We start from the raw sequence: 57671 nt of genomic DNA on the forward strand, positions 1-57671 counted from the left end.
AAACCAAGTTTGGGTCTCCACGTGGATCGGCGGTGCGGCGGGGAGTATGAGCCGAGTCACGTCGGAGGCCTACGGGGGAAAGGCGTCCCTTCGGGCGGCGGTGTCCACTCTTCCACCGGGGTCCGTGGCCGCCCTGATCGTGGCGGGTGTCTGGGTGAACCCGGGTGAGACCTATCGTTTTTCCATGTGGACGAAAAGTTCAACTTTCGGGGGCGGCGTGAAGGTTTCCTTGTTGGATACGGTGAGTTTTTCGCCGTTGGCGGCTCCTGTGACGGTTTCCGGCACGGGTGCGGTTTGGACCCGCTCACAAGCTGACTTTTCCGTGACGGGGTCCACCAGCAACGCGTTCCTCGTCCTTCAGTTCCTCTCGACCGGAACCGTCTGGGTGGACCAACTGAGTCTCGTCCCGGCGGGGGCCGGAATCCCGGGGGAACCCTTGGACGGGGCCCTGGATCGAGTCCATTTAAAATTCATGCGGTTTCCAGCGGGGAGCGAAGCCAACGCGTATGATTGGTCCAAGGCCATTGGCCCTCGGGATACGCGGGAAGCCACGGTCCCGGTCCAGGCTTACTACACCGCCAACGCCGGAGCCGGTTTCGACAAGCAACCCTACGCCAACGATGTCGGAGTCGACGAATTTCTCCAAATGTGCGAACGGAAGGGGTGGACGCCCCTTCTCACCGTAAACGTCGCTTCCGGGCCCGCCCATGCCGCCAACTGGGTGGAATACTGCAACGGCGACGGGGGGACCTTCTGGGGCTCCCGCCGCGCCGCCAACGGGCGTTCGGCGCCTTACCATGTGACCTATTGGGAAGTGGGCAACGAACTTTGGAACCAAGAGGCCCCGGAACCGGGGGCCCAGGCTCACGCGAATGGATACACCCAAGGGAACACGGACAATTACATCTCCGTTTTTCAGTCCTTCGCCGCCGCCATGAAGGCCAAGGACCCCTCGATCCTCGTGGGCGCGGTGGGGGGGGCGAAACCCTCCGATTCCATCGTGGCGGGGTTCGTGGACCCGGACTGGGACGCCGACCTTTTAACGGGGGCGGGCCCCCGCATGGATTTCATCGCCAGCCACTATTACGCGCCCGGCCCCGACGCCGGGAACCCTTCCTTTTCCGTCGTCGCCCAGGTCCTCGCGGCAGCTCCATTTTATTTTGAGTCGGAAATGGCCGCACTCTCGGCGGCGGCTCCGGCCTCGGTCCAGCGGACGGTGACGGAATACGGGGTCTCCCCCGCCAGTACCGCCACCGCCGACGACACCGCGCTGGGCCAAACCTGGGCTGCTGGGCTCTATTGGGCCGGGATGCAGAACGCCTTTCTTCGGCAAAAGATCTCCTTCGCTACCCAGCACGATCTTCTGAACGAATCGGGGTCTCTCTTGATGAACACGAGCGACGCCGCGGGCCGGCACATCGTGGTGGAGCGCGTGCCCTCTTTGGTGTTGGGCCTGTATGCCGAAAATAGGAAAAGCGCTCTCCTCAACCCGACGACCTCCGTGGCCACCTTCTCTTCCCCCGCGATCGGGTGGATGTCCGCTCAAACGAACGTGCCTCTGCTGGACGTGGCGGCGAGCGCGGACCCAGCGACGGGGGACGTCTCCGTGTTCGTCGTGAACCGGAGCCCGACCGAAGATATTTCCACGGCGATCCGGTTCGATCATTTTCCGGGATGGGTCCGATGTTTGGGGGGAGACGTTCTTTCCGGTCCGTCCCTGGACGCGAAGAACACGCCGGCCGATCCCCTCGCCATCGTTCGGCGTCCGGTTCCCGTTTCGGACGTCTCCGCGACGTCAACGGCGGCGGATTCCTTCCGGTCCTTTCAGTCCCTCTTCGGGAAAGCGTCGGTCAGCATCCTTCGATTTTCCTACGCCGATCCGAAAGTGTCGGGGGACGCCCCCGTGGCGTTTCCCGTTCCGTTCGACCCGGCGAAAGGATCCCCCTTGAGCGTCGCCCCGGTGGCGGAGGGTGCGGAACCCCAACTGTTTTCCATGGATGGACGCCTGGTCCGGAAGCTTCCGGCGGCCGTGGGCGGCCGAAGCCTGTGGGACGGCACGAACGCGGAGGGGCGACTCGTGGCCAGCGGGGTGTATCTGCTCCGGATCGAATCCGCCGGAAAACACTGGACCAAGAAGATCATCGTTCAGAGATAACGAATGGCTAAGAGTTTGATTAAACTTTCTTTTACCGCACGATACCCATCTCCCTTTCTAAACCAACTGGTGGCTGTCTGGCTTTCTATTTTCCTTCTAACCTCTGGGTGTGTCACGCCAAAGGTTGGCCAATTGGGACTGACACCGCGAAAGCTAGAAAGCCATATGGCGGCTGTTGCGCCGGATGGGAGCATTGCCATCCAAGCAACCCTCGTCGGACGGAAAGGTCGATTCAACCGATATGTTTTTAAAGACGGGAAATCTTTGCGGGACATGCCTCGTATCAGCTATTACCCGCAGGAGCTTGTCTCCATGAATTCAACCATCGGCGAGGGATGGAAAATGATCCCGCGTCATTTTTGGAATCGGGACGCTTCCCCCGATGAACTTCCGCCCCAATTTTCCAACGCCGCTTTCATCTATCCTATGGATCGGGCCCTTCCATACAAGACGGATCAAGGAGTAAAGCTTTTACAATTCAGTGAGTTCACGGGGATCCCAGACGAACGGGCTCCCTGGGCTTATTTTGCACAGGTTTTATTGATCCCAGCGGCGGCGGTTGACATCGTCATCGGTGGGGTTGTTCTTGTTGGTGGAGTTGTTCTTGTTGCGTTCCTCATCCCGGCCGCACTGATCTCCGGAATTGGACCCAACGGTCTGAGGCGCACGAATACGGACAAATGGGAAGTTCGAACCGTTCATTCCCACCCCTTCATTGGGGGGAAACCAAGTCCAAGTCTGACGTTTGAGATTGAAGTGCCGAAGAAGACGATACGGGTTCTGGGAAGCGATACTCTTATGGCACTGCACCCGATTCGCATGGGGGGCTTGACCGAAACCCAGTATCTTATTCAGATTTTCTGCGACGCGCATTCATATCCGGATTGGAAACGGATTTCCGAAAATGGGGTTCAAGGATCAACGACGCCCGCCCAGGGGTTATTCGGCGGGGCAAGCCAACCGGATTTTTCGCAATGGAAAAGGGATTATTATCCGGATCTTGACCGATTGGATTTGCCCAAGGAAACTTTGTATCGGAAGGATTTCATTCAAGGGGATGTGATCGTAACCTGGGAGGCAACGTATAACAAGAGATTCCTTAAGGGTCCGGAAACGGAAAAGAACCCATTAGCAGAACAGGACGAAAAGACAATTCGCCGTATCATGAACTCAATCGCCCTCATCGAGGACAAAAAGTGAAAATTCAAAGACCAAGGCTGGCGGCAGTTCCTCGGTTAAGGGAAGAGGCCTTGTCCCCGAATGAAATAAAGAGGGTTGGTTCGGCTCGGGGGCTCCTCCCGCCGCTTGCGGAGGGACGGGCAATGCGCTAAAATAAACCTGTTGCAAGGAAGGGGTTTGGCGAGGAGGATTCTCGCCGGGCCCTATCTCACACACCTTTGGATGGCCGTTGGGGTTCCCCTCTGGGGCCGACGGCGAGTGAAGAGGGTGGAGGCCGCTCGCCACGAGCGGAGAAAAACCGCGCGTCGTCCGGAACCCCTTGGTTCCGAGACCATCGTTGGCGTCCGCGTGAGAGCGGTCCTTTGCGGGACCGCTCTTTTTCGTGGAGGCGAGGACGCGACATTCAGGAGGCATCATGGCCACCGTATCGATGAAAGCCCTGTTGGAAGCCGGGGTCCATTTTGGACACCAAACCCGGCGTTGGAACCCGAAAATGGCGAAATATATTTTCGGAAGCCGCAACAATATTCACATCATCGACCTTCAAAAAACCGTCAAAGAGCTTAAAAAGGCTCTCGTCTATGTCCGGGACATGGCGGCGCAGGGAAAAACATTCCTTTTTGTGGGAACGAAGAAACAGGCCCGCGAAGCCATCGCGCAGGAGGCGGCGCGCTGCGATATGCCGTTCGTGCGGGACCGTTGGTTGGGCGGCACGTTGACGAACTTTGAGACCGTCCGCCGGTCGGCGAAACGGCTACAAGAACAGGAGCGCATGAAACAGAGCGGCGTTTTCACGTCCTTGTCGAAAAAAGAGGGGCTACGACGCGAGAAAGAAATCAAACGGTTGGGGAAATCCCTGGACGGCATCAAAAACATGTCCCGGCTTCCGGATGTCCTTTTCGTCGTGGACCCCGTTCAAGAGATCACGGCGGTCACCGAATCCCGGCGGATGGAAATCCCGGTGGTGTCCATTTGCGACACCAACTGCGATCCGGACTTGATCGACTATCCCATGCCCGGCAACGACGACGCCATTCGCTCGGTTCGGCTATTCTGCAAATTGGTGGCCGACACCATCCTGGAAGGGCGGGAATCCTCCAAACCCAAGGACCCGCTGGTGTCGGAAGACGTGGTGTTGGAACAAGAAATTCTTTTGACGGACGGCGTGGAATCCGGTTCCTTGGCGGCCGGAACCACCCCGGCCGGGAACTAGGCGGAGGATCGGACCATGGCGGAGATCACAAGCGAAGCGGTGGCCAAGCTCCGGGGAAAAACCGGGGCGGGGTTGATGGATTGTAAGCGCGCGTTGACCCAAACGGGCGGCGATTTTGAAAAGGCGATCTTGGTCGTTCGGGAGCAAGGGTCGGCCTCGGCGGCCAAGCGCTCCGGGCGCGTGACGGGGGACGGGCTCGTGACGTCCTACGTTGACCCGGCGGGAAAATCCGCGGTGTTGATGGAGCTGAATTGCGAGACGGACTTCGTGGCCCGCACCGAGGACTTTCAGAATTTCCTGACGGAGTTGGCCCAAGAAGCCGGCCGGGCGAATCCGGCCTGGAAGACGCCGGCGGACGCCCCGCAGGACCGTTTGCGGGACGTGGCGGCGAAGGTCAAAGAAAACATTCAATTGCGGAACGGCCGTTTCACCCGGTTCGACCGGGTGGCCCCCGGGATTTTCGCCGTCTACATCCATCCGTCGGCCCCCTATGGGAAAGTGGGCGTACTCCTGGAGCTCGGCGTGGCGGGGGACGGCGCGGCGGCGCTTGAAAAAGAGGAAGCCAAGGCCCTGGCTCGGGACCTGGCCATGCAGATCGCGGCCGCGAGCCCGCGGTTCGTCCGGAAGGAGGATGTTTCGGCGGACGTGGTGGAGCAGGAAGGGGCGATCGCCAAGGAACAAGCTCGGCGCGAGGGCAAACCCGAAAAAATATGGGATAAGATCGTGCAAGGGAAGATCCAACAATACTACGGTCAGTTCTGTTTGATGGAACAACCTTTTGTAAAGCCGGTGGAGGGTCAAAAACCTCCCACGGTGGGGCAGGTGGTGGAGCAGGTGTCGAAGAAAGTGGGCGCCACCCTGATCCCTCGCCGGTTCGTCCGCTTGAAAGTGGGCGAGGAAGATTAAACTGAAACCCGTCCGCCGCGTCGTCCTGAAACTTTCGGGCGAGGCTCTATTGGGCCGCTCGGGAGGAGGGGGGATCGACGTGGACGCGTTGTTCCGGATCGCCCAGGAACTGAACTCGGCGCGGAAAGCCCACCACCAAATCGCGGTGGTGGTGGGGGGCGGAAACATTTGGCGGGGCGGGCGCGGGCAGGGAAAAGAGTTGGACCGGGTGATTTCCGACCAGATGGGCATGTTAGCGACCCTGGTGAATGCCCTGGCCCTCCAGGACGCCTTGGAACAGACGGGGGTGCCGACGCGCGTCCTGTCGGCCATGGAAGTGGCGAAGGTGGCCGAACCTTACATTCGGCGGCGTGCCATTCGGCACCTTGAAAAAGGACGGATCGTTATTTTCGCCGCCGGGACGGGGAACCCCTTCTTCTCGACGGACACCGCCGCGGCGCTCCGGGCCTCGGAAATCGAGGCGGGCGCCGTTCTGAAAGCCACGCAAGTGGACGGCGTTTATGACGCCGATCCCCATAAGAATCCGCGCGCCAAAAAATACAAGAACTTGACTCTGCTCCAGGCCCTGCGGGACCGGTTGGGCGTCATGGACGCCACGGCGCTTTCGCTTTGTTTGGAAAACAAAATCCCTGTCCGCGTCTTCAACTTAAAGGAACCCGGGAACATTCGCCGGGCCATTTCGGGCGAAAACGTGGGAACCCTCGTGACCCCGTAAACGGAAAGGAAACGCCATGTCCAACGTCCCCCCCGCCGTCCAGCCGACCTTCAACGAAGCCGAAGGGAAAATGAAAAAATCCCTGGAAAAGCTCTTTCAGGAATTTTCGGCCCTCCGATCGGGCCACGCCACCGGAACTCTTTTGGATCACATCAAGGTGGACTATTATGGGACCCACACGCCGCTCAAGCAGTTGGCCGCCGTGGGGTTGCCGGATGGGCGGACCATTGAAATCAAACCCTGGGACGTGGGATCGCTTCAGGCCATTGAGAAAGCCATTCAAACCTCCGACCTGGGGCTCACGCCCAACAACGATGGAAAACTCATCCGCTTGGTGATCCCCATGCTGACGGAAGAGCGTCGGAAAGAAATGGTTCGGGCGGTCCGCAAGATCGCCGAAGATTTCCGTGTCGCCATCCGTAACGACCGGCGGGACGCCATGGAAAAGATCAAGAAAGCCGAAAAGGATAAAGTCTTGACCGAGGACCAACGCAAAACCGCCGAGGGAGCCCTTCAGGCCCTGACGGATCTTTACGTGAAGCGAGTGGACGACGGGCTCGCGGCCAAGGAAAAAGACATTCTGACCATTTAAGCCCGCGAGAAAAAGATTGAATCGAGGCGTTCGCCCTTCATTGGTTTTTCGAGATTTCCGTTAAGGGTCGATTTTTAGGCTCTTACCCTTCCATGCCTTCCCTTCTCCGCTCTCCAAAGTCCACAGCCCCCCGGGGGGGGGACGGACAATCCTTTGCTCCGGCCGTTCTTCCTGACGGCTTCGATCGGTCCCGCTTGCCGCGCCACGTGGCGGTGATCATGGACGGCAACGGGCGGTGGGCAAAAGAACGCGGTCTGCCTCGGCTCATGGGGCATCGGGCGGGGGCCGAGAGCGTGCGGGAAATCGTTCGTGTCTCGGGAGAATGGGGAATCGAAGCGCTCACCCTCTTCGCCTTTTCAACGGAAAATTGGTCCCGTTCGCCGCAAGAAGTGCGGGGGTTGATGAGTCTCCTGGTTCACACCCTGCGCAGGGAGGTCCGGGAGCTGGACCGGAACGGTGTCCAACTCCGGGCCATTGGGCGAATCGAAGGGCTTCCCGCGTCGGTTCAAAAGGAGCTTCGGCGAACCATCGACGCGTTGTCCGGAAACCGGGGCGTCCTCTTGACGCTGGCCTTGAATTACGGAGGACGACAGGAAATCGTCGACGCCGCGCGAGCCGCGTTGGCGGCGGGGGAGACGATCTCAGAAGAGTCCATTTCCCGGCATCTTCAAACAGCGCCCCTCCTGGACCCGGACCTTCTCATCCGGACCTCCGGCGAATACCGGCTTTCGAACTTCCTCCTCTGGCAGTCCGCTTACACGGAACTTTACGTCACACCCGTCTATTGGCCGGATTTTCGGAAGAAACAGTTCAGCGACGCGATCGCGGACTACCAGCGGCGTGAGCGTCGTTTCGGGGCCGCCTGACCCATGGTGCTTCCTCGCCTCCTCACTGCGTTGGTCCTGGCGCCCCTGTTCCTTTGGGCGTTGTTTCTGGGGAGCGTCCCCTTTATGGTTTTCATGTGGATGTTGATCCTCTTGGCTTTGTGGGAATTTCAACACATGGCGGAGGCGGGGGGGTATGCCACCCAAGGAATGGCTGGGATCGTGGCGGGGGGGGCCGTGACGCTGTCCCTCCTTTTCCCGGGGGTGCGGCATCAACTTCCCTTCGAGGCCCAGGCCCCGGCCTTCGCCGTCATGCTGGCGCTGTTGATTCTGGTTTTGCGGGAATTATTTCGAAAAGACAAAGGGGTCTCCATGTTGCGGCTGGCGATGTCGCTGACGAGCCTCCTCCTGATCGTTTGGCCGCTGGGGTATTTTGCTCTCCTGCGCGATTTGCGTGGAACCACGGAGGCTCTTCGAAACGGCGGGTTTCAGGCCGCGCTCTTTTTGGTGGTGTTGATTTGGACCCAAGACACGGCGGCCTGGGCGGTGGGGATGTCCATTGGAAAGCATCGCCTGGCCCCGGCGGTGAGCCCCAAAAAATCCTGGGAGGGGGCCCTGGGGGGCCTGGTCGCCGCGGTTCTCGTCTCTCTGGCCCTTCGCGAAACTTGGATGAAAGACCTTTTCGGTCGCGGCGAAATTGTTGTTTTGGCCATCGTCCTGGGGGTGTTGGCCCAGTTTTCGGATTTGGCCGAATCCTTGATGAAACGGTGTTTCGGCGTGAAAGATTCCTCGGCCCTTTTGCCGGGGCATGGGGGCGTTTTGGATCGGTTTGATTCGTTTTTGCTTTCCTCGCCTTTCTTGTATTTCTATTTGATCTCGGTCGGCAAGGTGGGGATGTTTTGAGGCGGATCGCGATCCTGGGATCCACGGGATCCATCGGTATGAACGCGCTCGACGTCGTACGCCGACTGAACCGCGGTGGCGATTCGATCCGCGTTTCCGCCCTTTCGGCGCGGGCCAACCTCCCGGCGCTCCAACGGCAAATCATGGAATTTAGGCCGGCTCTCGCGGTGGTGGGGGAACCGGAGGCGGGTTCAATTCTCTCCCGTTGGGCGCGGGGTCGCCGGCTCAAGTTGAGCGTGAAGACGGGGCTTCCTGGGTTGGTCCAGGCGGCGGCCTGGCCGGGGGTGGAGTTGGTCCTGTCGGCGGTGGTGGGCGCGGTGGGTCTGACTCCTCTGGTGGCCGCTCTGCGGGCCGGCAAGAAGGTCGCCCTGGCCAATAAAGAAGCGTTGATTGTCGCGGGCGAATTTCTGATGCAAACCGCCCGCCGCCACGGGGCCGAAATCCTTCCGGTGGACAGCGAACATTCCGCGATGTTTCAATGTCTGGGAGGCCGGACCGGGCCCGGCGCCGGCGTGCGTCGATTGATTTTAACCGCCTCGGGCGGCGCATTTTATCGTCGGAAAGGGTCGCTCTCGAACGTGAGCGTGGAGGAGGCGCTCCACCACCCGACCTGGACGATGGGCCGCAAAATCACCGTCGACTGCGCCACGCTGACGAACAAGGGGTTGGAGGCCATTGAGGCCCACCATCTTTTCAACGTGCCCCTGGACAAAATTGAAATCGTGATCCATCCTCAATCCATCGTGCACTCCTTGGTGGAATTTGAGGATGGGTCCATGCTGGCCCAGCTGTCTCATCCCGATATGCGCCTTCCGATCCAATACGCGCTCACCCACCCGGACCGCCGTCCAACGCCTGTGCGTCCCTTGCAATTGGACGAAATTCGGAAACTTGAATTCCATAAACCGAATTTTCATCGCTTTCCCTGTTTGTCCTTGGCGTTGGAAGCGGGTCGACGGGGGGGGGCGTGGCCCGCCGTGTTTAACGGCGCCAACGAGGTCGCCGTCCAGGCCTTTTTGGATCGCCGGCTTTCTTTCACCGGCATTCCACGGCTTTGCCGTGCGGTGATGGACCGGCGGCGACCGTCGGGGAAAGAACGGGGTTTGCCGGCCATTCTGGCGGCGGATGCCTGGGCCCGGCGCGAGGCCCATTCGCTCTTGGCGTAACGAATCGCGGGGATGGCTTCTACGGAATTCGATTTTTGAACCGCATTGAGATGAAAGGGAGACAACGATGGATCTATTGATCGGCGGTTTAGGCGTGGTGTTCGCTTTCGGCTTGGTGGTGTTTGTCCACGAGTTCGGGCATTTCATTGTGGCCAAAAAGTCCGGGGTTCGAGTGGATCGTTTTTCGTTCGGGCTGGGACCCGAAATGTTCGGCTTTCAATGGGGGGAGACGCGCTACTGTGTGGCGTGGATCCCCCTGGGGGGAGAAGTTCGCATGGCCGGGGAAATGGAACCGGGCGGAGATCCCAAGGCGGTGCGCGATCCCCGGGAGTTCTTCGCCAAGCCTTGGTATCGGCGGATCCCCATTGTCGTGGCCGGGCCGGCCATGAATTACGTGTTGGCTTACGCGTTGTTCAGTTTCGTTTTTCTCCTCTGGGGAAACCCCCAACCGTCCACCGATCCAGTGGTGGGCGATCTCGTGGAAGGGTTTCCGGCGAAGGCCGCCGGGCTCCAGCCGGGGGACCGGTTTTTGACCGTGGATGGGAAGCCGGTGGCCGCCTGGTCCGAGGTGGCCGGAATCATCCATCTGAACCCGGATCGACCGATCCAGATGAGCGTCCGCCGTCCGGGGGGCGGTGAAATGGAATTCGTGGTGACGCCGCGCCGGGATACACCGACGGGCCAGGGGTTGATCGGCATCTCCCCCGTGATGGGGTACGCTCCCATGCCGCTCGGTTCCGCGTTGATGGCGGGGGGGCAACAGACGGTGTTTTGGACCCGGCACACCTTGTCGTATTTGGGAGAAAAAATCGTCCACCGGGAGAAACCCGATTTGGCCGGGCCCATCGGGATCGCCACGGTTATATCCAAATCAGCCCGGAGCGGCATTCAGGATTATCTTTTCTTGATCGCCTTGATTTCTCTCGGGATCGGTCTCTTCAATCTGTTCCCTATCCCGATGTTGGACGGAGGCCATTTGGTTTTCTTCCTTTGGGAAGGCATTTTCCGCCGACCGGTGACGCGCCGAGCCGTCCAAGCCGCGAACGCGGTGGGGCTCTCCCTTCTTCTGGGGATCCTGGTCTTCGCCACCTATTCCGACATTCAGCGGATGAGGGTCAAACCCTCCGACGCCGTCGCGGTCCAACCCAAGTAAGCCATGCGACTCTCCCGGTATCTCCTTCCCACACTCAAAGAATTGCCGTCGGACGCCGATACGGTTTCGGCGCGGCTGATGCTTCGGGCGGGAATGATCCGCAAAGTGGCCAGCGGGTTGTACGAATGGCTTCCGTTTGGTTTGCGCGTCTTGAGAAAGGTGGAGCGAATTGTTCGGGAGGAAATGGACCGCGTCGGGGGCCTGGAGGTCTGGCTTCCGGTGGTTCAGCCCAAGAGCCTTTGGGAAGAGTCCGGCCGCTGGGGAGCCTACGGTCGGGAAATGATGCGGTTGAAAGACCGCAAGGACACGGAATTCTGTCTGGCCCCGACGGCCGAGGAAGTCATCACCGACCTGGTTCGACGGGAGGTTCGTTCTTATCGCGAGCTTCCGCTTCTCCTGTATCAGTTCGGAACCAAATTTCGGGATGAGGTTCGTCCCCGGTTCGGCGTCATGCGGGCCCGAGAATTTTATATGAAGGATGCGTATTCTTTTCACGCCGACGAGGCCAGCGCCGAATCCACCTACAAAATGGTCCTGGAGGCCTACACCCGCATTTTTACCCGGTGCGGTCTTAAGTTTCGACCGGTGGAGGCGGACACGGGGGCCATCGGCGGCAACTTTTCCCACGAGTTCATGGTTCTGGCGGAGACGGGGGAGGAAACCATCGCTTCTTGCGCGGCCTGCGGCTACGCGGCCAACGTGGAACGGGCCGAATCCCTGCCGCTTCCGGCGGAGTCCGGCGATGCGCTCCCGCCCGAGGAGGTCTCCACGCCCGGGGCCGGGTCGGTGGAGGCGGTGGCCAAGCTGTTGAATGCGCCGAAAGAAAAATTCATCAAAACCGTTTTCTACGTGGCCGACGGCCAACCGGTGGTGGCCCTCGTCCGGGGAGACCTGGAACTGAACGAACATAAGCTCCAGCGGGTTCTCGGGGCCAAAGTGATGTTCAAGGCGGGGAACGACGTCTACCGCCAGGTGGCGGGTTGCGAGCCGGGATTCGCGGGCCCCGTCCAACTGAAAGCGACGCTCGTGGCCGACACCAGCGTGATGGGCGTCGTCAACGGGATTTCCGGCGCGAACAAGACGGATGTTCACCTCCGCCACATCAACCCCGGCCGCGATTTCAATCCGGAACGGGTGGCCGACATCCGGATGGTGAAAGAAAAAGACCCTTGCCCAAAATGCAAATCTGCATTAAGCTTCTTTAAGGGCATCGAAGTGGGGCATGCCTTCAAACTGGGGACCAAATATTCCGTGGCCATGAACGCGGGGTTCCTGGGGGAGAAGGGCGTCAAAACCCCTTTCGTCATGGGCTGTTACGGCATCGGGGTGAGCCGCGTGGTGGCCGCCGCCATCGAACAGTCCAACGACGCCGAAGGCATTCGGTGGTCGGGAGGGCTGGCGCCGTTCGACGTGATGGTACTTCCGCTCAGCGTGGAGGAGCCCCGCTTGATGGAGGCGACGGAACGTTTGGAGAAAGAATTGACCGCCGCGGGGCTGGAGGTTCTGGTCGACGACCGGGACCAGCGGGCCGGTGTCAAGTTTAAGGACGCGGATCTGCTGGGCATCCCCTGGCGGGTCACGGTGGGCGAGAAAAAATTGGCCTTGGGTCATGTGGAAATAAAACGGCGCGGGGCCGGAGAATCCATGGACGTGGCTCTCGATCGGGCCACGGCGATCCTGGTGTCTGAGCGGGGGAAACCCGCGGCGGATTGAATGTAAAAAAGGGTCTCGCGGAGCGGGCGGAAGGCGCCCAAAATGAGTCGAAATGCCATTCGATGATACGCTGTTTATTAAACGGAACGTGGACATTTTGTCTTTTTTTACCGACGACAAAATCCGACAGATCACGGCGGAACTGGTTCATCAGACCTTCAAGAGCGGCCAAACCGTGGTGTTCCAGGGGGAGATCAGCCACAACTTTTTCATCCTGAAAAGCGGGAGCGCCCAGGTCTTTTCGAAATCCGGCGGGAACAAGGTGCTTCTGGGGGAATTGAAGGCGGGCGATTTCTTTGGGGAAATATCGCTCCTGGATTCCACCACGGCCGACGCGACCATTCGTTCCACGGCGGACAACACCGAAGTCCTCATGGTCCCCCACGACACCTTCAAGCGCTTCTTGCGGGAAAACCCCGGATTGGAATTGTCCTTGAGGGAACGGGTGGCCGCCCGGATTCGGCAGAAGGCGGAAGCCCTCCGGGCTCGCACGGCCCCGCCTCCCCCCGGCGGGGCGAAGTAAATGGTTTGCGGGACGGGCCCTCTCGCTTGAAACGACTCGGGGGTTGGGACGCCCTCATCGGGCTTGTTTTCACCGGACTCTTCTTTGTCCTGGCCGCGCTTTCTCTCCCCTTTACGGAATCCTTCGAACACAAACTCTATGACCTTCGTCTCCGCGCCCTCGCCCATTCCCCTCCCAGCGAAGACATTTGTTTGGTGGCCATCGACGCCCCGTCCATTGAAGCGGTCGGGCGTTGGCCCTGGCCCCGTAGCGTCTTTGCCGACCTCTTGGGCCGCATTGCGGCGGGCGAACCCAGGGCCCTGGGGTGCGCGGTTATATTTTCCGAACCCGATGAAAACCAGGGGCTGGTCGCGCTCCGGGAACTCCGGGAGGAATACCAGTCCTTGCTGGAAGGGGAAGACGAGGCCCTCCGTCCGCTCTGGCGCCGGTTGCGTAAAGACAAGCGGTATAAAAAGGATGTGGAGGATCCTCCGTTGGGCGACCTTCGCGGTTTCGCCCAGACCATGGAGGAAGCCGCCAAGGCATTGGACAGCGATGCCCGATTAAAGGAAACGCTCTCCCAGACCCGCCGGGTTCTGTTGGCGTTTTACTTTCGTTCCTTGGGGGGGCCGGGAGGCGAGGAGCCTCCCGAGGTGGTGGAACGGATGAAAAACGCGGGCCTGCTTCAAGGACAAGTTGTGGAAAATGGCGGCGGGGCCCTGCCGGAAGGAGCCATGCCGCTTTTGCCCCTGGCCGAATTCGGATCGCTGGCGGAAGGCTTGGGACATACCACCGTGATTCAGGATTCGGACGGGGCGGTCCGCGCGGATGCACCCGTGATGAAATTCCGAGGACAGTATGTGCCCTCCCTGGCGCTTCAGATGGCCCGGGTGGCGATGAACCTCAAAAACAAAGACATCCAAGTTCGGCCGGGAGTCGAGATTCTTCTGGGACAACGCCGCATTCCCCTGGATTCGAATTCTCGAATGTTGATCAAATTCGCGGGCGGGTTCGACTCCATCAAGAAAGAGTCGGCCGTCGACATTCTTCGGGAGAAGGGCGGGCTCCCGTCCCGGGTTTTCAAAGACAAACTCGTTTTGGTGGGCATCACGGATACCGCCTTGGGCAGTTCTTTCGTGACTCCGGTGGATCCCGCTTACCAGTTCAACGGGATCGTTCTGTCCGCGCTCCGCAATATTTGGGAAGGGGATTTTCTGTCGCGCCCGTCCTGGGCCCCTCGCGCGGAATATGGGTGGCTGGCTCTCATCGGTTTGTTCGTGACGTTCGTTCTTCCGCGCTTGAAGGGAAAGGCGGGTTTGGCCGTTTCCCTGGTTCTCTTTCTGGGGACGGGTGGTGCCGGGGTCTACCTGTTCGCCGCCAAGAGTTGGTGGATCAAACTGTTCTATCCTCTGGCTCTTTTGTTCATCACTTACGTTGTGATCACGGTCCGGCGGTTTTTCTTTACGGAAACGCGGCGGGACTTGGTGGAGGCCCAAAGCATCGAAACGCAAAAAAGCCTCGGTCTGTCGTACCAATCCCAGGGTCTGCTCGACATGGCGTTTGAAAAATTGCAGAAGTGCCCGGTGGACGAGGACATGAAGAAGGTTCTCTACAACCTGGCCTTGGATTTCGAACGCAAACGCCAGTTCGGCAAAGCGGGAGCCGTTTACGATCACATCGGCCAGGTCGATGCGGGGTTTAAAGACATCGGGGCACGCTCCAAGGCCGCCAAGCAAGCCAGCGAAGCGGGCGGGTTGGCCGGCGGATTGGGCGGGAAGGGGGGCGGCACCGTGGTCTTCGGCGCCGGCGCCGCCAAGCCCACCCTGGGTCGATACGAAATCGAAAAAGAACTGGGCCGGGGCGCCATGGGCGTTGTTTACCTCGGGCGGGACCCCAAGATCAACCGCCAGGTCGCGGTCAAGACCCTTCGGTTCGACGATGACAATGACGCCGAATCGGCGAAGGCGATCCGCGAGCGATTTTTCCGGGAGGCCGAGTCCGCGGGGACCCTGAACCACCCGAACATCATCCGCATCTTCGACGCGGGGGAAGACGGCGACATTTCCTTCATCGCCATGGAACTCTTGGATGGAGAAGACTTGAAAAAATACGTGGAAAAAGCCAACCTCCTTCCCGTTCCCCAGGTGGTGGACTATGTGGCCCAGATCGCCGACGCGTTGGATTATGCCCACGCTCACGGTGTCTTTCACCGCGACATCAAGCCGGCCAACGTGATGCGGCTGAAGGACGGGACGCTCCGGGTGACGGATTTCGGCATCGCGCGCATCGCGGCGTCTTCCAAGACGGCCACGGGCACCGTTCTCGGGACCCCCAGCTACATGTCGCCGGAGCAGTTGTCGGGGAAAAAAGTGAACGGTCGGTCGGACCTTTTTTCTCTGGGGGTGATGCTCTACGAGATGTTGACCGGCGAAAAACCTTTTGAGGGCGACAGCATCGCCACCCTGCTTTTCAGGATCGCCAACGAAACCCATCCCGATCCTCGCTTAAAGAGGCCGGACCGGATCACCCCCGCGCTCAAGGCCGTGATCGACCGGGCTATGGAGAAGGACCCCGATTTGCGGTATCAGCGCGGGGGGGAAATGTTGCGGGATCTTCGCGCCGCGCTTCAGAAACCGGAGGAACCTCCTCCGGCCAGCCACCCGCCGAAACCGCGGGTTTCGGAGTCGACCCTGTCACTCTCGGTCGGGCCCGAAAAAGTCGCTGATCCTACGTCGGCGACGGTGCCCGACGGGAAAGACGCCGGGCCCTCGGCGGGAAGGACCGCGCTATGAAACTGGCCGCCGCGGTGTTGTCGGATACCGGAAGGGTTCGGAAGAACAACGAGGATTCCTGTTTGGTGGATGACGCCCTTGGACTTCTGGTGGTGGCCGACGGAATGGGGGGGCACTCGGCGGGCGAAGTGGCGAGCCGGCTGGCCGTCGACGTGGTGCGGGAGCAGGTCGCTCGGGGGCTCCAGACCGGCCAGATCCCGGCGGTGATGGAATCCCGCTCCACTGGTCGGACCGGACCCGGTTGTTGGCGGCGGCGGTCACCATCGCCAATGAGGTCATTTTTCGGGCCGCCGCGGAACGGCCGGAACGCCATGGGATGGGGACCACCCTCGTGGCCGCGCTCATGGACGGTTCCCGCCTTTCGGTCGTCCATGTGGGGGACAGCCGGTTTTATTTGTTTCGGGGGGGGCGGATCGTTTCGGTCACGCGGGATCATTCCTTTGTCGCCGAGCAGGTCGCGCGGGGCCTTTTGACTCCCGCCGAGGCCGAGACCTCCGAGGCGGGAAACATCCTCACCCGCGCCTTGGGGGTGGCCGCCTCCGTGGAAGTGGACGCCATGGAACCTTCGCTCCGGAACGGGGACGTGGCGCTTTTGTGCTCGGATGGGCTTTCGAAAATGGTGGAGGACGCGGCCATTGTCGCCTCTCTCCGGGATTCAAAGGAGCCGTTTCAAATGTGCCATAATCTCGTTCAGCTGGCCCTGGAACGGGGCGGGCGGGACAATGTGACCGTGGCGGCCGGGAGAGTCCGCCGGGAAAGGCTGTGGGAACGAGCGACCCGACTCTGGCGCCGCTCGGTTTCCGGCCGATGAGACAAGCCAGCGGAGAACCCCATGATTAAAATCCTATTAAAATTCAACGGTGCCCTGGTCAAGGAGCAGTCGGTCTTGACGGAGGAGGTCACGATCGGTCGAAAACCGGAAAACGATCTCGTTATCGACAATCCGGCGGTGTCGGGTCGGCATTGCCGGATCTTTAAGGATCCGGAGGGCTATTACATTGAGGATTTGAACAGCACCAACGGCACCTTTTTACGGGGGCACAAGGTCTCCCGATCCCCGCTCCACCATCAAGACGAGGTGGCCATCGCCAAACACACGGTCATTTTTTTCAACGATGAGGAAGCCGTGTCCCCGGCTTCGGCGGAACCGCCGGCGCCGGTGTCGTCGGACTCCACGGTGATTATCGCGGCGCCGCCCCCGGCGGTGGTCGGACCGAAGGCCGCGGAACGCGTGGCGTTTCTTAGGGTTCTGCCGGGTGATTCGCTGAAACCCATCCCCCTCACCCAGCTGACCACTTACATCGGCCGATCGGCCCAGGCTCATGTGAAATTGAAGGGATTGTTCGCCCCTGATTTGGCGGCCTGCATGGCCAAAAAAGCGGACGGCCATCATTTGACGGCCCTCAAGGATAAATATGTCAAGCTGAATGGGGATTCCTTGATGGATAACACCCCGGTCCCCTTGAAAGAGGGCGACTTAATAGATGTCGGGAGCCTGAAACTACTGTATTTCCTTCAAGAGGTCGGCGCCCCCACCTAAATCATCCCTGCCGCGCTGGCCCGCTTCCCTTCCGGGGAGGGAATGTTGCGGTCGGACCCCGGATGTGATACCATTAAACGAAGTGGCCGATGTCGAGGCCACTTTTTTATTTTGTTGGGAGAAACGGCCATGGGTGTTGCGGAAGAGCTGGAGGTCCATGTTCGGCCGGTGGTGGAAGCGGCCGGGTTGGAACTGGTGGACGTCCAATTTAGAACGGAAGCCAGCGGTTGGGTTTTGCGATTTTTTTTGGACAAAGAAGGCGGTTTTGGACTGGCCGATTGCGAGGAATGGAGTGAACGGTTGGGGGGACTCGTTGACGAAAGCGGGTTGATTCCCCAGGCTTATTCGCTCGAAGTTTCTTCACCGGGCTGGCTCGACCGCTCAAAAAACGCGAAGACTTTGAGCGGTTCAAAGGGATCGAGGCGATTGTGAAAACATTCGCGCCCTTGAACCATCAAAGGAACTTTCATGGACGCATCGACGCGGTGGAAGGAGAAGAGTTGGTGATGTGGGATCGAACGAACGGGCGGGTCCGGATCCCCTTCACCGCGATGTGCTCGGCTCGTTTGGATCCGCCGATTTCGATGCAATAATTTGAAGGAGTCAACCACGTGAGCAAGAGCGAACTGATTTCCGCGTTGGAACAAATTGAGAAAGACCAAGGCATCCCCAAGGAGGAAATTCTCCATATGGTGGAACAGGCCCTGGTTTCCGCCTATCGAAAACACGCCGGGCAGTTGGTCAACGTCGTGGCGACCATCGACGGCGTTTCGGGGCAAATCCAAGCCTACGTGGTAAAGGCCATCGTGGAGACCGTCGCGAACCCCGTGGTGGAAATCACCGCCGCGGATGCCGCCCGGGTGCGGAACGGATCGGTGGAAGGGGCGGAGCTTCGGATCCCGGTGGACGCCCAGGAATTCGCGCGGATCGCCGCGCAGACGGCGAAACAGGTGTTGGTGCAGAAGGTGCGGGAAAACCAGCGGGAAGTCCTGTTCACCGAGTACAAGCCGAAAGAAGGAACGATGATCAACGGCACGGTGCTCCGCTTTCTGAGCCGCAATATTGTCGTGGATTTGGGGCGGGGTTCCGAGGCGATCATGCCGATGCGGGAACAAGTTCGGCGGGAACACTGGGCGGTGGCGGACCGAATCCGCGCGCTGATCCTTAAAGTGGAACGGAGCCAACGGGGACCGGAGATCATCCTGTCCCGCTCTCACCCGGATTTCGTGAAGCGACTCTTTGAACAGGAAGTGCCGGAAATTTACGAGAAGATCGTGGAAGTGGTGAACGTCGTGCGCGAACCGGGCTTCCGCTCCAAAGTGGTCGTGCGGAGCAACAACCCCAAGGTGGATCCCGTGGGCGCGTGCGTCGGCGTGAAGGGGTCCCGGGTCCGTCCCATCATTAACGAGTTGCAGGGGGAGAGGATCGACTTGGTGGCCTATTCTCCGGACACGACGACTTTCATCGGCAACTCCATGTCCCCGGTCAAACCCCTCTCGGTGCGGGTTCTAAGCCACGAAGACAAACGCGCCGAGGTTTTGGTGTCGGACGACCAACTCTCCCTGGCGATCGGGAAGTCCGGCCAAAATGTTCGGTTGGCCAACAAGTTGACTGGTTGGAGTTTGGACGTGCGCTCCGAAGGCCAAAAAAGGGAAGCGGCCCAGGCCAGCGCCCAGGCCACCGTGGATGAACTTTCAATTGGAAGGCGTCGGTCCGAAAACGGCCGAGATTTTACAGAAGGGGGGGTGGGGCGATGTGGCTCGTTTGTCCACCGCGAACCCCGATGATTTGACGGCGCTTTCTGGAATCGGTGAAAAAACAGCCGAAAAGATCATTGAAGCCGCCCAATCCTTCCTGGCGAAGAAAGCCGCGGGAGACCCCGCAGTGTCGGAGGCGGCGACCGATCCCATCGCCGAGAAAAGCGAGGAGACCTCGGCTACGATCGAGCTCGTTGCGTCCGCCGGGCCGCTGGAAGACAGCGGCGCTCCACCAACCGTTCCTGAACCTCACGAGTGACCCCATGACTGAACCCAAGAAAAAACCGTCCAAATCTCCCGCCAAATCTCCCGCCAAGAAACCCGCCGCCGCAAAGCCGGTCAAGGAGGGTGTGGAGGAGAAAAAGGCGAAGGGGTCCGCCGCTCCGAAAGCAAAAAAGGCTCCGAAGAAGGAAGGGGGCGAAACGCTGAAGCCCCGGGCCAAAAAGAAGGCCGAAAAAACCGAGGGTCCCTCGGACTCCGTCGGGGTGGGGTCGGATTTGGCCGTTTCGGCGAGGCCGGCTCCGGCGGTTCCCGCCGTGGATTTACCCGCGACGGTTAAACCCATTTCCGCTCCCCGGGGGGGCGCCGCCTCGTCGCCCCCCGTCAATTCTCCTGCGGGGGCGGTGGAACTGGGTCGGCCCCTTCCGCCTCCGCCCGCGGTCAAACCTCCTCCGCCCCCCGTGCCCGCCGTCCCGCGGGGAAAAATCAGCATCACTGAAACGACGACGGTGAAAGAGTTGGCGGAAAAGATGCGCGTCACCATTCCCGACGTTTTGAAGAAACTGCTGGGGCTGGGCGTCATCGCCAATCTGAACCAACGGTTGGACGTGGACACCGCGACGCTGGCGGCGGACGCTTTCCATTTCGATGTGGAACTGAAATCCCTTTACGCGGACGAAGCGATCTCCCCGGCCGAGGAAACCGGACCCCAGGTGACCCGCCCCCCGGTGGTGACCGTCATGGGCCACGTGGATCACGGAAAGACCTCTCTTTTGGACGCCATCCGGTCCGCCCGCGTGGCGGAAAAAGAAGCGGGCGGGATTACCCAGCACATCGGGGCGTATCAAGTAAAAACCGAAAAAGGGGTCGTGACCTTTTTGGACACGCCCGGTCACGAAGCGTTCACCGCCATGCGCGGGCGCGGCGCCCAGGCCACGGACATCGTCGTGCTCGTGGTGGCCGCCGACGACGGCGTGATGCCGCAAACTGTCGAGGCTCTGGACCACGCCAAGGCGGCGGGGGTGCCCATCGTGGTCGCGATCAACAAATGCGACCTTCCCACGGCCAACGTTCAACGGATCAAGCAAGAGTTGGGCGCCTTGGGTCTGCTCGCCGAGGATTGGGGGGGAAAGACCGTCATGGTGGAGGTCTCCGCCCGCCAAAAAACCAACATCGACAAACTTTTGGAAATGATTGTGATCGAAGCGGAACTCTTGGAGCTGAAGGCCAACCCGGACCGCCCCGCCCAAGGCGTTGTGGTGGAGGCCCGGTTGGATTCCCGGCGAGGCCCCGTAGCGACGGTGCTCATTCAAAAAGGGACGTTGCGGGTGGGGGATTCCTTCGTTTGCGGGCTGAACGCCGGTAAAATTCGGGCGTTGGTGGACGATCACGGCGAGCGGGTGAAAGAGGCCGCCCCGGCATTTCCCGTGGAGATTTTGGGTCTCTCGGGCACGCCGATGGCCGGGGACAAGCTGGTGGTGGTGGCCACGGAGCGGGAAGCCCGGGAAATCGCCGAGCGGCGACAGGTCATTGCCGACACCCAGGCGCGTCGGGTGAGGCACCACTTGACGCTCGAAGAATTTCACGATCAAGCCGAGGCCGGGAAGGTGAAGTCCCTGCCCATCGTCTTGAAGGCCGACGTTCAGGGCTCCCTGGAAGCTGTGAAGGATTCTCTTTTGAAACTCGGCAACCCTTCGATTTCGGTACGGGTCATCCACGCCGGGGTGGGGGGAATCAATAATTCCGACGTGGTGTTGGCCGCCGCCTCGGACGCGATCATTTTGGGTTTCAACGTTCGACCCGATCCTTCGTCGGAATCCATGGCCCATCGGGAAGGCGTGGAAATTAAAACCTATCGCATCATCTACGAGATGGTAAACGACGTGAAGGCGGCGCTGGAAGGCCTTTTAGATCCGGAAGAAAAGGAAGTGACCCAGGGCTGGGCCGAGGTGCGGAAGGTGTTCGTCGCTCCCAAGGTCGGTTTGGTGGCCGGGTGCATGGTGACGGACGGCAAGGCTTCCCGCACCGCCAAAGCGCGTTTGATCCGAAACGGGGCCATCGTTTTTGAAGGGGCCATCGGGAGCCTCCGTCGGTTCAAGGACGACGTGCGGGACGTGGAAAAAGGGTTTGAGTGCGGTCTCTCCCTGGCCAACTACAAAGAGCTGAAAACCGGCGACCGGGTGGAGTTCTACGTCATTGAAAAAACGGCCCGCAAGCTCGCCTAATGATTTCCCGGCGTATCCAACGCGTTAATGAACTTTTGCTCCAGTCCATCGCGGGGTATGTTCTGGAGAACCAACCGCCTGAAACGGGCCTTCTGACGTTCACGGCGGTGGAGGCTACCGACGACCTCATGGAAGCGAAGGTTTTTTACTCGGTGATGGGCACGCCTGAAGAACGGGCCCGCGCCGCCGAATCTTTGGATCGCATGCGGTGGGAACTGACCCGCTCCATGCGCCGCTTGGAAAGCCTGAAACGCATTCCCCATTTCCATTTTGTGTTTGACGACACCCCCTCCCGGGCCGCCCGGGTGCACGACTTGATCGAAGAAATCCATCTGAACCCGGATGGTTCGCCCCGCCCTCCGTCGGTTTAATGGTCCCTCTTCCCTCCCTTTCCGCGGAAACTCGGCGCGCCGTTAAACGGATCGTTGAGGTTCTGCGAAAGAACACGACCTTTTTTCTCACCGGCCACGAGCGCCCGGACGGGGACACCGTGGGCTCCGAGCTGGCGCTGGCCAGTTTTCTGAAGAAAATCGGAAAGCGCGTGGTGGTCGCCAACCGGGAAGCCGTGCCGGATTATTGTTTGTTTCTTCCGGGCGCCCGTTCCATTCGCGCCGCGGAGCGCATTTCCGGCCGTTTCGACGTCGCGGTGGTGTTTGAGTGTTCCGGACCGGACCGGATGGGTCGGATCATCGACCTGGATCGGCAAGCGGGGATCGTGCTCAATATCGACCACCATGTCCACCACGGGCTTTTTGGGCACATTAACTTAATCGACCCGGGCGCCTCTTCCAATTCCGAACAGCTCTGCCAGGTCTTCGCCCAGGCGGGGCACGCGCTTTCCAAGGCGGAGGCCACCGCTCTCTACGTTGGTCTCGTGACCGACACCGGCCGGTTTCAACAAGAGAACACGCGGGCCCAAAGCCATTGGATCGCCGGACATCTTTTGGACGCGGGGGTCGACGTGGCGGACGTTTACCGGCACGTGTATGGGACGCGTTCGGTCCCGGCCCTTCGATTGATGTCCCGGGCCTTGGGCGGACTGCGCCAAGCCGCGGACGGTCGGGTGACCCTCCTTCGATTGACGCGGAAGGATTTCACCGAAACCGGCGCCCAGGAAGATGATACTGAAGATATCGTGAACCAGGGTCTCCTGCCCTCCACGTCGCTGGTGTCCATTTTTCTTCGCGAACTGGAAAACGGCCGCGGGGTCAAGGCCAGCCTGCGCGGGAAAGGACGCGTGGACCTCTGCCGCTTGGCCGTTTCCTTCGGCGGCGGCGGGCATAAAAACGCGTCGGGGGTTACCCTGCCCGGGACCTTGGACGAAGTGGAAAAACGCCTTTTCCGGGCGCTTCTCCCGGAACTCCCCAAATAAAAAATCGATGATCCCTGGACCCGTTCTCCGCCGCCGGGTGATTTCCGGCCTGTTTCTCCTGGATAAACCGAAAGGTCCCACCTCCCACGACGCGGTTCTTTGGGCCCGGCGGGTCCTCAACACGGCTGACGTGGGGCACTGCGGTTCGTTGGATCCCATGGCCACTGGACTTCTTCTGCTGGTGGTGGGAGAAGCCCGTTCCCGACAAAATGAATTTATGGCCGAACGGAAAACCTACAACGGCGTCATCCGGTTCGGCACGGGCACCACCACCGACGATTTGGATGGAGCGCCGCTTCCCAAGATCTACGCGCGAAAGCCCGCGGACGTATCCCGGGCCGAATTGGAAGGCGCCTTGGGCGCTTTTCGGGGACCTATCCGACAGGAAGTGCCCACCTATTCGGCGGTGAAATGGAAAGGGAAACCTCTCTACCATTGGGCCCGCAAAGGGGTCCCGGTCGAGCGTCCGACGAAGGAGGTCGTGGTCCACGGGTTGGAACTCTTGGACTACACGCCGCCGGATTTCCGCTTTCATGTGGACTGCTCCAAAGGATTTTATGTTCGATCGCTCGCCCGGGATCTAGGAGAGACGCTGGGCGGGGGGAACCCTGGCCGCCCTTTCCCGCGAGTCCATCGGGACGGCAGCGGAGCGACGCCTATCCCTGGCAGGACCGAGCCGAAATCGATCCTGAACTGTTTGAACGCTCCTTTATCCCCATTGAAAAACTGGGGGAACCCGCGTGAAAAAACCTCAGCGTTCCTGGACCCTTCCTCCCCGTCCGTCCCTCGCCTGTCAGGGACGGACGGGTCGGGTGTCTCTCTGAATCCACCATGGGGGATTCACTCCTAGCTCGCCCGGTCATTTTGACCCTGGGCACCTTTGATGGGGTCCACCGGGGCCATCAGCGTCTATTGAAATTGGCTCGCCAGCGCGCCCGGGCCGTGCACGGCGACGTTCTGGCGGTGGCTTTTGAGCGGCCTCCGCGGCACCATTTTGTTCCCCTGCAGTCGCCGTTCCTTCTCACGACTCCCGAAGAAAAAACGGACCTGCTTCTTCGTTTTGGGGCCGACCGGGTGGAATCGCTTCCTTTCGGGGCCCGCCTCGCCTCTCTGTCGGCGGGGGAATTTCTTCAATCATTTCTTTTAAAGAAATGGCATGCCCAAGAACTCGTCGTGGGTTTTAATTTTCGGTTTGGGAAGGATCGCCAGGGGGATGTGAGATTTTTAGCGCGGGAAGGCCGCCGGTGGGGGCTCCGCCTCCGTTCCGTGGGCGCGGTCCGGGACCGGAGCGGCGTCGTTTCTTCCGGTCGAATTCGAACGCTGATTCTGGAGGGAAAACTTTCCGATTCCAAAGCATTGCTGGGTCATGGCCTGCCGCTGTGGGGCCGGGTGGTCCGAGGCCGCGGCGTGGGGCGGGGGATCGGGTTCGCCACCGCGAACTTGTCCGTAGGTGGGGAAAAAATCGTTCCCTCGGGCGTTTTCGCCGTGAAGGCGATTTTGCCCACCGGCGTGGAGCGGCGGGGTCTCCTGAACGTGGGATTCCGTCCGACGTTCCGCGGGAAAACTCGCCGGCGATCCGTCGAAGTCCACCTGTTGGATTTTTCCGGCGACCTGACCGGCCGAGTCCTCCAGGTGGAGATCGTCCGAAAACTCCGGGACGAAAAGAAATTTTCTTCCACCCAGGTCCTGGTCCGCCAAATTCGGAGAGATGAATCCGCGGTTCGCGCTTTGCCTTCCGCCGCGTGGAAGTAACGACCGCCTTTTTTCCCTGGAAAAATTTCGTTCTTGGCGTATACTGTCAGGGATGAAACCCGCTTCGCCACTCACCGGTTTCCCGCTCGTCTTTCTCTTAGCGGCTTCCCTTGTTTTTGTCTGGTCCGGCATTGGACCCAGGGACCCCTGGACCTGGGTTTTGGAAGTTCTCCCGGTGGTCGTTGGGGGAATCCTGCTGGCGGCCACCTATCGGCGATTTCCGTTCACCCGGCTGGCGTATTCCCTGATCGCTTTCCATATGATGATTCTCTGCGTGGGCGGGCATTACACCTACGCGGAGGTGCCGCTCTTCAACTGGATTCGGGACGCTTTTGGCCTAGCGAGAAATCATTACGATCGTTTGGGCCATTTCGCCCAAGGGTTCGTGCCCGCCATCCTCGCGCGGGAGATTTTGATCCGGAAGGACGTGGTGCGTCGCGGGGGTGGCTCTTTTTCCTGGTCCTCTGCGTCTGCTTGGCGATCAGCGCCGTCTACGAATTCTTCGAATGGGGAACGGCGCTGGCGGCGGGGGCGAAATCCGACGCCTTTCTGGGCACCCAGGGAGATCCCTGGGATACCCAAAACGACATGTGGATGGCCTTGCTGGGCGCGTTGACCGCCCAGCTCACGCTGTCGCGCCGGCACGATCGGGAATTGTCCCGATGATGGGTTTGAGGAAATTTCGGAAGAGCGGCGGATTCCTTCTTCTCTTTTTTCCCGCGATTTTGTTCTCTTTTGGAGGGAAGGAAGATATCGGGGTTTTTTCAAAAGAACGGGTGGTCGGCTCGACCCATTTCCGACTGCACCACGAAGATCCCTTCGCGCCGGTGGGGGTGCTGAATACTTTGGAGGGTCTGCACGCCAAACTGCTCTTGGACTTGGGCGACTTTTCTCCCTGGGCCCACCAGGAAGCCATTGACGTTTTTCTATACAAAGACGCGGCGAGCTATGCCGGGCACACGGGGATGCCTTCCTGGGCCGTGGCTCACATCAACGTTCAAATGAAAACGGTCTACGGCCATCCGTCCGCAGATCTGCAGCGGGTCCTGGCCCATGAGTTGGGGCACCTTTTTTTCACCGAATTCTTCCTGGTCAAATCCACCGCGCCGCCGCTCTGGCTGAACGAGGGGGTGGCCACCCTCATGGAATGGCAATACGGGCTGGAGGCGGACCAAAAGGCCATGGAACGCCGCCTTTTGTCCGCGGGCCCCATCCCTTTCGGGGAATTCCTATCCTCCCATTATGCCCAGGCCGGGGAGGGAGACGGGGAACGGGTGGGCCTGTGGTACAATCAAGCGCAAAGCGTGACGCGATTTTTGATGCGCGGCTTTTCGCGCGCCCAGTTTTTGCGTTTTTGCGTGGAACTCCGTCTCGGTCGTCCGCTGGATGAGTCCCTCCGCGCCGCTTACGGTTTGGCCGTTCCCGACTCCGCCGCATTGGAGCGTCTCTGGCGGGATTCTCTTTCCTCCCATTGATTTAGAATTAACCAAGCCAGGTTAAAATCCCATTAAAAAAACTTTACAGACGCTTTCGACTCTGCTATCATGGCGCCCATGTTAACCAAAGAACGGACCCACGAGATTGTTGGGAAGTTCGGCGCCGGACCCCGGGACACCGGGAACACGGCCGTGCAGATCGCGCTCCTCACGGAACGGATCAACGGCCTTACAGGCCACTTTCAGAATGCCCGCAAAGACCATGGGTCTCGGCGGGGCCTTTTGTTGATGGTGGGACAGCGTCGCCGTTTGTTGGCGCACCTTCGCCAGGAACAGCCGAAACGATACGTGGATCTTTTGAAGGAATTGAAGCTTCGAAAATAGCGCGGCGTCCGTCGGAGGACCCGCTTCGTGGTTCTTGCACGCGTAGGGATGTAAAGGCTTGGTCCAACCGTTCGGCCCCCAGGGCGCAGAAGCGGTGATGGAGACTAAGCGTTTAAATCCCTTCTCCGCATCCCCGAACGTCCTCCGTGGTGTCTGCGCATTTTCTATTTTATAGGAGATTTCCCCATGTCCAACGCAGAAACGCTTGAAATCCAGATTGGCGACAAAAAAATAATTTTTGAAGTGGGCGAGATGGCTCGGCAAGCCGCCGGGTCGTGCTTGGTCCGCATGGGGGAGACGGTCGTTTTGGTGGCCGCCGCCAACGGGACCAAGCCTCGGTTGGACCGGGACTTCTTTCCCTTGACCGTGGATTATCGGGAACGGACCTACGCCGCCGGCCGCATTCCGGGGGGATTCTTTAAACGGGAAGGCAAGGCCCGGGATGGCGAAATTTTGACCTGCCGCATCATCGACCGCTCCATCCGCCCCCTCTTTCCCGAGCATCTCCGCTTGGAAGTCCAGATCAGCGCGCTCGCTGTTTCCCACGACGGGTTGCACGGCACGGACATCATTGCGCTCCTGGGCGCGTCGCTCTCCCTCGGTTTGTCGTCCCTTCCCTGGAACGGGCCCATCGGCGCGATCCGCATCGGTCGGGTGGATGAACGGTTCGTGTTGAACCCCACCCTGGACGAGCAGGACCGGAGCACCATGGACCTCGTGGTCGCCGGGAAAAAAGGGTCCATCCTGATGGTGGAGTCCGGAAGCTTTGAATTGTCCGAAGAGATGCTGGTGGAGGCCCTGGTCATCGCCCAAGCAGAGATCGACCGGCTTTGCGATCTCCAAATGGATTTGATCCGGAGAATTGGAAAGCCCAAGATGAACGTGCCCGCGCCCGTGATTGACGGGGAACTTTCTCGCAAGGTCAACGACTTGGCCCGGGGACGGTTCAAAGAAGCCGTGCGGACGGCGGATAAAGCCTCTCGCGAAACGCTGATCGCGGGCATCCACACGGACGTCAACGAGAAGCTCGCGACGGAGTATCCCGACGCGGGGGCCACCATCGGCGGCTTGTTGGACGGCATTGAATACGATGAGGCCCGCCATCTGATTTTGCACGAAAACCGGCGTTCCGACGGGCGGGGTTTCGAAGATATTCGGACCATCACGATCCGGACCAGCGTTTTGCCTCGGACGCACGGCTCGACGCTCTTCACCCGGGGCCAAACCCAGTCCTTGTCGACCGCGACCTTGGGGTCTCCGGCCGACCAACAGATCATGGACGTGCTGGAAGGGGAATACAAAGAACGCTTTATGTTGCATTACAACTTCCCCGGTTTCTCCACGGGTGAGCCGAAACCCGAACGCGGTCCCGGCCGCCGGGAGATCGGACACGGCGCTTTGGCGCGACGGGCGCTTCTGCCCCTCTTGCCGGACCCGGAAAAATTCCCCTATACCCTCCGCGTGGTTTCGGACATTCTGGAATCCAACGGGTCGTCCTCCATGGCGACCGTCTGCGGCGGGTCGCTGGCGCTCTTCGACGCGGGCGTGCCCATGAAACGCGCCTGCGCCGGAATTGCCATGGGACTGGTGAAGGAAGGCGACCATAGCGCCGTGCTGACCGACATCTTGGGCATGGAAGATCATTTGGGCGATATGGACTTTAAAGTCGCCGGAACCACGGAGGGCGTGACCGCTCTTCAGATGGACATTAAAATTGAAGGCATCTCCATTGACCTCATGAAACGCGCCCTGGAACAGGCCAAACGAGGCCGTCTCTTCATCTTGGGGAAAATGGCGGAGGCGCTGGCGGAGCCGAGGCCGGAGCTTTCCGCCCACGCCCCGCGGATGGAAGTGGTTCAGATCCCCGTGGCCAAGATCGGCGCTTTGATCGGCCCGGGCGGGAAAAACATCCGCCGCATCATTGAAGAGTCGGGCGCTCAAGTGGATGTGGAGGACGACGGCAAGGTTTACATTACGGCCTTGGACCGCGCGTCTTTGGAAACCGCCAAACACCAGGTGGAATCCTACAGCGCCGAAGTCGAATTGGGGAAAATTTATAAGGGGACCGTCGTTCGGATCATGCCGAAACTCGGCGCCTTCGTGGAAGTGATCCCCGGGAAAGACGGGTTGGTCCACATCTCCCAGTTGGACGTGAAACGGGTGGAGAAAGTGGAGGACGCGGTGAAGGTCGGCGATGAGATCGAAGTGAAAGTCATCGAAATCGACGCCATGGGCCGCGTGAACCTCTCCCGAAAGGCTGTCCTTCAGCCCGGGTCCGATGGAATCTCCCCTTCCTTCCCAACGGGGCCCTGGCCGGGGTTCGGAAGGCCGCGATCGCGATCGTCGGAATGGTCCCCCTCGCCCTGAACGCCGCGGGCCCAGCGACCGTCCCGGCGGTCGAGGGTACCAATAGAGAAGCCCTTTCCACCTCGAGGACCTTTGCGTATCATGGCCGAACGTGAAGAAAATACAGAGGGCACCCCCCCGAAGCCGGAGGGCTCAGAGTTGGAACGTTATTACGCTCTTATGCGGGAGCGGGACCTTTCGGAGTTGGAAATCCGAGAAGGGAACTTTTACCTAAAGCTTTCCCGCGCCTCGGCCCCGGTGCATGCGGCCGTTTCATTTCCTACGGCGCCTGTTTCGGTGCCCGCGGCTCCGGCGGTCGCGAAAACCCCGCACCACGCGGTCTCCTCGCCTTTGGCCGGTATGTTTTACCGCTCTCCCGCTCCCACTTCGCCTTCCTTTGTCAAAGAAGGAGACCGGGTGGCTTTTGGCGACGTCCTCGGCATCATCGAGGCCATGAAGGTCATGAACGAAATTCGATCGGATTGCCCGGGGTCATTCACAAGATTGTGGCGGAAAACGGAAAACCGGTTTCCGCCGGGCAAGAGCTGTTCCATCTCGATCCTCTCCCCTAACGCATCCCCGTGAGCCACCCTCTTGTGGGATGAGATCGGCCAAACGGCCGGACAAGTGTGGACGTTTTTGGAGGCGCGGGGGGAGTCCTCTTCCCTCCATATCCGCTCCTCCTTGAAAATTTCCCAAACCCTCCTCTGCCTCTCCTTGGGCTGGTTAGCCCGCGAAGGGAAAATCGATATCATTTACCGCGACCGCTCTTATTGGGTCCTCCCGCGGCGATGAGCGAACTCGGCCGCGCGATCCTGCTGGGGGTCGTTCAAGGGCTCACCGAATTTCTTCCCGTTTCCTCCGATGGCCATTTGGCTCTCTGCCAATGGGCGTTCGGGTCGGCAGACGCTTCCCTCGCCATGGACGTGGTTCTGCACGCGGGGACCTTGTTGGCGATGATCCTTTTTTTTCGCCGCGACCTCTCGGCCCTGGCGCGGGGGCTCCCCGCTCGGACAGAAGAGGGGCGGTTAGAGAGACGCCGGTTCCTGCTCGTCATGGCGGCCACGTTGGTCACCGGCGTTGTCGGGTTGAGCTTGAAGAGCCGCGTGGAGAAATTATCCGCTTCCCCCTCGGCCGCCGGGATCGGGTTTTTGCTGACCGCCGCGGTCTTGCTCTGGGGGGAACACCGCGCACGCCGGCGATCCGGCCCGGGAACCCGGGTGGTGGCGGCACCGGTTTGGCAGGCGCTTGTCATTGGATTGGTTCAGGGGGCCGCGGTCTGGCCCGGTTTGTCCCGAAGCGCCTCCACCATCGCCGTGGCGTTGGCTTTCGGATGGGCGTGGGAGGAGGCGGGGCGGTTCAGTTTCCTGGCCGCCATGCCCGCGATTGCGGGGGCGACCCTTCTGATGGCTCGTGAGATGCGGGCACTTCCGTTGGTCCCTTCCTTGGTGGGGTTTGGGGTGAGCTTCGTGACGGGGATGGCGGCGTTGGGACTGCTCATGGGATTTTTGCGAGCCCGGCGGCTCTGGCCCTTCGCCCTTTACACCTTGCTCCTGGGTCTATTCGCTCTCCTCAAAGCCTTTCAGAGTGTGTAGAATGGGGATTCCTTTATGAAACTCTTGGCCCGCTATCGCTCTTCCGCTCGAAACCGCCGAAAGGTCGCTTCCCGATCTCCCGCGGTGGGACTCGCCTTGATGGCTGCGTCGGCCATTGCGCTTTACTGCGTTTTGTTTCCGTCGGGGCTTTGGGGGCGGCCGGTCAAGGGCGCCCTGGCGACCGCTTTCGGATTGGGACGATTTTTCCTGCCGTGCCTGACGGGCTATGTGGGATGCCGCCTGGCGCTCTCCAAACCCTGGCCCCAGGGGTTTCTTCGCACGGTTTTGTGGTCTTCGGCCTTTTTTTTCGGAGTCAGTTTCGCGAGCCTGTTCAGCCAACTGGCGTATGGGGTGAACGCGGGGGGCGTCTTGGGTCTCGCGGGGGGAGCCTTTCTTTCCAGGCTTTTTGGAACCGGCGGCGCCTGGGTGGTGACGATTTCCGCTTTGGGTCTTTTGTCCGCTGCGCTCGCGCGCGTTTCGCCGGTGGCGCTGGCGGAATCCCTGGTCCGGCGATTGCGGTTGGATTGGGACGAATGGAAGCGGGTTCGAGGGGAGAAGGCGCCTTCCCGGGACCTGGTGGTGAAAGCCCGTCCCGTGGTCGCGGGACCTCCCCCGGCTCCCAAATCCATCCCCACCGTGGCTGTTCCGCCGGCCCCGAAAGTGGCTCGCGGTCCCGCGGAGCCGTCCTCCAAAGTGCCGTCTCGTTCGCCCGTGGATCCGGCGCCGGCGATGGTCTCTCGAACGGAGGGCGCGGCGGCCGAATCGGTGCCCGTGCCTTATCAACTGCCTCCTTTGGATTTATTGGACGATCCCACGGGTCACACTGTCCGTCCTTCCGAATCGGATCTGGTGGAGAAATCCCGTGTGCTGGAACGGACCCTGGCCAGTTTCGGCGTCGAAGCCCGGACGACGGACATCCATCCCGGGCCCGTGATTACGCGCTTCGATCTGGAGCCCGCGCCCGGTGTCAAGATCAGTTCGATTGTGAACCTTTCCAACGACATCGCCTTGGCGATGAAGGCCACGCGGGTGCGGGTCTTGGCGCCGATTCCGGGCCAGGGGGGCGTGGGCGTCGAGATCCCGAATCCCGAAATGGTGACGGTCACGTTGAAGGAAATCCTTTCCGACTCTCGGTTTCAGGCCAGCCGGTCCCCCTTGGCGGTGGTGCTCGGAAAAACGAGTTCCGGCGAACCCTACATGACCGATTTGGCCCCGATGCCTCATCTCCTGGTGGCCGGGGCGACGGGGACGGGGAAGTCGGTGTGCGTGCACGCCTTGATCGTGTCGATCCTCATGCGGGCGACCCCGGACCGCGTCAAATTCGTTTTGATTGATCCGAAACGTTTGGAACTGCCGATGTACGAAGGCATGCCCCACCTCTACGACCCGCGCTCGGGGCCCGAATCCGCTCAGGTCATCACGCAGCCGAAGGAGGCGGCCAAGGCCCTGCTCCGGCTGGTCAAAGTGATGGAATACCGTTACGAAATATTCGCCAAGGCGAACGTTCGGAACATCGAAGGCTACAACGAAAAACGCGCCGCCAAGGGCCTCCCCCCGGAGTATTACATCGTGGTCGTCATTGACGAGCTGGCCGATCTCATGCTGATTTCCGCCCGTGAGGTCGAGGATTGCATTCAACGCTTGGCGCAAATGGCCCGAGCCGTGGGCATTCACCTGGTGTTGGCCACCCAACGTCCTTCCGTCGATGTGATCACCGGAGTGATTAAGGCGAACCTGCCCGCGCGGATCGCACTCCGGGTGGCCTCGCAAACCGACAGCCGGGTCATCCTGGACACGCCCGGCGCGGAATCTTTGGTGGGCCGGGGAGACATGCTCTTCCTTCCCGCGGGCGCGCCCCAACCCATCCGGTTGCAGGGGGCCTACGTTTCAGAAAAAGAGGTGGAGGCCGTGGTCGGGTTTGTGAAAAAGCAGTGCGGTCCCCGTTACGTGGATATTTTCGCGGAAATCGCCGCCTCCCAGGCCGCTTCGGAAGACGTCGAAACCCGGCAGGAGATCGACGAAGCGCTCCGCTTGATTATGGAACGCCACCGGGTGTCGCAGGATCTTTTGAAGGCCCATTTCGGCTCTTCGGCGCGGGCCACGAACGTTTTGTCTCTCCTGGAGGTGCGGGGATTCATTCACAAACCGGAGGGGACCAACAAGTGGGAAATCAATTTTGATAAAATAGAAGATCTCTTTCGGGGCGCGGCGGCCCAGGCCGATCCCCAGGGGTCGGACGCGGAGTCGCGGTGAACTTCGATCTTTGGGGGGGGAAGATGAGGCCCGTGTCCTTGGGACTGGCGGCTCTGAGCCTGTGTGGGTCGGCTCGCGCAGTTTCTCTGGACGCCGTGCTGTCCCGCCTGGAGCGGGCCGAGAAAGAAATCCATTCTCTTCGATTCGATTTTGCGCAGACCACCACTCTCGCCCTCGGCGGGCGGGCGGTGGTCAGTCGGGGAACCGCTTCTTTTGAGCGGCCCAACCGATTCCGTTTGGAAATGTCCTCGCCGGAGGCCCAGACCATTGTTTCGGACGGGAAAGTTCTGTGGGTCTATCTCCCGGCTCGAGCGCAGGTTCTGCGGGATTCCATGGATAACTGGACGCGTTCCGCGGGTTTTCCAAAGGGGCTCACGCCCTTCCGAATGGATGTATCGGAAATGAAGAAAAAATATCGATTTGTCCTGGAGGAGGACGGTCCTAAGCCCGTGCTCTCCCTGACGCCGATCGAAGGTGAATCGCTGGAATATACCCTTCGCCTTTGGGTCAATATGGAGACCGGGTTGGCGGAAAAGACCGAACTCTCTTCTGAAAATGTCACCGCCATGGTGACGGTGGAAAATGTGCGGGTAAACCCCGCTCGGAATCCGGGCGCTTTTCGTTTCGTCCCTCCGCCGGACGCCAACGTCATGGAACTGCCGCTCAACTAGTTTTTAAATGAAAAAGGATAGACCCTCATGACCGACCATGGATCCGGATCGATCGGGCAAGCCCTCCGAAACCGGAGGCTTCAGAAAAGCCTGACGCTGGAAAATGTGATGACCGCCATCCGCGTGCAACCGCGTTTTTGAAAGCGTTGGAGGATGAACGGTGGGATGAGCTTCCGGCTCGGGTGTTCCTGGAAGGTTTTCTCGTCAAATACGCTGAATTCCTCGGGCTCGACTCTAAAGAGGTCCTTGGGGAGTTGCTTGAACGGCTGGGGAAAGTCGATCAGCCGGCGTTCAACAACCCGCAACCGATTCCTGAGACCGTGGAGAACGATTCCCTGGTCCCGCTTCGGTTGGGTTTATTCTTGGCGGCGGTTCTGATCTTGGCGGCCGGGGGATTTTTCTTTCTCCGTCGGCAGAATCTTCCCGGTCCATCGCCGGAACTCCCCTTAAACCAAGTGAGCGAACCCGAGCCGGTCTTGCCGTCGACCTCCACCGCCGTCATCCCGGCGGCGGGCGACGTTCATCGCGCCTCGGCTAAACCGCACACGGTGGTGCTTCGGGCGAAGGACCCGGTTTGGCTCCGCGTCCGCTTGGACGGCGCGGTGCGTTACGAGGGGACCTTGGCGAGGGGGGAAACTCGCACCTGGCCCTTTGAATCCCTCCTCCGTGTTCGGGTGGGGAACCTCTCCCGCCTTTCTGTTTCGGTGAACGGGGTGGCCATGGTCGAACCTGTCACCCTGGGACCCGGCGACGTGGCCTGGCCCCCTCGCGCGGGCGTGGCCCCGACCTTTGTCGGATACTCTCCGACGGAACCCGGTGTCCCTCTCTCCCCGATTTCCCCGGTACGCTTGTCCACGACGTCCGCGTCGTCGCCGCAATAAGACCATGTCTCGGGGCCGCGTGGCCTTCGTGGTCCTGGGGTGCGCCAAGAATCAAGTCGAGGCGGAAAGCGTATCCTCCCGTCTGGCCCGTGGGGGATGGGACCTGACGGCCGACATTCCCAATGCCGATCTGGTCGTCGTTCATTCCTGCGGGTTCTTGGAGGCCGCCCGAGCGGAGGCCCAAGAGACCCTGGCTTCTGTTCGACGGTCAGCGCCCAAAGCTTTTGTGGTGCTGACGGGCTGTTTCGCTCAGTTTCTAAACGGAAAAAAGATCCCTGGCGTCGATGCCATCCTCGGCACCGGCCAGTTGGACCTTCTCCCCGACCTTCTCCGCGCCCGATCTCTCCCCGCGGTCGGGAAGATCTTATTGTCTCCCTCCGGCTACCACGATTCGAAAATGCCTCGGCCTTTGCGGGAGGGGCAAATGTCCGCCTATCTTCGGGTGTCCGAGGGATGCGACCATCGTTGCACGTTTTGCATTATCCCCCAACTGCGAGGTCCGTTGAAAAGCCGCCTGGTGGAGGAGATCGAGGCCGAGGCCAGGAACCTGGTGGATCGGGGCGTCCGTGAATTGGTGCTGATTTCCCAGGACACCACGGCCTACGGCTCGGACCGGGAGGGCGGAGGCCTGGTGCCCTTGTTGAGGCGGTTGGCCTCGTGGTCCCAGGTCCGGTGGCTCCGATTGCTGTACGCTTATCCATCGGAAGTGGGGGAGGATTTGATCACTCTCCTGGCGGAAGAGCGGGCCCTCTGCGGTTATCTCGATATGCCCCTGCAACATTTGTCCGACCGAATTTTAAAAGCCATGGGGCGCGATTGGGCGCGCCGAAAAACCATGGGATTGCTGGACCGTTTGCAACGGCGCGTGCCGGGTTTGGCCCTTCGGACGACTTTTATCGTGGGTTTTCCGGGAGAGACGGAGGAGGATTTCAGGCAGGTCCTGGCCGCGGTGCGGGAGGGCTATTTCGAGCACGTCGGGGTGTTTCCCTATTCTTTTGAATCGCGATCCCCCTCCGCTCGTCTACCCGGTTTGGTTCCGCCGGAGGTGGTTCAAAGCGTTGGCAACGTCTTCTGGACGCCCACCGGGCCGTCAAATCCGAGAAAGACCGCGCTCGGGTGGGCCGCCGGATCGAGGTTTTGGTCGAACGAAGCGAAACGGGGGCGTGGTCGGCCCGGGCCGCCCATCAGGCGCCGGAAGTGGACGGCGGGGTCCGGTTGGCGCGGCCTCCGTCGGCTCCGGGTTTCTACGATGCGCGGATCACCGGCGCTCGGGGCATCGACCTCCGGGGAGAACTCGTGAAGGTCCCGGTCCTGTCCCGTTCCCGCCGCGCCGAGAAGGTTCCCGCATGAACCTCCCCAATCGGCTTTCCATGGCCCGCTTATTCTCGGTCCCCGTGTTCATGGCCTTCACGTATGTGGAGAACGTTTATGCCCGGGTGGGGGCGCTGTTGATTTTTGTCGCGGCGGGGATCACGGATCTGGTGGACGGGTACATCGCTCGGAAACGGAACCTGGTGACCTCCCTCGGCATTTTTCTCGACCCCCTGGCGGACAAACTGATCATCACGGCGGCGTTTATCTTGTTTGTGGAAATCCGGGATCTCCATATCCCGGCCTGGATGGTGGTGGCCATTGTCGGGAGGGAATTCCTGATCACGGGTCTCCGCGGAGTGGCCGCCACCCAGGGAACTTTGGTGTCCGCGGATGAAGGGGGGAAATTTAAGACCTCCGTGCAAAACACCGCGATCATCACCATTTTGGTTTCCCTCATCATTACCGCGGCGCTGGATACCTATTGGGGGATCACCATCGATGGGCTCATCTTGCGGGGGGGGTGGCGAGGCGACGTGGCGCTGGTGGTCGACTGGGTCCCCTACTGGATGGTGTTCGCGGCCACGGCTTTTTCCATCGTGACGGGCGTAAGCTATTTGTGGCGTCATCGAGCGCTTTTGCGGGAGCGGCCGTGAACGTCAAATCCATGGGACGGGAGGCGGGGCGCTGGGCCGTGTTGGCCCTGGCGACGGTGGGTTTCATCGGCTGGGCTCCATATCACGTGATCCCTTTTCGGAAATGGAAAGGCGGCGGTTTGTTGGGCACTTTGGCGGGCTGGGGCCTCCTTTGGGTGTTGCCGACGGGCCCGCTCTTTGGTCTCCTGACCCTCGGGGTCATCGCGTTGGCCATCGGGGTGAGCGATTTGGCGGAACGGGAACTGACTCACGATGATCCGCGGATCGTGATCGACGAGGTGGCGGGCGTCTGGGTGGCGGCGCTGGGCCTCACGCGGGAACCGGTTCCTCTGTTGACGCTGTTTGTGGCGTTTCGGTTTTTTGACGTTTTGAAGGGGCCTTGGGGGCGCGCGGCCGCCCGCCTTCCCGGGGGGTGGGGCATCGTGGCCGATGACCTGGTGGCGGGCCTCCTGGCGAACCTGGTGACGCGCCTTCTCCTGCCCCGTTGATTGACCTTCCGACGACGATTTAATAGTCTAGACGTTCACGCCGGCCGCCCGTTTCCTTTTTTCGATCGACCTGCCTTGGAGGCAACTTATGAGCAATAAAGAAGAAAAGTATAAAGCGCTTTCGTTGGCCCTGGCCACCATTGAAAAACAACACGGAAAAGAAGCCATCATGAAGCTCGGCGAAAAATCCGGGCGGGTGAAGGTGGACGTGATTCCCACCGGGGCTCTTCCGTTGGACATCGCCCTGGGCGTGGGCGGGTTTCCCCGAGGGCGCGTGGTCGAGGTCTACGGGCCCGAATCCTCCGGGAAAACGACGCTCTGTCTTCAGGTGGTGGCCCAGGCCCAGAAGTTGGGGGGAACGGCCGCCTACATCGACGCTGAACACGCCATGGACCCGGATTACGCCCGGAAACTGGGGGTCGATATCGACAACCTCCTCATTTCTCAGCCGGACTCCGGCGAACAGGCCCTGGAGATCACCGACCAGCTGGTGCGGAGCGGCGCCATCGATATCATCGTGATCGATTCGGTGGCCGCCCTGGTTCCGCGGGCGGAGATTGAAGGAGAAATGGGCGACTCCCACGTGGGGCTTCAAGCCCGGTTGATGAGCCAGGCCCTTCGTAAGCTGACGGCGAACATCGCTCGGTCCAAAACCTGCGTGGTGTTCATCAACCAGTTGCGGATGAAAATCGGCGTCATGTACGGAAACCCGGAAACCACCACGGGCGGCATGGCGCTCAAGTTTTACGCCACGGTTCGGATCGACATTCGCCGGGTGGAGTCCATCAAGCAGGGAGACAAGGTGGTCGGCAACCGGGTGCGCATTAAAGTCGTCAAGAATAAAGTGGCGGCGCCGTTCCAACAGGCGGAATGCGATATGATTTTCGGGGAAGGCATCGCCCGGGAGAACTGCTTGTTGGACCTGGGCGTCAGTAGCGGGGTTTTGGAGAAAGCCGGGACCTGGATCCTATTTAAGACCGACCGGCTGGGTCAGGGCCGGGAATTGGCCCGGACCTTTTTAAAAGAGAACGTGGCTGTGGCCGATGAGATTGAGAAAGAGATCCGGGCCAAGCTTTTGGCGGGTCCCGTCGATGAACCGGCGGAGGAGCCCAAGGCCGCGGTGAAAGAAAAGGAGCCGGCCAAGGCCGCACGGGCCGGCAAAGGCTAACGGTGTCGGCCGCTCCGGCCGCCGCCGAGGTGCCTTCGCTGTTGAAGGAATTCCTCGACCATTTGCGGGTGGAGCGGAAACTCGCAGGCAACACGGTGTCCGCCTACGGCGCCGATCTCCGCCCCTACCTGGAATTCCTGGATCGGCGCGGGGTGGGGGCGGCCGTGGTCACCCCGGGCGACTTGTCCGAATTCTTATGGGTTCGACGGTCGACGCCTCTGAAGGCTTCGAGCCTATACCGTTTATCTCAAAGCCTCCGGCAGTTTCACCGATTCCTGAAAATCGAGGGGCTCGCGGAATCGGATCCCACGGGACAACTTTCAAGCCCAAAAACTGGGGAACGCCTTCCGAAAGTTTTGTCGGTGGAGGAGGTGGGGCGTCTTCTGGCCTACTCTCCTAAGCCAACGATTCACACTCTTCGATTTAAAGCCATGCTCGAGCTCCTTTATGCCGCGGGTTTGCGGGTCAGCGAACTCGTGGGGTTGAACCGCGAGGGTATTGACCTGGACGTGGGGTTTGTTCGCGTTTTCGGGAAAGGCGGCAAAGAGCGCGTGGTGCCCATTAATCGGCGGGCCATCCACGCCGTGAGGAATTATCAAGAGGCGCGCACCGACAAGAGTCTGGGAGGGCCGCTTTTTGCCGGACGGGCGGGACGGCCTCTCACGCGGGTGGCGTTCTGGTATGAACTGAAGAAGTGGGCTCGGGCGGCGGGGGTCCTGAAGCCCATCAGCCCCCATGTCCTGCGGCATTCCTTCGCCACGCACCTTTTACGCGGGGGCGCCGACCTCCGCGTGGTTCAGGAAATGTTGGGTCACGCGGATATCTCCACCACTCAAATTTACACTCACCTCGACCGCGCCGCGGTCAAAAGCGCCCACCGAAAGTTTCACCCGAGGGGTTGACCGCGGGGCGGTCTCCGAACGAAAGGAGCTTGTTCGTGACGTTGTCTAAAGAATGTCGAGACGTGTTGGCCTGCCCAAAGTGCAAGGGCCCATTGGACTATCGTTCGGAGGAGCAACGATTCGTCTGTTTTTATTGCCGTCTTTCTTACCCCCTTCGTGAGGGCATCCCGGTGATGCTGGTGGATCAGGCGGTGGCTTTCTGAGCCTCAAAGGGTGGCGTCCAACGGTTCTTTGGCCCCTGTGCCTTTTGGGGGCGCTCCTCCCCCGGGGACTGGAGGCTCGCGCCTATCGGGAGACCGATGAAACACGGATCCAGCGATTCTCCCGGCAAATCTCCTGTTTTCAAAAGGCGGTGGGTTTGCCAGGCGTTTCGGTGGCGATTTTACGGGACGGGCGTCTTCTTTGGTCCAGCGGGTTCGGGTGGGCTGACCGGGAAGCGAGACGGCGGGCGGACGCGGAAAGCGTGTACCCGGTGGCCTCCTTGACGAAAACCTTCACGGCGGCCCTGTTGTTTGACTTGGCCCGCGAGGGGCTTTTAAATTTGGATGACAAGATGTCTCGTTACTCGAAAGAATTCCAGTCGGACCCCGCCCGGGTCCGCCATGTGTTAAGCCACACTTCCCGTGACGTGGACACTCTCCCCTTCTCCTACGAAAGCGGGCGATTCAAAACCCTGACCGCGGTGGCCGAAAAAGCGGGGGGAAAACCGTTTCAGGAATTGTTCTGGGAGCGGATCCTTGATCCGCTGGACATGCGTGATTCCGTTCCCGGGCCGGACGCGCCGGAATTTATCAACGAGGTCGCCGGGGTTCGCGACGCCGAGCGCGCATCCCGCTACCGCGAGGTCTTGGCCGAACGTTTGGCCCGTTCCTATCGGGTGGACCGAAAAGGCCGCGCTCACCCGTCCGCGGAGGATGATCTTCCGATCACTTTGAGCGCTTCATCGGGACTTCTCTCCACGGTCCGCGATCTGGCGTTGTTCGACGAAGCGTTGGATGAGGGGCGTCTTCTTCCGCCGGAGATGCGGGAAGTTCTCTGGATAACGCCGAATTCGATCGAAGGGCCCCGTCCCTACGGGCACGGGTGGTACGTGGGAGAAATACACGAGGTTCGGGCCCTTTGGCATCCGGGATATCTCCCCAACGCCGGGTCCAGCCTGCTTTTTAAGTTTCCCGACCAACAACTCACCTTGATCGTGTTGGCTAATTCGGATGGGCTCTGCGCGCCTTTCGCGGCCCGTCTGCTGGCGGGCGATGGATCGGCTTCTCCTCTCACGCTGGATTTCCTCCGGCTTTTTGTCGAGGAACCGCGCCTTTTGATGCGACTGCCGGACCCTAATTGGCGGAAAGGGGCCCGTCGTTTCAATCGAACGTTGGCGGGCTGGGCCCGACGGTTTCCACCCTATTCTTTCCTGGAGGAACGCGAGGCGCGCGCTGATATGGAACGTTGGCGGGAGTCCCGGCGAAGGTCTCCCTCCAGTCGGGAAACAAAACGAGGAAAAACTGTTCTAGTGAAAAAAAACATGGAAAACTATAATGATCCCCATTAAGAGGCTCTCCCATTAAAAATCAAGCATCCATTGGTTTCTGGACCGCGGTCGCTCTGGTCGTTTCGAACATGGTCGGCACGGGCGTGTTCACAAGCTTGGGCTTTCAGCTGGCCGCGGTGCCGTCGGCTTTTTGCGCGCTCTGCCTTTGGTCTCTGGGTGGCGTCCTGGCCGCTTGCGGCGCGTTAACCTATGCGGAATTGGCGGCCGCCATGCCTCGCTCGGGGGGCGAATACACTTATTTGGGGGAACTCTTTCACCCGGCCCTTGGATTTCTATCGGGCTGGGTGTCGGGGACGGTGGCGTTTGCGGCCCCCATGGCCCTTTCGGCCATGGCGTTCGGGCGCTATATGTCGGCGGTCTTTCCGTCGGTTTCTCCCCTGGTCCTTGGTCTGACGGCTCTCCTGGGGGTCTCGGCGGTGCACCTCTGGAGCGGAGACAAAGGCGCGCGTTTTCTGAACCTTTGGACGGCCATTAAAATATTGCCGATTGTGGCCATCGTTGTATTCGGTCTTTTCCTGGTTCCGAGCGCGGGGACCCACTTCGGGCCCGTGCGGGCGGATTTGGGGCGGTTGGTCAGTCCTGGGTTCGCCGTTTCCCTTGTTTATGTTTCCTATGCGTATTCAGGTTGGAACGCCTCCACCTACCTGGCGGGCGAGGTCTCTCTTCCCGCCCGGAACGTCCCGCGGTCCATTTTGTTCGGCACCGCCATCGTCACCGGGCTCTACCTCCTTTTGAACGCGGCGTTTTTGCGCGTGGCGCCCCTCTCCGAACTGGCAGGAACCTTGGAGGTCGGGAACGTGGCGGGAGACAAAATGTGGGGGCCGGCGGGGCGGATGTTTGTCGGCGCGTCGGTGGGACTGGGGCTCGTAGCGTCCCTGAGCTCTTTCATCCTGGCGGGTTCGCGGCTGGTGAAAACCATCGGAGAGGATTTTGCGAGAGCTGGTTTCCTCGCCCAAGTGAACCGTCGCGGAAATCCTCGGGCGGCGATTGTTTCTCAAGTTTTGATCGCGCTGGTTCTTTTCCTGACCTCTTCTTTCGAGCGCGTGATGACTTACATCGGGTTCACCCTCACTGTTTTTACCGTGCTCACCGTCTTGGCGGTGTTTCGGAGGCGCGCCCAGGGCGGAGTCGTGACGGGATACCGGACGTGGGGGTACCCGTGGACGCCCCTTGTGTTTTTGGGTTTCAACCTTTGGATGATGGTTTTTCTTTTGAAGGAACATCCCTGGGAATCCTTGGCCGGGCTGGGGACGTTGGCGGCCGGGTTTGGTGTTTATTGGATCCTGACGGCGACTGGGAAAACAGCTAAAATCATCGTGGAAAATAATTCTGAGAGGACAATAAATGCATAAACGCATGGGGTTGTGGGGGGTGGTCCTGATTTTGGCGGGTGGCGGAGGGGGGGAAGTTCAGGTTGCTTCGTCGAGCGGGTATCTCAACGGCGTGGCGCGATTGATGGCGGGGATGGACCCGGGTGAAGCGGGGTTTGAAAAATTGACGACGAGCCCCACATGGACGGATCACCAGGCATTTTTTGAAAAAAATTGGGCGGCGCTCTCCAAAAAGCGTCTGGACCCGGCGCGGGATTGGGCGGCGACGGACGTGAAGCCGGATCCCTCCCTCCAGACGCTGTTTTATCCTTTCAGCGGGCCGGATTTCATGAACGCCTATCTCTTTTTTCCGGATTGCGACACCTATGTTTTTTACAGTCTGGAAGCCCCGGGGGTCCCCCCGTCGGTGCGAAAGCTCAGCGACTCGGACTACGCGAACCTTTTAACCGACATCCGCGAATCCATGGACGATATTTTCCAAAGGCAATATTTCATCACGAAACGGATGATGAAAGAATTGCGGACCCCCGTCCTTCGCGGGAATGCGCCCCTGATCATGATTTTCATGGCGAGAATGAACCTGGATATCCTGTCGGTTGAGAATGTTCGGATCGGTTCGGATGGCACCCTTCGCGTTTCCTCCTCCACGGCGATCGGAGCCTTGGCGAAACGGGCCGCGGCGAATCCCGTCCCGGGGGTCCGGATCACCTTCCGGCGTCCGGAGGGGAAAACCCAAACCCTGGTCTACCTGTCCGTTGATGTGTCCGATAAGGGGTTGGCCTCCCACCCCGAGTTTTTGACTTATCTAAGCCAGGGTGGAACGGGGATCTCGTTCATGAAGTCAGCCTCCTACCTGCTTCATGGGTCGAATTTCTCAAAGATCCGCGCCTCGGTGCTTCGAAGCACGCGATACCTCCTGCAGGACGATTCCGGTCTTCCTTATCGGGCCTTCGGGAAAGGGGGGTGGACGGTGACGCTTTACGGGCGTTACACGAACGCCATCAAGGATTTCGGTGGGACGATTCAGCAGGACCTGGCCGACGCCTACACGGCCACGGAGCCGGCCCGGCTTCTCCCTTTCACCTTCGGCTACCATTGGTGGGACAAGCATTCCAATATTCAAATCGCTGTTAAAGACACTGAACCGGCCACCCCCGCGAACCCGAAAAAATAATCTTTTTAGTTGGTCTGCGGGAGGAGGGGGGACGGGCGCGCCTGGTCCCGGAGCGACACGCTGGGGTGGTTCTCCGTGAAATAATTCAAAGACCATTCGTCCCGGAAGAGAATGGCCGGGCCGCCTGCGCCGTCGGCGGCTAATTGCGATCCGAAAGGAATGCGCGCGTTGGACGGCAACGTCCCGTCCACCCAACGGGCCAGCTTCCAGGGGGCCGGTTCGAAACGGGAAGAAACCCCATACTCCGACTCCAACCGAAATTGCACGACCTCGAATTGGAGCGGTCCCACGGCGGCCAACAAGGGGGGGGCATCTTTAACGGAAAAGGATTGGACAATTCCTTCCAGCAGGAGCTGTTCCAATCCCTTTCGGAACGGCTTGTAATTCGCGGGGTTGGGGTTGTGGATGAAAGAAAAACTTTCCGGGGGAAACCGCGGAATTTCGTCGTAAATGAGGCCGGGGGTTTCGCTCAGCGTATCCCCGATTTTGAAGGCGGAATGGCCCACCAGCCCCACGATGTCTCCCGCGCGGGCTTCCTCCACTATCTCTCGATCCCGCCCGAAAAGTTTGAACGAGTTCGCGAGTTTTATCTTTTTATCGCTCCCCGAATGAAAAGCCGCCATGTCCCGCACGAATTGCCCCGAGCAGACTCTGAGAAAGGCCACCCGGTCCCGGTGGCGTGGATCCATGTTCCCTTGGATTTTAAAGATGAACCCCGAGAACGCCGGGTGGTCGGGAGAAATGGAACCTTGGGACGAGACCCGCGCCACGGGTCCCGGAGAATGGGCGAGAAAACCGTCCAATAGGAGTTGGACTCCGAAGTTATTGGAGGCGCTCCCAAAGAAGACAGGCGTCGTTTCGCCCCTGAGAATGGCGTCTCGATCGGAGGAGGCGCCCGCGTGGTCCAGCATGGCGGTTTCTTCGACAAAATTGGAATAACTCAACGGGTCCAGGTGTTGGGCGATCACGGGGTCCGCGGGGTCGTGGGCGGCTTCAGGCGCCCGGTAGGCTCCGCCTGGAACCCGTTCAAAGAGGTGCACATGCCGGCGGATACGGTCGTACACCCCCCGGAAATCAAACCCGGTGCCCAGGGGCCAGTTCATGGGGAAAGCCCGCAGGTTTAAGACCTTCTCCAATTCATCGATCAGTTCGAGGGGTTCTTTGGAGGGCCGGTCGAGCTTGTTGATGAAGGTGAAGATGGGCACCCGTCGTTGACGACACACCTCGAAGAGCTTTCGGGTTTGGCTTTCGATGCCTTTGGCGGCGTCGATGACCATGACCACGGCGTCCACGGCCGTCAAAACCCGGTAGGTGTCCTCGGAAAAATCCCGGTGGCCCGGGGTGTCCAACAAGTTGACGCGGTAACCATCGTAGTCAAATTGGAGCACGGTGGAGCTGATGGAAATGCCGCGCTTTTTTTCCAGCTCCATCCAATCCGAAGCGGTGGCTCGTTGGCTTTTCCGGGCCGTGACCGTCCCCGCCAAATGCACGGCCCCGCCGTAAAGCAAAAGCTTTTCCGTGAGTGTGGTTTTGCCCGCGTCGGGGTGCGATATGATGGCGAACGTTCGTCGCCGAGCGATTTCGTTCATGTCAGCGAACCTTTATTGAGGTGTCCCTCTGGTGGCCCAACAGCCGCGAAATAGAGCCAAGGTGGTTTAACGGTGATCCGTTCTTTTTTTGCAGGGCCGAGCGGGCGATGGAGGATAAAACGTAACCAATCGTGGGGTTTTCGCCCTCGAAACCCTATTTTGACTTATTTCGGAGTTCGAATCAAATGGTACCCCGATCGAAGCAGTCCCCCGCGAACGTCAAAACAAAGTCCGGCCAGGAAAAAGTTTTGCTATTAACCCTGGAAAATGGGGGAAATGGGAGTTAGACTTTGGAACGATTACCGAGTTGGGGGGATCTTAACGTTATTTCCCTGTTATATTTCAGGGGGATATCAGGGCACGGGCAGGGAGAATTCAGCGTTTCCGCGTATACTGGGGTTGTGACACAGGCCTTATTGGAGAAAAAGGGAAAAATATATGGGATTTCTCAGGAAACACCTTCGCGTGGTCCTCTTTCTCGGTTTTGCGTTTCTGCGGCCGATTCCGTCCTTTGGGTGTCTATCGATTTCCACTCCATCGTTTTCCGGGGTGACGGCCTTGGGATTGACGCTTCAATGGAATTCCGTATGTAGCACGGCGACGTTGAATTACAGCCAACTGGACGAGGATCCGGGATTCCTCTCCCCCTTCACCCAAATCACCGGAGGGCCTCCTTCCGTGTTTGGCTCCACCGCCCCCCTGATCCCAAACACGCTTTACTACGCCCAGGTGGCCACCACGTCGATCATGGCCGGGAGCGTCGCCCTGGGCTCCACGCGGACGTTGGCGAACCTCCCCGTTACGCTACCGGCCTCCGTCCTTTCCTCCTTTCAACTTCAGGCCCAATGGGGGACCAACAGCAACCCGGCGGGGACGGTTTTTGAAACTGAAATCTCCAGCGACGGTTTTTCGACGTTGGTTTCGTCCACGGCTACGACGGGCACCTCGTTTGTGTTTGGGGGCCTTTCTCCGAACACCCTCTATGACCTTCGGGTTCGAGCGATGAACGATGACGGCGTTCGGACCGTTTTTGTCCCGCTGGGTTCCACCTCCACCTTCGCTGAACCGCCGGGGGTTCCCGGCGTGCCCTTTTCCAATGGGACGGTGTCGGGGTTCCGCGTGAACTGGACCTCCGGGACGGTGCGCTGGAACCCTCCATCGACAAGCTACGAGGCGCAGATCTCGACCCAACCCGGTTTTATCAACACGGTGGATCGGTCCAGCACGGGGCTGTGGGCCGATTTTGGGGGCCTCGCCGAGGGAACAACCTATTTTGCTCGGGTTCGCGCGTTGAACCAAGACGGACTCTCCACCGTTTATGTCGGGCTGGGTTCAACGGCCACCGCCACGACTCCGTTCAACACGGGCGGTTCCTCCGCCACGATCCAAAGCCCGAACGGGAACGTGACCGTGATGGTGGCCAGCGGCACATTTTCCGAAGATTATCGGCTTTATCTCTCCACGGACCCCCTGCGGTTTCCCTTGGAGTCCCCCCAAACCCCTACCCAAATCATGGCGGCCGCCGAAAAACTGGATGGAAACGAAACCGTTCCCCGTACCCCCATCCCCAACGCGGTGGCGGAGATTCGAGCCAAGGACAATCTGGGGGCTCCCTTGACCGCTCAGCCCTCCAATTCGGTAGACGTCACCTTTACCTATCCCTCTTCCGACGGTCAAACCGTCGACGCGGTGACGGGGCTCCCGGTTCGGGCGCGCACCCTCGCGGTTTATCGATTGAATGAGGAGAAGAGTCTTTGGGTCCGCTTGCCCTCTTCTCAGGTGGACACGACCTTGCGAACGGTTTCAGCCTCGGCGCCGGGGTTGGGGGTTTTCACTCTGGTCGGGCAATTGGACACGAGCCTGGAGACGTCCTTCGCCTACCCGGTTCCTTTTCGCGCCAAACGAGGCGATTCCACTATTACGTTCGGGGATCTCTCTCAACTGGCCACCATTCGGATATTCAGCGCTTCGGGTCGCTGGGTTAAAACGCTGGAAGAAACAGACGGGGACGGGGAGCTGGTATGGGACGTCAAGGATGAAGATGGCGATCCCCTTCCCAGCGGGGTTTACTTCTTCCTGATTGAGAGCTCCGCCGATAAAAAACGCGGGAAGCTCGTGGTGATCCGGTAATCCCATGGGAAACCGATACGGAGCGGTTGAAAGGGTGGCCGGCCCATGGATAGTCTTTGCGCTTATTTTCGGTTCGGTAGCCCCTGTCCAGGCGAAACGGGCGGATTCCTTCGAGTTTTTAAGATTGCCGACCGGGGCCCGCACGTCGGCCTTGGGCGGGGCGGGCGTGGCGGAGGCAACGGGTTTGGCCGGAGCGCAAATTAATCCGGCCGGGTTGGGTCGCTTGTGGCGGGATGAAGTCGCGTTTTCCGGCGCCCGCTGGATGGACGACGTTCAATATCAAACAGCGGGTTATGCCCATCCGTTCGTCAAGGGCGGCGCGGTTACCGCCAACCTCTTGAGCTTAAACTACGGGGACATCCCAAGCTTCGCTCCAAGCGGGGGGGCGGAAGGGTCTGTTTCGGCCCGGGATTCCGCCGCTCGGCTCGGATACGGCCGAGGGTGGGGGGACCAATGTTGGTGGGGCGCCCAGGGGGTTTTGGCTCAGGAAACCCTGGCCGGTGAAACGTACCAAACTTTCGCCGTGGATGGCGGCGCTCTCTGGCTTCCGATCCGGAGAGGTATGTTCCAAACCCTGACGTTGGGGGCCGCCTTTAGAAACTGGGGCAAGAGTCCGTCCGGCGGGGCCCTTCCCCGCGCCCTGCAGGCGGGCGTTAACCTCCGGCCATTTTTTGAAGGATTAAGCGTTTCCGCGGACACTGTTCTGACCGGGGATGATCCTGCGATCTGGCTCGCCGGCCTCGAATATTGGGCCAAAGGGGTGGTGGCTTTCCGTTTGGGTTATAACGGTCGGGAGGCTCGGGAAGGATCCGGTGTAACGATGGGTTTCGGTTTTCGGGTTTTGGATCTGCAGGTCGATTACGGTTATGTGGGATTTGGAGCCCTGGGTGAGACCCACCACCTGGGACTGACCTACCGTTTCGGGAGCGTGGCGGAGCGGCACTATGAACGCGGCCTCGCCAGCCTCCAACAAAAGGATTACGCCCAGGCGGTGATCCATTTCGCCCGCGCTGTTTCCTTGGACCCCCAACATCGAAGGGCCATGAAGGGTCTTCGGGAGGCCAGCGCGAAACTCCAAGAACAGGACTCTGCCCGCCCCCGATGAGACGGATATTTCAACGGGGGGCCTTTCTGTGCGTGTTGATCGTCGGCGCGATGAGTGTTTTTGGAGCGGAAGCCGGAAAGGACTTTTTCGCCAACGGTCTCGCGGCCTACGAAAAGGGAGATTATGCCTCCGCCATCGATCAATTAACGGAAGCGTTGGTTCATCACCCCCGAGACCAACGGGCCCAGCGTCTGCTCGTGGCCGCCGGACAAAAGATGTTGAACCGTGAGGAAATGGGAAGGGTCCCCCAGGAGGATCTCCGCCAAATCATCGACCAAGCAGAAAAGGTCATGGAAGCCCGACGGCGGGAAATCCGGCGCGCTCTGGGGGAACTGAAAGTGGCCGACCGAGCCAGCCGTCGGCTGGCGCCACAGGAAACCCTCCGCGCCTGTCGCGGCGTGGACCTGGTGTTGGAAGTGACCCTGGGGGACGATCCGGACAGCCGACGATTTCGTGATTACCTGCATTCCGTGTGCGGGAATTTGGAAACAGCTCTCCTTTCCGGCATTATGTTGAATCCCGCGGATGAAAAACGGGTTCTGGGTTATGTGGCCTTTTGTCGGGGGGATTGGAAAGAAGCGTCCTCTTCCTGGGAGCAGGCGTTGCGACTTCAACCGAAAGACGAACATTTGCGGAACCTCTGGAGAGAGGCCGATGACCGGAACCGTCAAGCCGAGGCCCTGGTGAGGACGAATGAAATAATGGCGGCGGCTGAAACCGCCATCGCTCAGAACCGCGGCGAGGACGCCCTGGCCCTATTAAAAAAGGGGCTGGCCGAGTTCCCGGGCCATGAAGGGTTGCTGGCCCTCTACGAAAAAACCCAAAAGGAAGTCGCTCGCCAATGGCGCGATCAAATGGTTCTGTTCCACCGAACGGAAGCCTTCAAGAAACAACGCGCCGGTCGGTGGGTGGAGGCCGCGCAAAGTTGGTTGTCCGTTTTGGCGGAGGATCCTCTGGATCCGGAAGCGCGGGAACAATTAGAGCGAATACGTCGCCAACTCGCGGCGGGGATGGGACGGGCGAAAGAGGCCTCGCCTCCCCCATCCACCGACGCGCTGGACACCTCCGAAAAACTTTACACCTTGGGCTTGCTGAACTATGCCGATGGGGATTTGGATTCCGCCGTTAAGAACTTCCGATCTTGCTTAAAAACGAATCCGTCCCATGCCTATGCCCGCAAGGCCCTCGAGCGAGTGGAAGAGGAAAGGAAACCTCCACGTTGACGCTCCGAACCCGATTCGTCTTTTACGTGGCGGGGCTCACGGTGGGATCGTTTGTCCTTTACGCCGGGGCTCTTTCCTGGACCCAGCGTGAGTATTTAATAAAAGAACAAAACCGGGCCAACGTGGAAGAAAGCCATCGTTGGACCCTGCTTTGCGAACAATCCATTTTTTCCAAGGACGAAATCACTCTGGTGCATTACGTGCGCGAGTTGAGCCGATCCGGCGACGTGCGCTGGGCGTCGTTTTTGTCGGAGGATGGCCATATTTTGATGCACACCGATCTGCGGTTGAAAAACACCAGGGATGTCCACGAACTCAGGCGATGGTCCGGTCAAATGGGGCGATTCACCCAAATGAATCGAGCCGGTTCTGACGGCGAGCCTCTGACCGTATTGGCGGGGCCTGTGAGCCGGCGCGGCGAACAGTTCGGGGTGGCTCTTTTGGCTTTTGACAGGCGTCTCCAGACGGAGCGAATGAGAGTTCTGTTGGGGGCCTCCCTGCGGCGTTTTGCGGGGGCGACCCTCCTTTGTTTGGCCATCGGTGTCGGGATGGCTTTCGTTGTGGCGCGAGGGCTCGTGAGACCACTTCAGGAACTGACTGGGGCGGTTCGCCGTCTGGGGGCCGGCGATTGGAAAGCGCGGCCCGCGGTCTTTCGACGCGACGAAATCGGGCAATTGGCCTCGGCCTTTGCGGAGATGTCTCGCCGATTGGCGCGGTTGGACGAGTTGAAAGACGAGTTCGTGGCCACCGTGTCTCACGATTTGCGAAATCCTTTGGGGGCGATCACCATGGCGGCCCGTTATCTGGTGTCCCCTCCGTCGCCCCTCTCGGCTGAAACCGGACGGCAGGTGTTGGGAACGATTTTGATCAGCACGTCCAGGTTGCGGAACATGGTGGACAATCTGCTGGACGCGGCCAAAATCAAAGAAGGACCTCTTTCCTCCCTTCGGGAGGCCTTTTCCGTTGTCAACGTTCTTCAAGAACTTCATGATCTCTTTCGAGCCCAGGCGGAAGAATTCGGGAGGGTGTTTTGCTTGCGGGTCCCGGAGGATTTTCCCATGGTCATTGGGGACGAAGCGCAGACCTACCGCATTTTGTCTAATCTTCTGGCGAACGCGTTTAAATTCACCGCCGCGGGAGACCGCATTACCTTGTCCGCCCTATCGACGCCGGAGGGGCGGGTGGCCATCGAGGTTTCGGACAGCGGGCCCGGTATTTCCCCGGAGGATCTTTCCAGGCTGTTTTTGCGTTTTCAGACGGCGGAAAACGCGGGGGCGCAGGTCAAGAAAAAACAAGGAACAGGTTTGGGTCTCGCCATTGCCAAGGCCTTGGCGGAATCCCAAAACGGAACCCTGACGGTGGAGTCGGAGCTCCATCGGGGGACGACCTTTCGGGTGACTCTTCCCCAATGGAGGGCATCGTGAGCGGTTCGTTGTTGTTGGTGGAAGACGATTCGGGGCTGGCCAGCATGACCCGCCGATTTTTGGTTCAAGCGGGTTACCGGGTCACCCTGGCGGCGTCGGCGGAAGAGGCGCTTTCTCTAATTCAAAAGAACCGGCCGGACCTTGTCATCTCCGATGTGCAACTGCCTGGAATCACGGGGCTAAAAATGTGTGAGATACTCAAAAGCAACTCCGCCACGGCCTCCCTGCCCCTCATCCTCGTGACGATTCTGGGGAAGACCCAAGAGAAAGTCCAGGGACTGCGCATGGGGCTGACGACTATTTAACCAAGCCCTTTGAGGCCCAGGAGCTTTTGGCTCGGGTGGAGGCGGTTCTGCGGCGCGCGCGCGACGGGGGGGAGGTTCAAGCGGTTTTTAAGGTGGGAGGCGTGGAAGTGGATTCCACGCGGCGGGAAGTGACGGTGAAGGGTCAACGGGTCCTCCTGCGGAGAAAAGAATATGAATTGCTTTTACTTTTTGTTCGAAAACCAGGCCAACTTCGCACCCGGGAATCTCTCATTTCTTCCCTCTGGGGCGATGACGTGGTGGTAACGGCGAATGCGCTGGAGGCCCACATCAAAAACCTTCGCGCGTGTCTTGGGCCCTGCGGAAACCTCATCGAAACCCTGGTCGGCGAAGGTTACCGCCTGAACGATCGTTCGTCCTAACGCCCTCCTTTCAGGAAAATATCAGTCCCTATTCAGCCGGAATCCAGGCCCCTCGCGTAATATTCAGTTGGGGAGGAGACTACCTTCCCAAAGAAATACATTTCAAAAGCGAGGAGGAAACAATGAGTAACATCAAAATCCTGATGGCCGTTTGTCTCTTGGGGTTGGCCGCGGCTTGTTCACGGAATGTCAAAGATCGGTTGCTGGGAACCGGGGACCCTGCCGAAAGCGGTACCGGGTCGACCACGAACACGGCGTCGGCTCTCGACAACGAACTGATGAAAAAAGTGGCCGCTGATATCCAGCCGGAACTTACGGGGACGGGCGGTGGGTTTTCCGCCCTCGCCGTGTCTTCGGGGTGCACCCCTGGAAGTGTGACCATCAGTTCCACTCCCTACACATACCCGCCGACCGTCTACGGATCTTCCCGAACATATACGTTAAACGGGGTTTCGTATTTCACGGCCACCAACTGGCGCAGTTCGGGCGGAACACTTGTGTTCGTCACGGAACAGAACGGATCCTGTTTCGTGAACAGTTCCATCTACGGGACGTTGTCCAGTCAGGGGAGCTCTTTCACCCAGTGGTCCCCGGACGGTCTCCAGAATAAAAATCGCTGGTATTACCATCAATACACCTACAAATACCAGGGCGATGTGGTGATCGTGGAAGGCAAATTCACGATCGGAACCGAAACCGGTTCAACCGAATACCCTGTCAATTGGACGTTTAATATCTAGATCCAAGTCCCTGAACACCCCCCTCCCCGTCCTTGGGGGGGAGGGGGGGCGGTATTGAATCTTTCGTCATGTTGTAAGACCTGTCTCTTGGTATAATCCTCGGCATGGAAACCGGAGGGATGTTCGGAAAAAAATCGCTCGAGGGGCCCTCCCATGGAAAAATCAAACCATGGAGGGTCCAAGGAAACGGTTTGAAATGAAACATCCCCCGCGTGCCTCTTCCTGTTTGGGAACGGGTTTATGATTCGGCGGATATTTTCCAACAGATTCGACCCTATGGGGCGACACGGGCGGCCCTTGCGCCTCGCTCCCATGCCTTCGGTATTCCCTTCGAAAATAACACCCGCCTCCCAGCGCTCAGCGGGGCCCAGGCCGGTTTGTTCGAAGCCGTCAAATCCAGTCGTTTCGGGAGATGACGGGGCTTTCATGTTTGCCCAAGGAGGGGACCCTGTCGAGGATTGAGACCTTAAGCGACGGACGTTGGACCCGTTATTCGCATCCCGAGTTATTTTCGAAGGTCATACGAGGGGGCATTCCGGTGGTTCGGATCGGCGGCGGACACGATCCGGCGGCGCTTTTTCGAATGCTGGTGGTTCCGATGGCGGAACCCTTTGTCTTGGTTTATGTCCTGCATTCTCCCCGTTCCGGCGCCCGGGCCGGCCGGTATCAAAGCCCAAAAATGACCGTGGGTGAACTGCGCCTTTTTCTGGAACGGTTTTTCCCTTTTCTCTCGACAGATGCCCGTCACGATTTGTGGGTTCTTTCGCCCACCGAACAGGGGGCCGTGCTTTGGGACCGGCACGACCTCCTCACCGCCTGCGGGCCCCTGGACCACTGTTCCGAGACCCTGGAGACGCTTGGTTTTCGAGACGGAAACGTGAGTGTTCCGGATCCCCATCGGCACGCCCAAGACCACACCCTGGACGGGGAAGAGCGCGACCTCTTGGCCGCCCTGGAAGGGTCTTGGAGCGAATTGAAACCCGAGGAGATCGAGTAAACGGTTTATTTAATCAGAATTGACGATTCGAACGAGGAGGATTTTGATGGTAACGATGGATGTCCATTCAGGCAAGGCCTTTTTTGATTCCCTTGGAACGATGGGAATTGTTGGGACTGTCGTGCTCGGATTCCTGGCGGGGATTGTCGCGAAGGTGTTGATGCCGGGAAAGGCCCCCGGAGGGCTGGTCGTTACGACGTCATTGGGGATTGGCGGGGCCGGCTTGGCTTCCTATTTAAGGCATCGGTTTCACTGGACTTTCAGCCGTGATCCCCACGGGTTTTTGGCCGCCGTGGCCGGCGCCTTCTTCATTCTCATGGTTTACCGGTTGGTTTTTCATCGAAGGAAATAAAAAAACAGGAGGTCCGGGTTTCCCCGAACCTCCTGTCCTGATCGGAAATAGTTAAACCGCTTTCGGCGTAGCGAGGTCGTCCCCAAAGGCGAGGATGGGCCAGAAGATGAAGGGAAGAAGAAAAAGGCCAACGCCGAACCCAGCGCCTTTTCCAAAACGCTCTGCCAAACCCAAGGTCACGAGTAAGAAAAAGACCAGGTTGATGAGGGGGATCAGCATCAACAATAACCACCATCCGGGTTTGCCGGCGATCTTTATCAGAACGTAGAGGTTAAAGAAGGGAATCAAACTGGCCCATCCCGGCTGTCCCGCCTTGACAAAAACCTTCCAAACGCTGACGATGACCAGTATCGAGACCGCCAATGCCAACAAGTCTGTGATTTTCATAGGTCCATCCTCCTAAAAAACCCCCATGAGGGGCTGATTGTTTATTCTGCCGCGTAGGTGATGACGCTTTTCCATTCCAGACGAAAATCGCAGACGCCGGTGGTTCCGATATTCATGGTTTCCTGGCAGACCAGCCGGCCTTCCGCCCGTTCCCTGCGGGAATCTAAGGCGGTTTTTATTTCTTCGGACAGGTCGAAACTCCCGCGTTCTCCGCCACAGCGCCCGGGGCAGGGGGCCGAAAAATCACAGACGTCCCCGGCTCCGATGGTGCGGGACCGCTCCTCAAAAACTTCGGCTTGAGGGGTAATGAAGGAAAGGTGGAGCGCAATGGACGTGACGGAGTGGAACCGTTCTTTAAGAATCCCCGCGGAACGAGCGCCCCGTTCCGCCTCGGCGCGCCGCAACACTTTTTGTTGATTTTTATTGGGCCCGGCGGGGCCTCGTCGTCTCTTGGGTTTAAAGAATGCTGGCATAGGTTATCCTCTCCTCTCCATCATGGGGTTTATTTCCATCGGAAACCGCCTCGAACACGAACCGGGCGTTGAGGCGCTTGTGACGAAGGGCGGTCCTTCCCTCCCGCGGGTCCCTGTCGATGGGACGACGGGCCGCCATGGGACGAGCGGTTTTTTTGCCCATGCCCCTGGGACGAACGACCCTTCTGTCCCTGGGAGGCGCGGCCTCGGAAAGACCAGCCGATCTCACCCTGGGGCGCGCGGCGGTGAAAGCCCGGCGGCCCATGTTTCGGTGGTTTATTGTATTGAAAATCGGGAAGAGTCGCCCGTGGGAAAACGATCGCGATAAAGCGCTCGATTCCCTTCACAAAAGATTCCTCTTGGGGATCCACGAACATCAGGGCGTCGCCCACCCCGTAGGCCCGCGCCGTTCGGCCCACGCGGTGAACGTAGTCTTCGGGAAAACGAGGGACGTCGAAGTTGACCACGTGGCTGATATTTTTGACGTCGATCCCCCGCGCCGCGATGTCGGTGGCCACGAGGATCTGGGTGCGCATTTGCCGGAAGTCGTCCATGGCTTTTTGTCGTTGGTTTTGGGAACGGTTGGAGTGGAGAGTGCCGACCCGGTAGCCCTCTTCTTGCAGTCGGGAGGCCACCTTGTCCGCCCCGTGCTTTGTTCGGGTAAAAACCAGGATCGAACGCATTTCCGTTTCTTTCAAGAGAGCCAAAAGAAGGCCGGCTTTCTGTGATTGAATGACGGGGTAAAGGATCTGGCTGATGCCCTCTGCCACCGTTGAAGGGCGGGCGACTTCCACCCGCAGGGGATTGCGCGTGGCGAAAGCGGCAATACGTTCCACATCCTCATGAAGAGTGGCTGAGAAAAGCTGTGTTTGGCGTTCCGTGGGCACGTGTTTGAGGACGGCTTTTATGTCGGGAAGGAACCCCATGTCCAGCATGCGGTCGGCCTCGTCTAAAACCAATTGTTCAATGTATTTCAAGGAAAAGTTGCCCTGGCGCATGTGATCCAAGAGGCGGCCCGGGGTGGCCACCAGGATGCTGGCCCCGCTCTGAATGGACCGGACTTGCCCGGAGTGGCTGACACCGCCAATGACCACGGCCGTTTTAAACCGGGTATATCGCCCGCATTCCTGAAAAGTTCGCTCGACCTGCACCGCCAATTCTCGCGTGGGGACCAGCACGAGGGCGCGCAAGCCGTCCCCTTCTTTGGTCAATAGATGGTGAAGGACGGGGAATGCGAAAGCCGCCGTTTTTCCGCTCCCGGTCTGGGCGCACCCCAGGATGTCACGTCCTTCCAGGGCGGGGGGATCGCCTGGGATTGGATGGGCGTCGGCTGGGCATAGCCCAACGCTTTGACCGCCCGGAGCAAGTCCGGGTGAAGATTAAACTGTGTGAAAGGCATGGATTCTCCAAATTCCTACGAAATAAAAAAACCGCAAGGGCCAATGTCCGTTGCGGTTAATCCCAACGTCGCCAATGCCGTTATTTTTGTGTTTTGATAACTATGACATTTCCCGGAGGGCGCGTAAAGACCTTCCGGTGTCTCAGGGAGCGGCGCCTCCCCTGGTTGCGTTTTTGTTCCCTGTGTGTAAAATATGAACGGCTAGGGTCGCGGATGAACTTTTGGGCGAGTCGTTCGTTGTAAATGCAAGCGCTTTCAACCCCCTTCAAACGGAGAAAAAAACATGACCAGCGATATTCGCGCCATAAATGAGAAAGTGAAGCAGGAGAGCATTTTCGTAGAGGAAGTCTTAGGGGAGCTGAACCGCGTCATTGTGGGCCAACGGGCCCTGCTGGAACGCATGCTGGTGGGCCTTTTGGGGCATGGTCATTTGCTTTTGGAAGGCGTCCCGGGCTTGGCGAAGACCCTGGCCGTTCGAACCCTGGCCAGCGCCATCGAAGCCCAATTCCAGCGGATCCAGTTCACCCCCGACCTTCTGCCGGCGGACGTCGTCGGGACCTTGATCTATCATCCGAAAGATGGGCAGTTCACGGTCAGAAAGGGGCCTGTATTTACGAACCTGCTTTTGGCCGACGAAGTCAACCGGGCGCCAGCCAAGGTCCAGAGCGCTCTTCTGGAAGCCATGCAAGAACGCCAGGTCACCATCGGGGACGCCACTTACCCCCTGCCGGACCCCTTTCTGGTCCTCGCGACCCAAAATCCCATCGAACAAGAAGGAACGTACCCGCTCCCGGAGGCCCAGGTGGACCGTTTTATGCTGAAATTGAAGGTCACCTATCCCTCCCGGGAGGAGGAAAAGACGGTGATGGAGCGCATGAGCCAGCCCCATCCCCCCACGGCGCGGCGGGTCATCTCCCTGGCCCGAATCGCCCAGGCCCGGCAGATCGTCGATGAAATATATGTGGACGACAAAGTGAAGAACTACATTTTGGATATCGTGGCCGCCACCCGTAAACCCGAGGGGAGGCTGGAGCGGTTAAAGCCTTTGATCCGCTTCGGGGCCTCACCCCGGGCGACCCTGGCTTTGCATAAAGCGGCCCAAGGGTTCGCTTTTCTGCGGGGCCGCGGCTATGTGACCCCGGAAGACGTGAAGAACATCGGCCCGGACGTGCTTCGCCACCGCATCCTCCTGACCTACGAGGCGGAGGCCGAAGAGAAAACCACCGACGACGTGATCCAAGATATCTTTAACGAGGTGGATGTGCCCTAAGGCACTCGCAACGGGAACAGGACCCCTCTCGTGGAAGAAAAACCCCGGACACCGGCCGACGTCTTAAAGTGGGTGCGGAAATTGGAGATTACCGCGCGCCGGCTTGTGAACGATACCTTCGCCGGCCAGTATTCCAGCACCTTTAAGGGCCGGGGTATGGAGTTTTCCGAAGTGCGGGAATACATGCCCGGGGACGATGTGCGTTCCATCGACTGGAACGTGACCGCCCGCACCGGGAACCCCCACATTAAAAAGTTCGTGGAAGAACGCGAGCTCACGATCCTATTTTTAGTGGACGCGAGCCGGTCGCTCCATTTCGGTTCCCGCGATCAGTTCAAGTTCGAACTGGCGGCGGAGGTGACCGCCGTTTTGGCTTTCTCCGCCTTGGCCAACAACGACAAAACCGGATTGATCCTGTTTTCCGACCGCGTCGAAAAATTCATACCGCCCCGCAAATCCCGGGGCCATATCCTGCGGCTTATCCGCGAAGTGTTGAGCTTCACGCCCCAGCACCGGGGCACCTCTCTCAAGGCCGCGCTGGATTTTGTAAGCCACGTCCAACGCCGGCGGGCCGTGGTGTTCGTCCTGAGCGATTTTATGGATACCGGCTACCAAAAATCCCTGGCCATCGCCCAGCGGCGGCACGATTTGATCACCGTCCCCGTGGAGGACGGCTGGGAGAAGAAACTTCCCGCCCGGGGCCGATGGTTGTTGGAAGACGCCGAGACCGGCGGGGCGAAGATCGTGGAGGCCGGGAGCGCCGGGAAAGACTATGTTCGTTCCCAGGCGGCGCGGCGGGAACGGTTGGAAAGCGAATTCCGGCGCGCGGGGGTGGACTCCATCTTCATTGAAACCGGGCGGGCCTACACCCCCGCCTTCCTGCGGTTTTTCCGCGAGCGCGCCAAACGGATGCACTGAATGAAAAAGATTTTCGCCCTTGTGATCTTGTTCCTTTCCGGCGCGGCCTATGCCACGGTTCGGTTGGAGACGTCTTTGGAACCCCGGCAAGGGACCGTGGGGGACCCGTTGACGCTGGAGGTCAAGACCTCGGCGCAAGAACCTGGGAACTGCCGA

General features: G+C 59.8%; 58 protein-coding genes and 1 pseudogene (2 of these 59 running past the window's edge). 55 read left to right on the top strand and 4 right to left on the bottom strand.

All coding sequences use genetic code 11. From position 1 onward, the window contains the following. From IPP35_00885 to IPP35_01095, 43 genes and pseudogenes are all read left to right on the top strand, one after another. Positions 1 to 2155, top strand: partial view of a hypothetical protein gene (locus IPP35_00885; GenBank protein MBL0057695.1) — the 3' portion only. It extends 230 nt beyond the left edge of the window; 2155 of the gene's 2385 nt are visible here — the last part of the coding sequence; its start codon lies off the left edge, out of view; it ends in the stop codon at positions 2153 to 2155. Between the two features lie 3 nt (positions 2156 to 2158). Further along, the gene (locus IPP35_00890) at positions 2159 to 3355 is read left to right on the top strand and encodes a hypothetical protein (protein MBL0057696.1); all 1197 of its coding nucleotides are present in this window, start codon (positions 2159 to 2161) and stop codon (positions 3353 to 3355) included. Between the two features lie 394 nt (positions 3356 to 3749). Then, positions 3750 to 4547 (top strand): 30S ribosomal protein S2, encoded by a 798-nt coding sequence (rpsB, locus tag IPP35_00895; protein ID MBL0057697.1) that lies wholly within the window; start codon positions 3750 to 3752, stop codon positions 4545 to 4547. 15 nt (positions 4548 to 4562) lie between these two features. Then, complete coding sequence (tsf, locus tag IPP35_00900; protein ID MBL0057698.1) at positions 4563 to 5453, top strand: translation elongation factor Ts; 891 nt, start codon at positions 4563 to 4565, stop codon at positions 5451 to 5453. Further along, positions 5449 to 6168: a UMP kinase gene (locus IPP35_00905; GenBank protein ID MBL0057699.1), complete on the top strand. Its 720-nt coding sequence runs from the start codon at positions 5449 to 5451 to the stop codon at positions 6166 to 6168. The genes tsf and IPP35_00905 overlap by 5 nt, the downstream gene beginning before the upstream one ends. Before the next feature lie 16 nt (positions 6169 to 6184). Then, positions 6185 to 6760: a ribosome recycling factor gene (frr, locus tag IPP35_00910; GenBank protein ID MBL0057700.1), complete on the top strand. Its 576-nt coding sequence runs from the start codon at positions 6185 to 6187 to the stop codon at positions 6758 to 6760. A 92-nt stretch (positions 6761 to 6852) separates the two neighbouring features. Further along, entirely contained in the window at positions 6853 to 7626 is a 774-nt protein-coding gene (gene uppS, locus IPP35_00915; GenBank protein MBL0057701.1) for a di-trans,poly-cis-decaprenylcistransferase, read from the top strand. Positions 7627 to 7629: 3 nt separating this feature from the next. Then, a complete protein-coding gene (locus tag IPP35_00920) occupies positions 7630 to 8487 on the top strand; it encodes a phosphatidate cytidylyltransferase (protein ID MBL0057702.1) in 858 nt (285 codons plus the stop codon). Further along, positions 8484 to 9653, top strand: a complete 1170-nt coding sequence (locus IPP35_00925; protein ID MBL0057703.1) for a 1-deoxy-D-xylulose-5-phosphate reductoisomerase — start codon at positions 8484 to 8486, stop codon at positions 9651 to 9653. The genes IPP35_00920 and IPP35_00925 overlap by 4 nt, the downstream gene beginning before the upstream one ends. 67 nt (positions 9654 to 9720) lie before the next feature. Continuing rightward, positions 9721 to 10806, top strand: coding sequence for a site-2 protease family protein (locus IPP35_00930; GenBank protein MBL0057704.1), 1086 nt, complete (start codon positions 9721 to 9723; stop codon positions 10804 to 10806). A 3-nt stretch (positions 10807 to 10809) separates the two neighbouring features. Further along, positions 10810 to 12519 (top strand): proline--tRNA ligase, encoded by a 1710-nt coding sequence (locus tag IPP35_00935; protein ID MBL0057705.1) that lies wholly within the window; start codon positions 10810 to 10812, stop codon positions 12517 to 12519. A gap of 52 nt (positions 12520 to 12571) precedes the next feature. Next, positions 12572 to 13042, top strand: a complete 471-nt coding sequence (locus tag IPP35_00940; protein MBL0057706.1) for a cyclic nucleotide-binding domain-containing protein — start codon at positions 12572 to 12574, stop codon at positions 13040 to 13042. A gap of 26 nt (positions 13043 to 13068) precedes the next feature. Beyond that, positions 13069 to 15813 (top strand): CHASE2 domain-containing protein, encoded by a 2745-nt coding sequence (locus IPP35_00945; protein ID MBL0057707.1) that lies wholly within the window; start codon positions 13069 to 13071, stop codon positions 15811 to 15813. A 244-nt stretch (positions 15814 to 16057) separates the two neighbouring features. Further along, complete coding sequence (locus IPP35_00950) at positions 16058 to 16624, top strand: serine/threonine-protein phosphatase (GenBank protein MBL0057708.1); 567 nt, start codon at positions 16058 to 16060, stop codon at positions 16622 to 16624. 21 nt (positions 16625 to 16645) lie between these two features. Beyond that, complete coding sequence (locus IPP35_00955) at positions 16646 to 17353, top strand: FHA domain-containing protein (protein MBL0057709.1); 708 nt, start codon at positions 16646 to 16648, stop codon at positions 17351 to 17353. Between the two features lie 129 nt (positions 17354 to 17482). Then, a complete protein-coding gene (locus IPP35_00960; GenBank protein MBL0057710.1) occupies positions 17483 to 17785 on the top strand; it encodes a hypothetical protein in 303 nt (100 codons plus the stop codon). After that, positions 17722 to 17946, top strand: a complete 225-nt coding sequence (locus IPP35_00965) for a hypothetical protein (GenBank protein MBL0057711.1) — start codon at positions 17722 to 17724, stop codon at positions 17944 to 17946. Before IPP35_00960 ends, IPP35_00965 begins: the two co-directional genes overlap by 64 nt. An 18-nt stretch (positions 17947 to 17964) precedes the next feature. Continuing rightward, positions 17965 to 19140: a transcription termination/antitermination protein NusA gene (gene nusA / locus IPP35_00970; protein MBL0057712.1), complete on the top strand. Its 1176-nt coding sequence runs from the start codon at positions 17965 to 17967 to the stop codon at positions 19138 to 19140. Continuing rightward, entirely contained in the window at positions 19040 to 19369 is a 330-nt protein-coding gene (locus IPP35_00975) for a hypothetical protein (protein MBL0057713.1), read from the top strand. Before nusA ends, IPP35_00975 begins: the two co-directional genes overlap by 101 nt. Positions 19370 to 19373: 4 nt before the next feature. After that, entirely contained in the window at positions 19374 to 21554 is a 2181-nt protein-coding gene (infB, locus tag IPP35_00980) for a translation initiation factor IF-2 (GenBank protein MBL0057714.1), read from the top strand. After that, the gene (locus IPP35_00985) at positions 21554 to 21925 is read left to right on the top strand and encodes a ribosome-binding factor A (protein ID MBL0057715.1); all 372 of its coding nucleotides are present in this window, start codon (positions 21554 to 21556) and stop codon (positions 21923 to 21925) included. The genes infB and IPP35_00985 overlap by 1 nt, the downstream gene beginning before the upstream one ends. Next, positions 21925 to 22926 (top strand): bifunctional oligoribonuclease/PAP phosphatase NrnA, encoded by a 1002-nt coding sequence (locus IPP35_00990; GenBank protein ID MBL0057716.1) that lies wholly within the window; start codon positions 21925 to 21927, stop codon positions 22924 to 22926. The genes IPP35_00985 and IPP35_00990 overlap by 1 nt, the downstream gene beginning before the upstream one ends. Positions 22927 to 22933: 7 nt before the next feature. Beyond that, positions 22934 to 23776 (top strand): tRNA pseudouridine(55) synthase TruB, encoded by an 843-nt coding sequence (gene truB / locus IPP35_00995; GenBank protein MBL0057717.1) that lies wholly within the window; start codon positions 22934 to 22936, stop codon positions 23774 to 23776. Beyond that, complete coding sequence (gene ribF, locus IPP35_01000) at positions 23758 to 24678, top strand: riboflavin biosynthesis protein RibF (protein MBL0057718.1); 921 nt, start codon at positions 23758 to 23760, stop codon at positions 24676 to 24678. The genes truB and ribF overlap by 19 nt, the downstream gene beginning before the upstream one ends. A gap of 52 nt (positions 24679 to 24730) precedes the next feature. Further along, a pseudogene (locus IPP35_01005) lies at positions 24731 to 25344 on the top strand (DUF2238 domain-containing protein). A 5-nt stretch (positions 25345 to 25349) separates the two neighbouring features. Next, entirely contained in the window at positions 25350 to 26153 is an 804-nt protein-coding gene (locus IPP35_01010; GenBank protein MBL0057719.1) for a hypothetical protein, read from the top strand. A 78-nt stretch (positions 26154 to 26231) separates the two neighbouring features. Beyond that, positions 26232 to 26498: a 30S ribosomal protein S15 gene (gene rpsO / locus IPP35_01015; protein ID MBL0057720.1), complete on the top strand. Its 267-nt coding sequence runs from the start codon at positions 26232 to 26234 to the stop codon at positions 26496 to 26498. A 186-nt stretch (positions 26499 to 26684) separates the two neighbouring features. Continuing rightward, on the top strand, positions 26685 to 28865 hold the full coding sequence (gene pnp / locus IPP35_01020; GenBank protein ID MBL0057721.1) for a polyribonucleotide nucleotidyltransferase: 2181 nt from the start codon (positions 26685 to 26687) through the stop codon (positions 28863 to 28865). A gap of 138 nt (positions 28866 to 29003) precedes the next feature. Continuing rightward, the gene (locus tag IPP35_01025; GenBank protein MBL0057722.1) at positions 29004 to 29429 is read left to right on the top strand and encodes an acetyl-CoA carboxylase biotin carboxyl carrier protein; all 426 of its coding nucleotides are present in this window, start codon (positions 29004 to 29006) and stop codon (positions 29427 to 29429) included. 9 nt (positions 29430 to 29438) lie between these two features. Then, positions 29439 to 29639, top strand: coding sequence for a winged helix-turn-helix domain-containing protein (locus IPP35_01030; GenBank protein MBL0057723.1), 201 nt, complete (start codon positions 29439 to 29441; stop codon positions 29637 to 29639). After that, on the top strand, positions 29636 to 30439 hold the full coding sequence (locus IPP35_01035) for an undecaprenyl-diphosphate phosphatase (GenBank protein MBL0057724.1): 804 nt from the start codon (positions 29636 to 29638) through the stop codon (positions 30437 to 30439). The genes IPP35_01030 and IPP35_01035 overlap by 4 nt, the downstream gene beginning before the upstream one ends. 15 nt (positions 30440 to 30454) lie before the next feature. Continuing rightward, the gene (locus IPP35_01040) at positions 30455 to 32692 is read left to right on the top strand and encodes a DNA translocase FtsK (protein ID MBL0057725.1); all 2238 of its coding nucleotides are present in this window, start codon (positions 30455 to 30457) and stop codon (positions 32690 to 32692) included. 23 nt (positions 32693 to 32715) lie between these two features. Continuing rightward, positions 32716 to 33363 carry an outer membrane lipoprotein chaperone LolA gene (lolA, locus tag IPP35_01045; protein MBL0057726.1) on the top strand — a complete coding sequence of 216 codons (648 nt, stop codon included), beginning with the start codon at positions 32716 to 32718 and terminating at the stop codon, positions 33361 to 33363. Positions 33364 to 33500: 137 nt separating this feature from the next. Then, positions 33501 to 34244, top strand: coding sequence for a DUF4115 domain-containing protein (locus tag IPP35_01050; protein ID MBL0057727.1), 744 nt, complete (start codon positions 33501 to 33503; stop codon positions 34242 to 34244). A 4-nt stretch (positions 34245 to 34248) separates the two neighbouring features. Beyond that, positions 34249 to 35544, top strand: coding sequence for a MiaB/RimO family radical SAM methylthiotransferase (locus IPP35_01055; protein MBL0057728.1), 1296 nt, complete (start codon positions 34249 to 34251; stop codon positions 35542 to 35544). 46 nt (positions 35545 to 35590) lie between these two features. Then, entirely contained in the window at positions 35591 to 36211 is a 621-nt protein-coding gene (gene pgsA / locus IPP35_01060; protein MBL0057729.1) for a CDP-diacylglycerol--glycerol-3-phosphate 3-phosphatidyltransferase, read from the top strand. Next, on the top strand, positions 36208 to 36699 hold the full coding sequence (locus tag IPP35_01065; GenBank protein MBL0057730.1) for a phosphatidylglycerophosphatase A: 492 nt from the start codon (positions 36208 to 36210) through the stop codon (positions 36697 to 36699). The genes pgsA and IPP35_01065 overlap by 4 nt, the downstream gene beginning before the upstream one ends. Positions 36700 to 36787: 88 nt before the next feature. Next, positions 36788 to 37867: a recombinase RecA gene (gene recA, locus IPP35_01070; protein MBL0057731.1), complete on the top strand. Its 1080-nt coding sequence runs from the start codon at positions 36788 to 36790 to the stop codon at positions 37865 to 37867. A 2-nt stretch (positions 37868 to 37869) separates the two neighbouring features. Next, the gene (gene xerD, locus IPP35_01075) at positions 37870 to 38769 is read left to right on the top strand and encodes a site-specific tyrosine recombinase XerD (GenBank protein ID MBL0057732.1); all 900 of its coding nucleotides are present in this window, start codon (positions 37870 to 37872) and stop codon (positions 38767 to 38769) included. A gap of 35 nt (positions 38770 to 38804) precedes the next feature. Beyond that, positions 38805 to 38972 (top strand): Trm112 family protein, encoded by a 168-nt coding sequence (locus IPP35_01080; GenBank protein MBL0057733.1) that lies wholly within the window; start codon positions 38805 to 38807, stop codon positions 38970 to 38972. A gap of 155 nt (positions 38973 to 39127) precedes the next feature. Next, positions 39128 to 40318 (top strand): beta-lactamase family protein, encoded by a 1191-nt coding sequence (locus tag IPP35_01085; protein ID MBL0057734.1) that lies wholly within the window; start codon positions 39128 to 39130, stop codon positions 40316 to 40318. A gap of 68 nt (positions 40319 to 40386) precedes the next feature. Further along, complete coding sequence (locus IPP35_01090) at positions 40387 to 41670, top strand: amino acid permease (GenBank protein MBL0057735.1); 1284 nt, start codon at positions 40387 to 40389, stop codon at positions 41668 to 41670. After that, entirely contained in the window at positions 41663 to 42823 is a 1161-nt protein-coding gene (locus IPP35_01095) for a hypothetical protein (protein MBL0057736.1), read from the top strand. The genes IPP35_01090 and IPP35_01095 overlap by 8 nt, the downstream gene beginning before the upstream one ends. Positions 42824 to 42828: 5 nt before the next feature. Here the strand turns inward: IPP35_01095 and IPP35_01100 are convergent, their stop codons facing one another. Beyond that, complete coding sequence (locus IPP35_01100) at positions 42829 to 44412, bottom strand: peptide chain release factor 3 (protein MBL0057737.1); 1584 nt, start codon at positions 44410 to 44412, stop codon at positions 42829 to 42831. 438 nt (positions 44413 to 44850) lie between these two features. On the opposite strand from IPP35_01100, the gene IPP35_01105 reads away from it, so the two are divergent. The 9 genes from IPP35_01105 (at position 44851) to IPP35_01145 (ending at position 53068) form a co-directional block, all read left to right on the top strand. Beyond that, positions 44851 to 46542: a T9SS type A sorting domain-containing protein gene (locus IPP35_01105; GenBank protein ID MBL0057738.1), complete on the top strand. Its 1692-nt coding sequence runs from the start codon at positions 44851 to 44853 to the stop codon at positions 46540 to 46542. A gap of 124 nt (positions 46543 to 46666) precedes the next feature. Continuing rightward, the gene (locus tag IPP35_01110) at positions 46667 to 47647 is read left to right on the top strand and encodes a tetratricopeptide repeat protein (GenBank protein MBL0057739.1); all 981 of its coding nucleotides are present in this window, start codon (positions 46667 to 46669) and stop codon (positions 47645 to 47647) included. Then, positions 47644 to 48870, top strand: a complete 1227-nt coding sequence (locus tag IPP35_01115; protein ID MBL0057740.1) for a hypothetical protein — start codon at positions 47644 to 47646, stop codon at positions 48868 to 48870. Before IPP35_01110 ends, IPP35_01115 begins: the two co-directional genes overlap by 4 nt. Further along, positions 48867 to 50294: a HAMP domain-containing histidine kinase gene (locus tag IPP35_01120; protein ID MBL0057741.1), complete on the top strand. Its 1428-nt coding sequence runs from the start codon at positions 48867 to 48869 to the stop codon at positions 50292 to 50294. Before IPP35_01115 ends, IPP35_01120 begins: the two co-directional genes overlap by 4 nt. Next, on the top strand, positions 50291 to 50599 hold the full coding sequence (locus IPP35_01125) for a response regulator (protein MBL0057742.1): 309 nt from the start codon (positions 50291 to 50293) through the stop codon (positions 50597 to 50599). Before IPP35_01120 ends, IPP35_01125 begins: the two co-directional genes overlap by 4 nt. Positions 50600 to 50625: 26 nt before the next feature. After that, positions 50626 to 50979 carry a response regulator transcription factor gene (locus IPP35_01130; GenBank protein ID MBL0057743.1) on the top strand — a complete coding sequence of 118 codons (354 nt, stop codon included), beginning with the start codon at positions 50626 to 50628 and terminating at the stop codon, positions 50977 to 50979. Between the two features lie 122 nt (positions 50980 to 51101). Then, positions 51102 to 51719 (top strand): hypothetical protein, encoded by a 618-nt coding sequence (locus tag IPP35_01135; GenBank protein ID MBL0057744.1) that lies wholly within the window; start codon positions 51102 to 51104, stop codon positions 51717 to 51719. 538 nt (positions 51720 to 52257) lie between these two features. After that, positions 52258 to 52716: a hypothetical protein gene (locus IPP35_01140; protein MBL0057745.1), complete on the top strand. Its 459-nt coding sequence runs from the start codon at positions 52258 to 52260 to the stop codon at positions 52714 to 52716. A 100-nt stretch (positions 52717 to 52816) separates the two neighbouring features. Further along, positions 52817 to 53068: a GlsB/YeaQ/YmgE family stress response membrane protein gene (locus tag IPP35_01145; protein ID MBL0057746.1), complete on the top strand. Its 252-nt coding sequence runs from the start codon at positions 52817 to 52819 to the stop codon at positions 53066 to 53068. A 51-nt stretch (positions 53069 to 53119) separates the two neighbouring features. Here the strand turns inward: IPP35_01145 and IPP35_01150 are convergent, their stop codons facing one another. From IPP35_01150 to IPP35_01160, 3 genes are read right to left on the bottom strand one after another with little or no spacing between them, the layout of a single operon-like run. Next, complete coding sequence (locus tag IPP35_01150; protein MBL0057747.1) at positions 53120 to 53455, bottom strand: signal peptidase I; 336 nt, start codon at positions 53453 to 53455, stop codon at positions 53120 to 53122. A 41-nt stretch (positions 53456 to 53496) separates the two neighbouring features. Beyond that, positions 53497 to 53928, bottom strand: a complete 432-nt coding sequence (locus IPP35_01155) for a hypothetical protein (GenBank protein MBL0057748.1) — start codon at positions 53926 to 53928, stop codon at positions 53497 to 53499. Between the two features lie 29 nt (positions 53929 to 53957). Then, positions 53958 to 55244, bottom strand: a complete 1287-nt coding sequence (locus IPP35_01160) for a DEAD/DEAH box helicase (GenBank protein MBL0057749.1) — start codon at positions 55242 to 55244, stop codon at positions 53958 to 53960. 366 nt (positions 55245 to 55610) lie between these two features. Here IPP35_01160 and IPP35_01165 point away from each other — a divergent pair, with 366 nt between their 5' ends. The 3 genes in view from IPP35_01165 to IPP35_01175 are tightly spaced (at most 30 nt apart) and all read left to right on the top strand, a layout consistent with a single transcriptional unit that may run on beyond the window. Continuing rightward, positions 55611 to 56597: an AAA family ATPase gene (locus IPP35_01165; GenBank protein ID MBL0057750.1), complete on the top strand. Its 987-nt coding sequence runs from the start codon at positions 55611 to 55613 to the stop codon at positions 56595 to 56597. Positions 56598 to 56627: 30 nt separating this feature from the next. Beyond that, complete coding sequence (locus tag IPP35_01170; GenBank protein ID MBL0057751.1) at positions 56628 to 57515, top strand: DUF58 domain-containing protein; 888 nt, start codon at positions 56628 to 56630, stop codon at positions 57513 to 57515. Beyond that, positions 57516 to 57671: the 5' end (the start) of a hypothetical protein gene (locus IPP35_01175; GenBank protein ID MBL0057752.1), read on the top strand. Its footprint extends 477 nt past the window's final position; the window shows 156 of its 633 coding nt (coding positions 1-156); its start codon is at positions 57516 to 57518; its stop codon lies beyond the right edge, outside the window.

The organism is Elusimicrobiota bacterium (assembly GCA_016721625.1).
GTDB lineage: Bacteria > Elusimicrobiota > Elusimicrobia > FEN-1173 > FEN-1173 > JADKHR01.

What these genes read in the sequence shown, in the direction of transcription:
- IPP35_00890 (MBL0057696.1), top strand. Translation starts at nt 2,159, where the DNA reads ATGGCTAAGAGTTTGATTAAACTTTCTTTTACCGCACGATACCCATCT.
- rpsB (MBL0057697.1), top strand. Translation starts at nt 3,750, where the DNA reads ATGGCCACCGTATCGATGAAAGCCCTGTTGGAAGCCGGGGTCCATTTT.
- tsf (MBL0057698.1), top strand. Translation starts at nt 4,563, where the DNA reads ATGGCGGAGATCACAAGCGAAGCGGTGGCCAAGCTCCGGGGAAAAACC.
- frr (MBL0057700.1), top strand. Translation starts at nt 6,185, where the DNA reads ATGTCCAACGTCCCCCCCGCCGTCCAGCCGACCTTCAACGAAGCCGAA.
- uppS (MBL0057701.1), top strand. Translation starts at nt 6,853, where the DNA reads ATGCCTTCCCTTCTCCGCTCTCCAAAGTCCACAGCCCCCCGGGGGGGG.
- IPP35_00920 (MBL0057702.1), top strand. Translation starts at nt 7,630, where the DNA reads ATGGTGCTTCCTCGCCTCCTCACTGCGTTGGTCCTGGCGCCCCTGTTC.
- IPP35_00930 (MBL0057704.1), top strand. Translation starts at nt 9,721, where the DNA reads ATGGATCTATTGATCGGCGGTTTAGGCGTGGTGTTCGCTTTCGGCTTG.
- IPP35_00935 (MBL0057705.1), top strand. Translation starts at nt 10,810, where the DNA reads ATGCGACTCTCCCGGTATCTCCTTCCCACACTCAAAGAATTGCCGTCG.
- IPP35_00940 (MBL0057706.1), top strand. Translation starts at nt 12,572, where the DNA reads ATGCCATTCGATGATACGCTGTTTATTAAACGGAACGTGGACATTTTG.
- IPP35_00955 (MBL0057709.1), top strand. Translation starts at nt 16,646, where the DNA reads ATGATTAAAATCCTATTAAAATTCAACGGTGCCCTGGTCAAGGAGCAG.
- IPP35_00960 (MBL0057710.1), top strand. Translation starts at nt 17,483, where the DNA reads ATGGGTGTTGCGGAAGAGCTGGAGGTCCATGTTCGGCCGGTGGTGGAA.
- IPP35_00975 (MBL0057713.1), top strand. Translation starts at nt 19,040, where the DNA reads ATGAACTTTCAATTGGAAGGCGTCGGTCCGAAAACGGCCGAGATTTTA.
- infB (MBL0057714.1), top strand. Translation starts at nt 19,374, where the DNA reads ATGACTGAACCCAAGAAAAAACCGTCCAAATCTCCCGCCAAATCTCCC.
- IPP35_00985 (MBL0057715.1), top strand. Translation starts at nt 21,554, where the DNA reads ATGATTTCCCGGCGTATCCAACGCGTTAATGAACTTTTGCTCCAGTCC.
- IPP35_00990 (MBL0057716.1), top strand. Translation starts at nt 21,925, where the DNA reads ATGGTCCCTCTTCCCTCCCTTTCCGCGGAAACTCGGCGCGCCGTTAAA.
- truB (MBL0057717.1), top strand. Translation starts at nt 22,934, where the DNA reads ATGATCCCTGGACCCGTTCTCCGCCGCCGGGTGATTTCCGGCCTGTTT.
- ribF (MBL0057718.1), top strand. Translation starts at nt 23,758, where the DNA reads ATGGGGGATTCACTCCTAGCTCGCCCGGTCATTTTGACCCTGGGCACC.
- rpsO (MBL0057720.1), top strand. Translation starts at nt 26,232, where the DNA reads ATGTTAACCAAAGAACGGACCCACGAGATTGTTGGGAAGTTCGGCGCC.
- pnp (MBL0057721.1), top strand. Translation starts at nt 26,685, where the DNA reads ATGTCCAACGCAGAAACGCTTGAAATCCAGATTGGCGACAAAAAAATA.
- IPP35_01035 (MBL0057724.1), top strand. Translation starts at nt 29,636, where the DNA reads ATGAGCGAACTCGGCCGCGCGATCCTGCTGGGGGTCGTTCAAGGGCTC.
- IPP35_01040 (MBL0057725.1), top strand. Translation starts at nt 30,455, where the DNA reads ATGAAACTCTTGGCCCGCTATCGCTCTTCCGCTCGAAACCGCCGAAAG.
- lolA (MBL0057726.1), top strand. Translation starts at nt 32,716, where the DNA reads ATGAGGCCCGTGTCCTTGGGACTGGCGGCTCTGAGCCTGTGTGGGTCG.
- IPP35_01055 (MBL0057728.1), top strand. Translation starts at nt 34,249, where the DNA reads ATGTCTCGGGGCCGCGTGGCCTTCGTGGTCCTGGGGTGCGCCAAGAAT.
- pgsA (MBL0057729.1), top strand. Translation starts at nt 35,591, where the DNA reads ATGAACCTCCCCAATCGGCTTTCCATGGCCCGCTTATTCTCGGTCCCC.
- recA (MBL0057731.1), top strand. Translation starts at nt 36,788, where the DNA reads ATGAGCAATAAAGAAGAAAAGTATAAAGCGCTTTCGTTGGCCCTGGCC.
- IPP35_01090 (MBL0057735.1), top strand. Translation starts at nt 40,387, where the DNA reads ATGGTCGGCACGGGCGTGTTCACAAGCTTGGGCTTTCAGCTGGCCGCG.
- IPP35_01095 (MBL0057736.1), top strand. Translation starts at nt 41,663, where the DNA reads ATGCATAAACGCATGGGGTTGTGGGGGGTGGTCCTGATTTTGGCGGGT.
- IPP35_01100 (MBL0057737.1), bottom strand. Translation starts at nt 44,412, where the DNA reads ATGAACGAAATCGCTCGGCGACGAACGTTCGCCATCATATCGCACCCC.
- IPP35_01105 (MBL0057738.1), top strand. Translation starts at nt 44,851, where the DNA reads ATGGGATTTCTCAGGAAACACCTTCGCGTGGTCCTCTTTCTCGGTTTT.
- IPP35_01115 (MBL0057740.1), top strand. Translation starts at nt 47,644, where the DNA reads ATGAGACGGATATTTCAACGGGGGGCCTTTCTGTGCGTGTTGATCGTC.
- IPP35_01135 (MBL0057744.1), top strand. Translation starts at nt 51,102, where the DNA reads ATGAGTAACATCAAAATCCTGATGGCCGTTTGTCTCTTGGGGTTGGCC.
- IPP35_01145 (MBL0057746.1), top strand. Translation starts at nt 52,817, where the DNA reads ATGGGAATTGTTGGGACTGTCGTGCTCGGATTCCTGGCGGGGATTGTC.
- IPP35_01150 (MBL0057747.1), bottom strand. Translation starts at nt 53,455, where the DNA reads ATGAAAATCACAGACTTGTTGGCATTGGCGGTCTCGATACTGGTCATC.
- IPP35_01155 (MBL0057748.1), bottom strand. Translation starts at nt 53,928, where the DNA reads ATGCCAGCATTCTTTAAACCCAAGAGACGACGAGGCCCCGCCGGGCCC.
- IPP35_01165 (MBL0057750.1), top strand. Translation starts at nt 55,611, where the DNA reads ATGACCAGCGATATTCGCGCCATAAATGAGAAAGTGAAGCAGGAGAGC.